We start from the raw sequence: 57671 nt of genomic DNA, 5'->3' as shown, positions 1-57671 counted from the left end.
GAACACTATGCCGAACTGCTCATAGAAACGGTTGCGCCGCTCGCGGTTTTCTTCATAGCCCTGGTTGCTGTTCAATTGGATGGGGCAAACATCCGCTTCCGGCCAGCGTAGTACCCAGGTAACAGCCTGATTCATCAGGTAGGTGCCTATTCGCAAACCGCGTATCGGTTCTGGGTCGAGAAATACAGTTCCCGGAGCTCCGCGGATGCCCGTCAACGAAACGGTTTCCCCACCATCAACGCCTCGTCGATAACTTGCCTGGAAGTGCCCCTTCGCTGCTGGCCCCCTGGCGTTGTGGCGCCATATAACCTCGTAGAACAGCTGCAACCCGACCTCTAAGGGCGGGCCACCTTGACCATCAGGCACAGAGCTTTCCACTTGCTCGATCAACAGTTGAGCAATGAGCGCTGCATCTGGTTGATCATTATCGCGAACATCCAATAGGTAGATGCGAGCATCTCCACGTTTGCTTTGATGCCAATGTCCGTCCAGTGACGGCAATGTCATATCCCCTCCTGGCTGGCCACTCCTTGAAAATGCCATTATCCTACCACGAGGACGCGCGCGGACAGATCAAGTCCATTTTCGATATGCATCAGAAATAACATGCTGCAGCGGCCAATCCAGAAAATCTTGACGAACTCGTTCCACCTAAGCACTCACGAATGCAATGGATGGAGTCCTGATCAATTGGGAGAAGGGATGAAAGACTTTGATGAGGGCATCGAGGAGGTATTAAAACTTCTCGAAACCAATGTACAGGTCTGGCTGATGGGCGCTGGGGTTAGCTTCGATGCGAAGATCCCTTTGATGTATCAGCTCACAGAGCGTGTGGTGGCGCTCGTAGAGGCCCCCCACGATGAGTTACTCAGGCTTCTTCGCGAAGATCTGCCAGCAGACGCCCATATTGAACACGTCTTGAGCCATCTTGGAGACCTCATTGCAATTGCATCACGGGGGCGTCACGGTAAGGTTATCTTAGGAGGTAGGGAGTTCGATATAGCTGCCCTCAATGGATTGCATGCGATGGTGATTCGACACATCGCGGAGACAATTCGTTATGGCTACAAATCAGCTTTAGATGATGCTCCTGAAGAGGTTGGATCGCTTGATCGTCCAATTGTTGACGTGTCGCATCACAAGGCTTTCATGGATGCGCTGTTTGCAGGGCGAGCGAATCTGGAGTCGCGCTCTAGAGTGACCTTTGTTACAACAAACTACGATACGCTGCTCGAAGATGCGCTGTCTCTCTCAAGGCGTAGAGTCTTCGATGGGTTTTCTAACGGTGGTATCGGCTTTTGGACCGGGCATCGTGCAGAGGACGCAGATAGTCTGTCGCCTCGCAGTCATCAGGTCATTAAGCTTCATGGGTCGGTTGACTGGCTGCGGGCGCAGGATGGGACTCTAGTGCGAGCGAGGTATGGTACAAATTACCTTTCCAAGCTCGAAGATACCCTCATCTATCCGCAAGCTACCAAGTACGTTGAAACACAGAAGGACCCGTTTGCCGAGCTCTTTGGTGCTTTTCGCCGGGAGCTGCATTCTTCAGCGAGTCACGTGCTTTGCGTCGTGGGATACAGTTTCGGGGATGAGCACATCAATCTTGAAATTGAAGACGCGTTGCTCCGTGAGGGCAATAAGACCAATGTGATTGCCTTCGTGCGAGAAGTTGGTTCATCTGGAGTCTCTAAGCTGCCAGATCGCTTGGAGGTATGGCGGTCTATGCCTTTCAAATCACGAATCTACGTGGCTACCGACAAGGCGCTGTATACAGGTGGCAAACGCTTGGTCGACGATTCCGTTGCTAATCTCCCATGGTGGACCTTCAGTGGGCTAACTGATTTCCTCAAGACGGGAGCCATCAAATGAGTAAGTTCTCTGAGCGTGCTGAGCTTCATATTGGCAAGATCATTGAAGTTTCCGGTGAGTCGATGAGAGTTGAGATTGACGCAGACCTCTCCGACCTGACGCGGATCGTTGATGGACGTGTGTATCTGGTTGGCCAGCTGGGCAGCATTATCAAAATTCACTACGGTAGGCGGCTGCTGTTCGCCTACGTCAAGATGCTGCGAATGCGGTCGGAACTTGCGATCGAAGAGGGAGCTGCACGGATCGCCCCAGGAGATGACTCGCGCATCCTTGAGGCGGATTTATTCGCTCAAGGGACTTGGCGTCGCGATAGTGATGGCCTAGGCATCAGTCGTGGAGTCGAAATGTATCCCTTGCCTTTGCAAGGAGTGTACCTCACCACGGCAGATGAGTTGGACGAACTGTTTGCGGCGGCAGAGAGAGCCGAGTTGTCAAACGGCGTTTCGCCGCTTGTAGCGATTGGTACCTATGTCGGCAGCAATGGCTCTGTGTGTCGCGCAAACGTGGACAAACTCCTTGGGCAGCATTGTGCCGTCTTGGGGTCAACGGGCTCAGGGAAGTCAGGTACGGTCGCTGCGCTGATCCATTCAGTGTTGGAGCATAAGAAAAACGACAGTGATGAGGTCATTCGGCCAAGGATAGTCGTGATTGATCCTCATGGTGAGTACGGTTCTGCCTTCCAGGGGAAATGCCAAGTTCTTCGCGCGTATGCATCCGCCGTGCAAGATTCACCAGGAATGGAGCTGCGACTACCCTACTGGTTGATGTCAGGTGATGAGCTGAGAGCGCTAATCATCGGAAAGACGGAGGCGGAAGCCACATCTCAAAACAACATCGTCTACAAGGCGCTGAAACATGCTCGGATGGTTACCGCAGGAATTGTGGAGGCCATCCCCGACAACCCTGATGGGGATCTTCCTGAGGCGCTAGTAGACGGCAAGACGCATGCCCATATCGTAGCATTTGATCGTGATAAGCCTATTCGTTTCTCGTTGGATGAGTTTCAGCGACATATCGACCAGGTACAGGGACGAAAGAGTGGAAAAAAAGACTCGCTGTCCGCAACTGAGCGGAAGTCACATGACTCAATTCTCGATAAGTTGAGTGTTCTTCGGACCGATCCCCGCTTGCAGTTTCTGATGAGGGATGAAGCCGCAGATACGCTCACGGCGGCCATCTTACAGTTGACTGGCGCTACAGCAGAGGAGGGGTCTACCGTCAAGGTTGTAGATATCTCTGGCGCGCCAAATGAGGTCGCCGGGACCCTAACCGCCCTAATCTGCAGGCTGCTCTTCAACTACAAGGTCTGGCAGACCAGAGTTGAGCGGGAGAAAGATCCGGTGCTAATCGTATGTGAGGAGGCGCACCGATATGTTCCGGATCGAGGAGATGCCCAGTACAAGGAGGCCCAAGATGCTGTTCGGCGTATTGCGAAGGAGGGGCGCAAGTACGGGTTGGGTTTGATGCTGGTATCGCAAAGGCCCTCTGATGTTGAAAGCACGGTTCTGTCGCAATGCAACTCGTGGATCATCCTTCGACTGACAAATGGTGCCGACCAAGATCATGTCCGAAGATTCCTGCCAGACAGCCTTTCCGGTATCGCGCGAATGCTGTCGTCACTCGGCCGACGTGAGGCTGTTTTTGTCGGTGAGGCTGCGGCGTTACCCGCGCGGATCAAGATTAGGGAGCTTACGGCAGACCAGCTGCCTAACTCGAACGACTTAAGTTTTGTTGGTGGGTGGGCTGATTTACCCAACGATGCGGCTACGATAGATCCTGCGATTGCTCGTTGGACGCAATGATCAAGCTACCTGCGGAACCACATGGATTTGTGCATGTAATTGCAAGTCCACTTACTATAGTCTTCCATTACTGGTTCAGAGTAGTTGTTCGATGATGAAGGGAAGGTTCCAGATTGCCAGAGCCAGCAGCACATAAATTGTACCGGTGATCCACATTGCCACGAATAGGGTCAGCCTCCGCTTACCAATGGGCTCAAGGAAGCGATCTCGTTTGTCTGCCTGAGAAGAGTAGTGCTGAAGTATATCGAGCCACGTTTTGCTTTCCTCATAGGCGAGGCTGGCATCACGCAACTGTGAACTGACCTGAAGTACGTAGGACAGTACTAGATAACCCGCCAACACCTTGACCAGCAGTGCGAGTTCCGCGCTCTCAATCAGCGCATGCAAATTCTTTTGATCAAACTTGCCAACGAACGAGAAACCAATAAGCACCAGTATCCCGAGTACGTCGCGGGTTAGGGCATTAACTAGGTCCCGCACTTTCGCCGCGTACAAGTCAGCCTGTGATTTCATGTCCTTCATCAGCTCGCGGACTTCCTTATGATAGGCGTCCTTGCGCTCAAGGATCACAAATGCATAGCTGTCACGAGCCTGCTGTAGCGCCACTGCTAGGTATTTGTCTGCGCCGGAGAGCAAAGACTGGCCTGGCTCGATATCGATCGACAATCGGTCCATGACTAGTCGCAGCCGTGTTTCAGGCCGCTCCTCGTACACCCAGTGAACTGCCTCGATCAGTCCATGGAGCGTCTCAGACGTAACCACTTGCCCATCATCAAACAATGGCAGCGAGATTCGTTTGGTTCCGCGAAGAGTGGCTTCGTATCGTTCATCGACACGCCGCAGCTCCTGAACCAGGCAAGCCGACAGCACACACGCGCTCAATCGGACCAAGGGTGCTGCTTCAGCAGTTCCGAGATTTCCCCAGGTCAACGCATAGGCAGAGGGACATACACGTAGCGGCTTGACCGCGTTGGTGTGGATCAGCCCATGAACCTCCGACAAGTCGGGGAGCTTGGCCGCCACCACTTCCGGTGCCTCTCCTGCAGACGGCAACACCCATAGTAGTGGCCCGCCAAACCCTTCTTGCAGCCCATGAATACGAACCGTTGTTGGCTTGGCCAGGTCGGGCTCATTCCCGCTTGGGTATAAAAACGGATCGGTGTGGATAAGCCACTGGTGAAACCCCTCCACCGTGAAAAACAACAACGTAGCCTCTTCACCTCTCACCCGCAGACGTTCGGCAAGCAGCGCCTTGCCAAGAATTAGCCGCCATGGCTCTTCATCATAGGCGGTACCCTCCAAATCAGCTACGTTGGCAGGCGCATCAGAGATCATCAGTATTGGTGGGCCAACGCCCAGCTCAGTCACCAGGTCGGTAACTCGTCGAATTTCCACGTTTACAGCCCCACCTAGCGCTTCCCCTCCTACGATCAAGCGAAAACTCTCATCGATGAACTGCGTTGCATGCATTCGCAGTTCATCGATTGCGTTTAGCAGGTCCGCTATAGCGGTCATACACTCCTAGCCTTTGGGATCCAGACGATTGGTTTCAATGGTGATACGGGCACGCCCTGCGCCCAACTTCTCGATATTCATGCCCACGGCCTCTTGGGTACCTTCGAACGAGATGGTCACTCCTTCGAGCGTCTTGTAGACCTGTTTCCGGTCTCTATCACGCAGAGAGCCAGGTTGTGGCCTAAATTGTTGTCCGGCCACCCCTGCTTCTGCAAGAGCGTCGCGCAGCGATTGAGTGAGTTCAGCCTTACGGACGGCATCCTCATCCCGGACCACTGCGTTCAAGTACGCATCTGTGTCGAAGATATCATGGTCATTCAGATAGTTAAGTGACCGCCCAAGGAAGGTGTTCAGATCCTCACCAGGAGGAAGTTTGTCCGCCGGCAGCTTCTTCGCCCATTTTCGAACTTCCGCGTGGGCAGCCCTCGTCAGCACGGACTCTTGTTGACGCTCAGTCACCCCAAGGAAACCACGGAAGTAGTCACTCAGTCCCGGCTTCTTCACGCGGTCGAACGCGAGCACGTTCCAAACAAACTGCCCCGACGCGTCGATCAGAGCACTCTTCTGCACCGCGCTCTTATTTTCATTGAGTGAGTTTGGAACCTCGTTGACGACAGCGACGCGCCGATTGTCTCTCTCTTCATAGCTGTAGGTGAACGTGGGCTGCTTGTCCATCTTCACTAGGAACACCAGTTGCTGCCAGTTGTGCGCCGCGCTCAGGTACTTCACCACCGACACGATGAATACACCTGCTGACATGCGTCCCTGGTGACGCCCCGCAAAGTCCGTGGCGATCTGACGAGACAGCTCAAGGAACCTGTCAGATTCCCCGATCAGTTGTTCACACTTCTCCTTCAGATGCACCGCATCTTGCTTGAACACGTACTGCGTACCTTCGGCGATTTCGCGCAACCGATCTAAAAAGAAATTCTTTTGTTTGGCTTGTAATTGCACCTCGTCGAGAAAGACAACCTCATCTCCCTCGTCGGCGTCCGGTGCAATGATGTGGAAGATGAAGTCCACAATTTCGAGACTATCACGCTGCGCCTGATTCAGAACTCCATCCAGTGGTGCTACTGCCATGCTTACCCTTCCTAGATTTGAGACTTCGTGGTTCCATAGGCCGAAATCAGCTCCTGCGTTGATCTTTTGCCCTTACCTGCATCTTCACCGGCCTCTGGCCGAAAACACCCAAACGCACTTGAAGTCGTGGCCCTGATGTTATCGAGCACATAGCCCTCATTGCACATGGTGATGCTGGGCTGCCGACTATGTAGCGTACACAAAATATTACAATGTCACATTCTAGAGTAACTTTACATGCTCGAATACAGATCAACCACATCAGTTCGCGCGAGCTATATGCCAATAGCTTGACATTAAGGCATAGAAAATGAGTTGCCCTGGATGCTGGATGTGAGCTTTGCCAAGAATCCAGCAACGTCTGTAATGACCATGTCCCTAGAACTTGTCCCTGCTAAAAACTTGTATTGAATTTGGTTCGGGCTGTACCGATGGAAAATACCGGCGCGATTTGAATGGGAATCAAACGCAAGGTCGCTACCGACAATGATGATGTGCGACTCTAGTTCCTTGAGCTTGCACAATATATGACATAAGAGTCAGAAGACTCTGAGCGGATGCCCCCTCCGCCAGCAATGAGAAGAGATATTGAGCGCCGTTAGCTACATACAGACCTGTAAGTGATAAATTGCGGTCCATTCTAGTCAGTCAGTCCAAAGTTAGCTTTGGCCGATCAGCAGACGGCTTGGTCCAAGAGGGGGATAAAAAATGACCTCCAAACTTGGAGGCCATCTTTCTTACAGCGTAGACTGTGTGTGAAATCCCAAAAATCTAGAAAAGTGGGAAAAATCTAGATATTCGTGGGATCCTACAATGTCACACATCAATATTCCGCGCAATCAAGGCATTGCCCTCGATGAAGTTCCGGCGCGGTTCCACTTCGTCGCCCATCAGGGTGGTGAACACGTCGTCCGCGCTCATCACGTCTTCAATGCGCACCTTCAGCAGGCGGCGCACGGTGGGGTCCATCGTGGTTTCCCACAGCTGTTCCGGGTTCATCTCGCCCAGGCCTTTATAGCGCTGGATGTTCATGCCCTTCTTCACTTCCGCCAGCAGCCAGTCCAGCGCTTCGCCAAACTCCGCCACCGGTTTCACGGTTTCGCCGCGTTTGACGTGGGCGCCTTCGCGCAGCAGGCCGCTGAGCATGTCGCCGGTTTTCTTCATTTCCGCGTAGTCGCCGGATTCCAGGAAGTCCTGGTCCATCACCGTCACCATCACGTTGCCGTGCAGTTTGCGGATGATCTTGATCAGGTGGCCGTCGTTCTTTTCATCGCGCAGCAGTTCCAGTTCGATGGCGTCCGCCGGCAGCAGCGCGCTCAGTTTGGCCAGCGCGGCGTCCGCTTCTTGCTGGCTGCTGAGGGACAGCGGGCCGGTCTTGAGCATGGCTTCCAGCACCAGCGGGTCGATTACGCGGCTTTCGCGTTCAATCACGGAGCGGGTCAGCAGGAACTGGCGGGCAATTTCGCCCAGGGTGTCGCCGGACAGCGCGGCGGCGCCTTCCGCCGGGATCAGTTCGGCCTTTTCCAGCGCCAGTTGCAGCAGGAACTGATTGAGCTCGGAGTCGTCCTTGAGGTAGCGCTCTTGCTTGCCCACTTTGGCCTTGTACAGCGGCGGCTGGGCGATGTAGATGTGGCCGCGCTCCACCAGTTCGCTCATTTGGCGGTAGAAGAAGGTGAGCAGCAGGGTGCGGATGTGCGCGCCGTCCACGTCGGCATCGGTCATGATGATGATGCGGTGGTAGCGCAGCTTGTCCGGGTTGTACTCGTCCTTGCCAATGCCGCAGCCCATGGCGGTGATCAGGGTGGCCACTTCCTGGCTTTGCAGCATTTTGTCGAAGCGGGCGCGTTCCACGTTCAGGATCTTGCCCTTCAGCGGCAGGATGGCCTGGAATTTGCGGTCGCGGCCTTGTTTGGCAGAGCCGCCGGCGGAGTCACCCTCCACCAGGTACAGTTCGCACTGGGTGGGGTCTTTTTCCTGGCAGTCCGCCAGTTTGCCGGGCAGGCCCAGGCCGTCCATGATGCCTTTGCGGCGGGTGATTTCGCGGGCCTTGCGCGCGGCTTCACGGGCGCGGGCGGCTTCCACGATCTTGCCGCAGATGATCTTGGCGTCGTTAGGGTGTTCCAGCAGATAGGTTTTCAGCGCTTCGCTGATCACTTCATTGACCACCGGGCCAATTTCGCTGGAGACCAGTTTGTCCTTGGTCTGGCTGGAGAACTTGGGGTCCGGCAGTTTGACGGACAGCACGCAGGTCAGGCCTTCGCGCATGTCGTCGCCGGTGGTGTCCACCTTGGCCTTTTTGGCCACTTCGCTCTCTTCAATGTACTGGTTCAGCGTGCGGGTCATCACCTGGCGCAGCGCGGTCATATGGGTGCCGCCGTCGCGCTGGGGGATGTTGTTGGTGAAGCACTGGACGCTTTCCTGGTAGGAGTCGTTCCACTGCATCGCCACTTCCACGGTCATGCCGTCTTTTTCGCCCAGGCCGTAAAACACCTTGGGGTGCAGCACGTTCTTGTTGCGGTTCATGTATTCCACGAAGCCCGCCACGCCGCCGGAGAAGGCGAAGCTTTCTTCCTTGCCGCTGCGCTTGTCTATCAGGTTGATGCCCACGCCCTGGTTCAGGAAGGACAGTTCGCGGATGCGCTTGGCCAGGATGTCGAAGTGGAATTCCACCAGACCGAAGGTTTCTTCGCTGGCGCGGAAGGTCACTTCCGTGCCGCGGTGATTGGTGTGGCCGGTGACGGTGAGCGGGGCCACGGCGTCGCCGCGGCGGAATTCCATTTCATGGACTTTGCCGTCGCGCCAGATTTTCAGACGCAGCCAGTCGGACAGCGCGTTCACAACGGAGACGCCCACGCCGTGCAGGCCGCCGGAGATCTTGTAGCTGTTGCTGTCGAATTTGCCGCCGGCGTGCAGGATGGTCATGATCACTTCCGCCGCCGATCGCCCTTCTTCCGGGTGGATGTCGGTGGGGATGCCCCGGCCGTTGTCTTCCACGGTGATGGAGTTGTCGGGGTTGATGATGACCTTGATGGTGTCGGCATGGCCGGCCAGCGCTTCGTCAATGGCGTTGTCCAGCACTTCAAACACCATGTGGTGCAAGCCGGTGCCGTCCGAGGTGTCGCCAATATACATGCCGGGGCGTTTGCGTACCGCATCCAATCCTTTGAGGACTTTGATGCTATCCGCGCCGTATTCCTGTTCGCTCATCTGCTGCTTTCTGTATGGAGAGGGGCCGGGCGGGCCGGGAGTGACTCCTGGCGCCGCGCGGCCGGCCTCTGCCGGTCAATCTGAAAATCCGTTTGCCGGGGCGGGGCCTCCGCCGCCGGCGGGCTGCCAGGTGGCGGCCCGCGTCAAATCCGCATGGGCATGACGATGTATTTGAAGTTGCTGACGTCCGGTATGGTCACCAGGGTGCTGCGGTTGGAATCGCCAAAGGCCAGTTGCAGGGTGTCCGCCGGCAGGTTGGTCAGCACGTCCATCAGGTAGTTGATGTTGAAGCCGATTTCCAGCTCGCCGCCCTGGTAGGCGATTTCCAGTTCTTCTTCCGCTTCTTCCTGCTCGCTGTTGGTGCAGAGAATGGACATGGAGCCGGGCTTGAGCACCAGGCGCACGCCGCGGAATTTCTCGTTGGCCAGAATGGCGGCGCGCTGCAAGGCGTGCAGGAATTCCAGGCGTTCAATCAAGAAGATCTTGTCGTTGTCCAGCGGGATGACGCGGTTGTAGTCCGGGAACTTGCCGTCCACCACTTTGCTGATGATGACGGTGGAGCCAAAGCTGAAGCGCACCTGGTTGGCCAGCACTTCGATATTGATCGGGTCGTCGATGTCCTGCAGCAGCTTGTACAGTTCGATGATGGTCTTGCGCGGCAGGATCACTTCGGACTTGGGCAGATTGGCTTCCACGTCCGCGCTGGCAAAGGCCAGCCGGTGGCCGTCGGTGGCCACCAGGCGCACCTGGTTGCCGTCGGTCTGCATCAGCAGGCCGTTCAGGTAGTAGCGGATGTCCTGCACCGCCATCGCGTATTGCACCTGGGAGATCAGGCGCTTGAGTTCGCGCTGGCTCAGGCTAAAGCTGGAGTCGCTGGCGCTGCCCACGGACAACAGCGGGAAGTCGTCTGCCGGCAGGGTTTGCAGGTTGAAGCGGCTCTTGCCGGCTTTCAGGGTCAGGCGGCCGCCGTCCAGTTGTTCCAGGGTCACGGTGGCGTTGCCCGGGATGGCGCGCAGGATGTCCTGCAGCTTTTTGGCGGAGGTGGTCAGGCGGAAGTCTTCGCCCGGCAATTCGTCGCTGCTGGCGGTGGTGATCTGGATTTCCAGGTCCGTGGCCAGGAAGCCCACTTGTCCGCCCTTTTTCTCTATCAGCACATTGGACAGGATGGGCAGGGTGTGACGACGCTCGACAATGCCGGTGACTGCCAGCAGTGGCTTGAGCAGGGCATCGCGTTCGGCTTGCAGGATCAGCATGGGGCGGGCTCCCGTTGGGTGTTTGTGAGTCGGTTCAAGTTAGGCTTCATGGTCTTAGTTACGCAGCATGGCCAGCAGCGTGTCGTAATCGTGAGCGATATCGGCGTCGTTGCCGCGCATTTCGGCAATGGTCTTGCAGGCGTGCAGCACGGTGGTGTGGTCGCGGCCGCCAAAGGCGTCGCCGATATTGGGCAGGGACAGCTGGGTCAGTTCCTTGGCCAGCGCCATCGCCACCTGGCGCGGCCGGGCGATGTCGCGGCTGCGCTTCTTGCTGTGCATGTCGGACAGCTTGATCTTGTAGTACTCGGCCACGGTTTTCTGGATGGCGTCCACGGTCACTTGGCGGTTGCCGGCGGCCAGGATGTCCTTGAGCGCTTCCTTGACCAGTTCCAGCGAGATGTTCTGATTGGTGAAGCGGGCGTAAGCCACCACGCGTTTGAGCGCGCCTTCCAGTTCGCGCACGTTGGAGCGCACGTTCTGGGCAATGAAGAAGGCCACGTTGTGATCCAGCTTGATGCTGTCGGCCTCGGCCTTTTTCATCAGAATGGCCACGCGCATTTCCAGCTCCGGCGGCTGGATTTCCACGGTCAGGCCCCAGGAGAAGCGGGAGATCAGCCGCTCTTCCATGCCTTCTATCTGCTTGGGGTAGCTGTCGCAGGTCATGATCACCTGCTTGCCGCCCTCGATCAGCGCGTTGAAGGCGTAGAAGAATTCTTCCTGGGTGCGGTTCTTGCCGGCGAAGAACTGGATATCGTCGATCAGCAGCAGGTCCAGCGAGTGGTAGTAGCGCTTGAATTCGTCAAAGGCCTTGTGCTGGTAGGCGCGCATGATGTCGGCCACATAGCGTTCGGCGTGGATGTAGCGGATCTTGGCTTGCGGGTTCTTTTGGAACACGTGGTTGCCGATGGCCTGGATCAAGTGGGTCTTACCCAGGCCCACGCCGCCGTAAACAAACAGCGGGTTGTAGGCCTGGTCGCCCGGGTTTTCCGCAATTTGCATGGCCGCGGCGCGCGCCAGCTGGTTGCCCTTACCGGTCACCAGGGTGTCGAAGGTGAACGAGGGATTGAGCCGGGTGCTTTCGTGGCTGCCGCCAATGGCTTTGACCGCGGCCTGCTTGGCCTGGGACGGCGCGCTGGGCGTCGGCACGCTGGGCGCGGGCTTGGCTTTGGCCGGCATCACCGCGGGCGCGGCGGCCGGACGGCCGGCGGGCGCGCCCAGGCGCAGTTCCACCAGGCATTCCCCCACCAGCTCCACCGCCAGTTCTTCAATGCGCGCCAGGAAGCGGTCCTTGATGAACTGCATGATGAAGCGGTTGGGCGCAAACAGCGCGATGCCCTCTTCCGTGGTTTCGGCCGATAGCGGCTTGATCCAGGTATTGAACTGTTGCGAAGACAGTTCGGCCTCCAGGCGGGCCAGGCAGCCAGGCCAAAATTGATCCAGTTCGGTCATTACATATACGCAAGTAAAAGCGAAAAACCCGCTGTCGGCTTTAAGGCCAAGCGGCGGGAGAAGCCGCCGCGCCCCGCGCTTGGGGCGGACGACGTGTGTTCGGCATGATTCAAGGACCGCGTTCCGCGCATCGCCGGGCCGCAAGGCGGGCCAGACATGGACGGGGCGGCCCCCGAGAACCGCTGGCAAAATTCCTGGATCCGGCACGCGCCGCGCTTGCGCGGGCGCGCGTTGCTCCAGTGGGTGGGGCTGAATTTTGGCAGTGCTTCTCTGGGTTGGCGTTCCGCCCCGGCGCGCGTTCAATAATTGCGCAGCGGACTCGGAACGGTAAGCCTTGGCATTCTAACGGTTTTTCTCAAAGTTATCCACAGGTGCTTAGAAAATTCCTCATTGACAAACCGGCGTTTATCCTGTCAAATCACGCGTTTATTTCCGTTTCGAAACAGGAATTCCAATCATGAAGCGTACTTACCAGCCCTCCAATACCCGTCGTAAACGCACCCACGGCTTTCTGGTCCGCATGAAGACCCGCGGCGGCCGCGCAGTGATCGCAGCCCGTCGTTCCAAAGGCCGCAAGCGTCTGGCCGTATAAGCCTTTGTCGGCTTACCGCTTTCGCCGTGCGCACCGGCTATTAAAAACGGATGAGTTCTCATCCGTTTTTAGTTTGCGGATGTCGCGCAGCAACGCCACGTTCCAGGTATCGGCCCGGCCCAATGAATTGGGGCACGCGCGGCTGGGCCTGGTGGTGGGCCGCAAGGTCCACAAGCGGGCCGTGCGCCGCAATTACATCAAGCGCACGGTGCGCGAGTGGTTCCGCCTGAACCGGCAAACGCTGCCGGACATGGACTTCGTGGTCCGCGCCAAGGTGCCTTTTACGCGCGCCGAGCGAACTGAAGTGATCACGGCTTTGTCTTCTCTGTTTGCTAAACTGGCACGATGTCGCGCCTCTTCATCCTCCTGATCCGTTTTTACCAGCTGGCTATCAGCCCGTGGCTGGCACCGCGTTGCCGCTTCCAGCCCACCTGTTCCAGCTACGCGATCGAGGCCATGAAAAAGCACGGCGCACTCAAGGGCGGCTGGCTGGCCGCCAGACGCATCGGACGTTGCCACCCCTGGGGCGGCAGCGGCTACGACCCAGTTCCCTGAACTTAAATCCGGTATCGAGAGATGGATTCCAAGCGCCTCATAATCTTCATCATGCTGTCCCTGGGCATCCTGCTAGGTTGGCAGGAGTTTTTCGCGCCCAAGCCGACGCCGCAGCAGGTGGCCGCGCAAAAACAGGCCGCCACGCAGCAGCAGGCCGCCAACAGCGCGTCCCACAACGCCCAGCCGGTGGATTCCAACAAGCTGACTTCCGGCCAGCGCATCACGGTGAACACCGATGTGCTGAAAGCGGAAATCGACACCGTGGGCGGCGATCTGCGCCAGCTGACGCTGTTGAAGCACGATTCCGCCGTGGACAGCAAAAAGCCGCTTGATCTGCTGACGGACCGGAATGGCCGCGTCTATGTGGCGCAAACCGGCCTGGTGGCTGCCAGCAACCCGGCGCTGCCCACCCACAAAACCGTGTTCACCGCGGAAAAAACCAGCTACGAGCTCTCCGGCGACAAGCTGGAAGTGAAGCTGACCGCGCCGGAAGCCAATGGCGTGAAGGTAAGCAAGATCTACACCTTCACCAAGGGCAGCTACAAGATCGGCGTGCGTTACGACATCGCCAACGGCGGCGCCGCCCCGCTGGCCGCCACCGCTTACTACCGCCTGCTGCGCGACAGCCAAACGCCGGAAGGCGAAGGCCGCCTGGCCCACACCTTCACCGGCCCGGCGGTGTACACCTCGGAAAACAAATTCCAGAAGGTGAGCTTCGACGATCTGGCCAAGGGCAAAGGCGATTACGCCAAGACCGGCAGCGACGGCTGGGTGGCGATGATCCAGCACTACTTCATGTCCGCGTGGATCCTGAAGCCGCTGGACGGCGCCAGCGTGTGCAAGGACGACAAGTCCTGCCGCTTTGAGCTGAAGCAGAGCAACGGCCTGAACTCCGCCGCCGCGCTGGTGGATTACGCCACCATCGCCCCGGGCCAGAGCCTGAGCGTGTCCGTGCCGCTGTTCGCCGGCCCGGAAGAGTACGATGTGATCAGCAAGCTGGCGGACGGCATGGAATACGCCAAGGACTTCGGCATCTTCCACATCTTCGCCTCCCCGCTGTTCTGGCTGCTGACCAAGCTGCACCTGCTGGTGCAGAACTGGGGCTGGGCCATCGTGCTGCTGACCCTGACCGTCAAGGCCATCTTCTACCCGCTGACCGCCGCGTCCTACCGCTCCATGGCCAAGATGAAGGCGCTGGCGCCGCGTCTTGAGCGCATGAAGGAGCAGTACGGCGACGACCGCATGAAGTTCCAGCAAGCGGTGATGGAGATGTACAAGTCCGAGAAGGTGAATCCGCTGGGCGGCTGCCTGCCCATGCTGATCCAGATCCCGGTGTTCATCGGCCTGTACTGGGCGCTGCTGGCTTCGGTTGAGCTGCGCCAGGCGCCGTGGATCCTGTGGTACACCGACTTGGCCCGCCCGGACCCGTTCTATGTGCTGCCGGTGATCATGGCGGCCACCATGTTCCTGCAGACCTTCCTGAACCCGCCGCCGGCGGACCCGATGCAGGCCAAGATGATGAAGATCATGCCGGTGGCCTTCTCGGTGATGTTCTTCTTCTTCCCGTCCGGCCTGGTGCTGTACTACGTGGTCAACAACATCTTGTCGATGGCCCAGCAGTGGCAGATCAACAAGAGCATAGAGAAGAAAAGCAAGGCCGCGCTGCAATCCTGATTGCCCCGCGCGCTCTGAACCCCAAACCCGGCCGCATGGCCGGGTTTTTTGCTGGATAATTGAAGCGTACTCGCCACGACGCCCCGCCGCGCGGGGGCCGCGGCCCAGATTCCAAGGAATGCCCATGAGCCTTAGCTACACCCCCGCCACCATCTGCGCCATTGCCACCGCACCCGGCCGCGGCGGCGTCGGCGTGATCCGCGTGTCCGGCAAGGATTTGCTGCCCTTCGCCGCCGCCGTCAGCGGCGGCAAGACGCCCAAGCCGCGCTATGCGCTGTACACCGACTTCGTCGACGCCCACGGCCAGCCGCTGGACAACGGCCTGCTGCTCTACTTCCCCGGTCCCAACAGCTTCACCGGCGAGGACGTGATCGAACTGCAAGGCCACGGCGGGCCGGTGGTGCTGAAAATGCTGCTGGCGCGCTGCGTGGAGCTGGGCGCGCGGCTGGCGGAGCCGGGCGAATTCACCAAGCGCGCCTTCCTCAACGACAAGCTGGACCTGGCCCAGGCGGAAAGCGTGGCGGACTTGATCGACGCCAGCAGCGAAACCGCGGCCAAGAGCGCGCTCAAATCGCTGAAGGGCGCCTTCTCCAAGGAAATCCACGTGCTGGTGGACGAGCTGATCACCCTGCGCATGCTGGTGGAGGCGACGCTGGACTTCCCGGAGGAGGAGATCGACTTCCTCAAACAGGCGGACGCGCTGGGCAAGCTTGAACGGCTGCGCGGCCGGCTGGTGCAGGTGCAGGCCACCGCCAAGCAGGGCGCCATCCTGCGCGAGGGCATGCACGTGGTGCTGGTGGGCCAGCCCAATGTCGGCAAATCCAGCCTGATGAACGCGCTGGCCGGCGACGACATCGCCATCGTGACCGACATCGCCGGCACCACCCGCGACACCGTGCGCGAGGAGATCGTCATCGACGGCGTGCCGGTGCACATCATCGACACCGCCGGCCTGCGCGACACCGACGACGTGGTGGAGAAGATAGGCATAGAACGCACCTGGCAGGCGGTGGAGCGCGCGGACCTGGCCCTGGTGCTGGCGGACAGCCGCGACGGCCTGACCGGCGAGGTGCAGGCCATTCTGCAACGGCTGCCGGCGGCGCTGCCGCGCGTGCACGTGTTCAACAAGGTGGACCTGTCCGGCGAAGCGCCGGGCCTGGCCGATGAAGACGGCCATCCGCTGGTGCGCCTGTCCGCGCGCACCCACGCCGGCGTGGAGCTGCTCAAGGCCAAGCTGCTGGAGATGATAGGTTACAGCGGCGGCGGCGAAGGCGTGTTCCTGGCGCGCCAGCGCCACCTGGACGCCATCCGCCGCGCCGCCGAACACCTGGAACTGGCCCACGCGGATTGGGAACAAGTGGAAATCTTCGCCGAGGAATTGCGCATGGCGCAGAACGCGCTGTCCGAGATCACCGGCGAATTCAGCGCCGACGATCTGCTGGGCGTGATCTTCAGCCGTTTCTGCATCGGCAAATAACTGGATGTCCAACGACATCCAGTAACATCCAAAAAACCTCTCATAACTCCTGCTGTTACTAAGTTTTTTCGTCCAGTGGCATCCAGCAACATCCATAGACAGCCAATGGTTTTAGGTACACACTTAGGCACACACTCGACAGTGTAGGTTTTTATGTGTACCTAGACCAACGGCTTTTCCTATCCTCAAGATCAATTTCCAAACACAATGTCATATCAATTTGGTACACAAGTTTCAACACCTATTTACGTGTACCATAAACGATAAATTCTTTATATTTCAATGCGTTGCAATGCATTTGATTTTGAATTTTATACAAATCAACTCCGTTTTTTCGGGGGTTTTTTTCTGAATTTCGCGCATAAATATTGAAACCTACATAGAGCATGACTTTTAGCCACTATCGTGTACCTTTTATTTCGACCGTGTACCAAAGAGGAGCCTATGCCAAGAGCTGCCAAACTACTGACCGATGCCCGTATCAATGCATTGAAGCCAAAAGATGCTCGCTACCGGATCACGGACTCGGGTGGCTTGCTGCTGGAAGTGATGCCTAGCGGCACCAAGGTCTGGCGCTATCGTTATCAATTGCATGGGGTTCGGCAGCCGACTTTGACTATTGGGCCTTACCCAGAAATCAGCTTGAAAGCTGCACGCAAGCAGCGGGATGCATGGGCAGAGCTAGTAGCTCATGGAGAGTCCCCTAAGCGAGCAGTCCAAGCGGCCAAAGTGGAACGGCTCAATACGGTTGCGGCCTTCGCCGACAATTGGTTGGAGGAGCAGCTGGAGGGAAAATCAGGCAGCTATCAGAAGACGATGCGCCGGATCATGGACAAGGACGTATTACCTTGGCTAGGGGGCATGCCGCTGGCGGAAGTGAAGCCGTCTGATGTTCTGGAGCTTTGCGACAGGATCAAGGCTCGCGGAGCTCCAAAGATGGCCCTTGTTACGCGCAATGCACTTAAGCGCATGTACGACTATGCGATAGCCCGGCAACTAGCGGAAACCAACCCTGCCGCAGCTCTGGTGGCCCGCTTTATCGCTGTGGAAGAAAGCCGCGATCGGGTGCTGTCAGGCGAGGAAATCGGCCAAGTACTACGGGCCGTGTACCAATCAGACGTCCGCCGATCTCTACGCCTAGCACTGCACTTGTTAGCAATCACTATGGTTAGAAAGAGCGAGCTGATTCAAGCGACTTGGTCTGAGTTTGATTTTGATGCTGGGATATGGGACATCCCCGCTGAGCGTATGAAGAAAAACAAGCCCCATCGAGTGTACCTATCCCGCCAAGCATTGGAAATGCTGCAAGAACTAAAGCTTTTGGCAGGACATTCCAAGTTTCTTTTCCCGAGCAGTCGTAGCTGTGAAGATAAGCCGATTGGCCGAAGTACGCTCAATCAAGCAGTGAACTCACTATCGCTGGATGTGCAGCATTTCGTCCTACATGACTTCCGCCGCACGGCATCCACTCATTTACATGAGATGGGCTATCCGTCCGACGCCATTGAAAAGGCACTAGCTCACAAAATCGTCGGAATTAAAGGGGTTTACAACCGTGCCGAGTATGCTGAGCAGCGGAAAACAGTCTTGCAAGCATGGTCTGATTTTGTCCAGGCGCAGATTGATGCGGCTAAATTAATTTCAAACGATAAGAAAAAGTAATATAGCAGCACACGCCTGATTAGCTTTTATGCAATAGTTGGCTCGCCCTGGTAGGCCTGCGGTCAATACAACCCATTTGACCCTCGTAAATCCATTCTTTACCAGCTCCACCCAGCGCGCGCTATCGAAGCCCCGCCTCGCCCCCGCACTTCATGGGCCGCTAATCATGCAGCTGCATGAACCCGTGCCAGGCCCTTGCCGTATGGCCTGGCGCGCCCTTGTCCCCCCGCTCGGATTCATGCGTTTTCATGCACGCTATGCATGCAGTCGCCGTATTCGCTAACCGCCCCCGCTTCGCGTTTTCCTGCTGTCCCCCGTTTCCTTGCCGCTGAGTCCGTCCTAGCCCGTCCACCGCCATCCGATGCCGTTCCATGGCGGGCCATTTTGCGCCCGCGTTGCTGTTTTCCCGCCCATCGTCAATAGCAAAATCCGCGTTTTTTTGGCATTTCAAATTTTTTTGTTGTGTGGGAGCGCGGCACAACCCAACCCCCAAACCCCGTTTGTAATTTCCGCAATACTGCGTTCGCTGATCGGCGTATCCGATGCCATCCACTGATATCCACCTCCACCGACAAGGACGCTTCATGACCGCTGTTGCCGCTTCGCCCTCCTCTCAACCGCTGCGCTTTCTGCGCTTGCCGGAAGTCATCGCCACTTGCGGCCTGTCCCGCTCGTCGGTGTACGACGCCATCAAGCAGGGCCGTTTCCCGGCACCGGTGCCGCTGGGCGGCAAGAGCGTGGCCTGGCTGTCCTCTGAAATCGAGAGCTGGATGGCGGCACGCATCGCGGCCCGCCGCGCCTAACCCCGCAACTTCCCGGACTCAGACCATGCATATCCAGAACCCCACCACCCAAACCCGCCTCGCCGCGGCCGTGGCCGAGCTGGCCGAACGCCAGAGCGCCTTCGAACACGCGCTCGACGCCTGGCAGCAGTTGACCAGCCAGACCACGCGCCGCGAGCACACCGCCGCCGCGCTGCGCATGGAGGCCGAGCAGGCGCGCAAGGATTGCCGCCAAGCGATGCGCCAAGGCCTGGGCGTCCCCACCAAGGCCGTGCGCGAGCTGAAGCACAAGGAGATGGCCAACCTGGAATTGGCCGAGGAAACGCTGAAGATCGCCGAGGAAGAGAAGATTCAAGCCGAAATCCAGCATGAAGCGCTGTTCGAGCAGCGCAAGGCGCTGGCCGAGGCGCGCGACGCGCTGCAGCGCCAGTACTGGGACGCGGTGCTCGACGACCACCTGCCCCAATGGGGCGAGCAACTGCCGGTGCTGACGCTGTTGCTAACCCAAGCGCCGCCGGCCTGCATCGAGCGCGTGTTCGGCAGCGCCGACTGGCACCGCGAAGAAGAGCAAGTCCAGGCCGTGCTCAAGCCCGGCGCGCTGCAGCAGACGCTATGCAGTGCTTCGCCGGCGGCCCCGGACACGCTGCTCGCCCGCTTGAACCAGCCGCTGCCGCCGTTGGCCACCCCGCCGCTACAGCAACACAACGTGATTGCCCGACAGCGATACCAAGCCCAGCGCGACGCGCAGTACCAAGCCCTGATCAACCGCTAACCGAGACGAGACATGCAGAACCCCACCCGCCACGCGCTGAACCAGTTCATCGACCACTACTACCACGCGCTGGAGCAGTACCGCGCCCAGGACAGCCTGTTCGCCACCCCCACGCCCCAAGCGGCGCAAGCCCGCCTCAACGCGCTGAAGGCCCGTAGCCGGCTGCTGTCCGCGATCAACCTGCTCGGCGTCTCCGATATCCGGGGAAAGGCCAAGCACTTCGATCTCGCCGGCACCTTGGCGGCCACCGTCGACACCCAGCGCCATGAACGCCAGCCGGCCGGCAAGACCTGGCGGCCAGCGCAATACCACTGCCAGCAAACCAACTTCGACGCCGCCTTCAGTTACGACACGCTGGACGCCTGGTGGAGCGAGAGCCAGACGCCGGCCGGCTTTGAAGACCGCGCGCGGCAGGCGCTGGAACGCCGCATCCTGCTGGACCGCATCATGATTGGCTTCCACGGTCTGCAGCGCGCGCCGAACTCGAACCGAGAGACCCATCCGCTGTTGGAAGACGTCAATCTCGGCTGGCTACAGCAGATCCGCGAACAAGCCCCGCAAAACTGGATCGAGGGCGCCCGCATCGGCGAGAGCGAACGCTTCCGCTCGCTGCATCGCCTGGTGCGCTATGCGCTCAAGCAGCGGCTGGCTCCAGCGTGGCGCGATGACCCCGGCCTGGTGGTCCTGGTGGGCGCGGACTTGCTGCCGGATGCGGTCTGCGACGCCAACCCGCAAGCCGAAGGCGACGACCTGGTGTTTCACAAACAGCGCCTGGGCGGGCTGCAGACGGCGACGGCCGCCTTCTTCCCCGGCGACAGCATCTTGATTACCCGGCTGGACAACCTGTCGCTGTACTTCAATCAGCACGCCAGCCGCTACCACTACCACGAGGAGCCGTCGTTGAACCGGGTGGAGTTCTATCACGCCAGCCACGACGCCTACGTCGTCGAAAACCTCGCCGCCTGCGTGTTGATTGACGCCGTTGAAATCGTTGACTGAGGAGACTGCATCATGGCCTTCCCTTGCCCCTTATGCGGCGCGGTGTCGCGGGTGCGGACCAGCCGCATGCTCAGCGCTGCGACCAAGGAGAATTACTACAACTGCAGCAACGATGACTGCTGCCACCAGTACAAGACGCTGGAGGGCGAGCCGCTGACCCTGGCCCAGCCCATCCACGGCGGCGCGCGGATTCCGCCGGAGCGGCTGCGCACCTTGCCAGGCCTGTCGCCCTCGCCTCGGCAAGCGCTGATCGTGACGCCCGGCCGCGTGCGGCATCGCGTCCTGGGCTAAACGCCATGGCTCGCCGGCCGGCGGGCCATGTACTCCCTCTGAAATCGACCTTGAATATCGTTGGCTGAAATGTATTTAATTCACTTATTTAATATTGATCGGCGGCTTTATTAATATGCCTGGTAAAACCCGGCCCCATTCCCGATGATCCCGCTCCACGCTTTAGAAATATCCACCCCGATGAACTGCGCGAACCTGATTCCCCACCCCCGCCAGCGAATTGACAAGTTCGCTCGATTGCTGCACCATCTTTACATCGCTTTCAAAACAGCGACCGGGCTTGGCGGCCCGAACACTATGGCGGACAGCCGCCTTTTTATTATCGTGGCTATTTTTACGTCCGTTAGAAACACCATTGGTGCGTCCATTTCTATGGCGGGCAGTGGTGGGGGCGTGCTTGCACGCGCCGGTTCCATAGTGCCGGTCCGCCAACCCTATCATCTGCCTGTCTCCCCGCTTGGCGGCGAGGAGTTGGGCTTAATCGCACACTATGGAGGCCTCCATGCCTAGCATCACCCTGCGCGCTTTCCGCGCCCTATTTCCACGCACCACCCGTCCCGTTTCCACGCTGCCCAACGAAGCCGAAGCCCGTGCGCTCGCCGCCTTGCTGGTCGCTCAGGGTCAACGCGCCTTGATTCATCGCACCGCCACCGGTTTCGCCGTGGAGGTGCTGGCATGAACGCCCTGATCCTGTCCGCCGTACATCACCAACTGGCCCAGCTGCAGCAGCTGGCCGACACCCCCGAACATGCCGCACTGCGCGAGCCGTTGAGCCAACTGGCAAGCCTGTGCCGCCGCATCGAACACACCGTCAGCGCTGGCGTCTCGCGCCTGACGCGCACCGGCGACGGCCTGCAAGGGCTGGTCGAGCTGCTGGACTGCGCCGAGAACCAGCCATTGCCGGCGCAACGCCTGGCCGGGCTGCTGGCACCGCTGCAGCAACAAGTCATCGACGCCAGCGTCGACATCGGCCAACTGCTCTAAGGACATCCCATGACCGCACGAATCCCTCTCCCGCGTACCGGGCGAGACGCTCCCGGCTTGTCTGGCGGCGCGCCGACCGCCCTGGGCCAATGGTTCGATCAACTCAAGGAGCAGATCGACTTGCACGACCTGGCGGCCCGGCTGGGCCTGAAGCGTCAGGGCAAGGGCAACTATCACAGCCCACACCACCCCGACAGCCAAGCGTCGCTGTCGATCTTCGCCGACGGCCGCGGCTGGAAGGACTGGAGCGGCGACGCCGGCGGCAGTTGCATCGACTTGCTGCGCTACTGCCAACCTGAGCTGGACACGCCGCTGGCGGCCGCGCGCCTGCTGGGCGACTGGTACGGCCTGCCGCAACCGAAACCCGCGATGAAGGACAAGGCCGCGCCGGTACGCAAGTCTACCCTCGATTACATCGGCGAACGCTGCCTGGCCCAAGCCGATGCGGCCATCGCCTATCTCACCGGCCGGGGCATAGACGAAGCGGTGATCCGGCGCGCCCTGCGCTGCAAGACGCTGGGCTGGAACGATTGGCACAGCGCCAAGATCGCCGCCGGCGAAGTGGGCCACGGTGGTGCGGCCGTCGCCTTCCTGGTGCGCAGCGGCGGCCGGCTGGCGGCGGTGGATCTGCGCTATGTCGATCCCGCCTTGAACGGCGGCGTGAAGACCCAGTGCCAAGGCGCGCGCGAGGGCCACGGCTGGTGCAGCGACCCGCAACGGCTGCAGCGCGCCCGCCTGGTCTATCTGGTGGAAAGCCCGATCAATGCGCTGTCGGTGGAAAGCTGCACCCCGCCGGACGTGGCGGCGCTGGCGCTGCGCGGCGTTGGCAATGTCGACAGCCTCGATTGGACGGTGTTGCGCGGCAAGGCGGTGCGGGTGGCGCTGGACCATAGCGACCCTGTGAATCCGGCCAGCGGCGTGCGGCCGGGCCTGGCCGCCGCCTGGCGGCTGTCGGAGAAGCTGACGGCGGCGGACATCGGCCATCTGCTGGTGGATATGCAGGAATGGGACGAAGGCGAGGACATCAACGATGTGTTGCAACGCCATGGCAAGAACGAGCTGACCACACGTTTGCGCAAGCTGGAGCCGTGGCTGGTGCCCGGCATGCCGGGCGGCGGCGAACGGCTGGAGGGCACGCGGCGGGTACAGTTGCCGGGCCATGACTGGGCGGTGTACTGGCGTTTCCGGGTGAAGGAGGACTTCACCCAATACGTCGACGAGTTCAAAACCGACGACGACGGCAAGCGCTCGGAAACCCTAGGCGATCTATGTTCCTTCCGCGTGGCCAGCCTGTCGCGGCTGCGCATTCAAAGCCACCTGGCCACCATCAGCGGCGCGGCCGACCATCAGCCGGAAACCGTGTTCGGCGTCAGCGCCCAGCTGGCGCGGCATGGGGTGACGCTGCAGCGCGAGGTGGCCACCGACGACAAGCTGTACAACCTGGAATGGTGGAAGGGCCGCTTCGGCGCGATCTGGAAGCCGGCGCAGTTCCAGCGCCTGGTCAACCTGATGGAGCGGGCCGCCGACCTGGGCGCGCGCGATGTGGTCAACTTTGTTGGCCTGGCGTGGAAGGCCGGCGCGCTGACGGCGCAGGAGGGGCAAGACTGCTATTTCGTCGAGCCGCAGAAGCAATGCCTCTACTACAACCTGACGTTTCCGCGTGGCACTACGCAGCAGGCGCGCACCGTGATCCAAGCTTATCAGGACACCTTCCATCACAATGCGGCCGCCATCCCCTTGGTGTGGGCCTTGGGCGCGCACCTCAAAACCCTGCTCGGCTTCTATCCGCACTTCCAGATGCAGGCCGAGAAGGGCTCGGGCAAGTCCAAGCTGCTGGAGAGCTTACAGACCACCCTGGCGTTTCAGGTGCTGTCCGGGCAGATGCTCAAAACCGACCACCGCCGCCGCGCCTCGGTGTCGTTCACCTCGCAGCCGGTGGGCTGGGATGAATTCTCCAAGCTACCGAAAACGGTGCTGTCCGACATCGACGCGCTGCTGCAGTCGACCTATCGTTTCGAGTTCACCCGCGTTGGGGCCAGCCTGACGCCTTATCTGATGTGCGCGCCGGTGCTGTTGGCCGGCGAGGAAGTCGACGTGCAGAGCCTGCAGTCCAAGCTGTGCCGCAGCAGCCTGTCGGTGGCGCGACAAGGCGCGTTGATTCCGCATGATCTGCCGGCCTTCCCGCTGTGGGCCTGGCTGCAGTTTCTGGCCGACATCGAGCCGGCCCGGCTGCGCGACCTGCACCGCCATTACCTGGGACTGTGCGAACGTCACAGCCGCGCCCCCACCGGCGACGCCACCGCGCGGCGGATGATGGAGAACTACGCCGCCCTGCTGTGCAGCTGGGCCTTGCTGTGCGAGTTCGCCGACCTCGACCCGCAGCAAGGCGGCTTCATCGAAGACCTGCTGGCGGAGATGAACAGCCATATCGTCGACACCGACGGCAGCCGGCTGCCCTGGGTATGGATCATGGAAATCCTGCTGTCCGAGCTGGAAGCGCGGCGCTTTGACTACCCGCACTGCTGGGACCGGGTCAAACTCCCGGACGGCCGCAGCGAGATGGCGCTGTTCCTCCGGCCAAACCACGTGATGGACCATCTCTCCACCGCGCCGCATCTGCGCGCCAAGTTCGACGCGCTGCCGGTGAAGACCGGTCGCATCTTCAAGCACCAGCTGCTGCAAAGCCCGGTGGTGCTGGCCGACGGCGTCGAGAAGACCATCCACGGCCGCCGCCAGGGCCACCTGACCGCGATCAGCCTGCCGCAACTGGAAAAGCTCGGCCTCTACGCCGCGCCGGACATCCAGCCCTAAGCCCCCGCCTCCCCTCGACAGCCCGCCTTATGTGGGCTGTCACGCATTCCCCCGCTCAAACTGCAAAATTGCGGAGCCTTTTACATACCAAATATGACATTGGCACAACACTTTCGACGAAAACGGCCCGAAATCGCCGGTTTCCGCGCCATTGGGTAGGGGAGTAGGTAAAAAAATTCCGTGGATTGCCCCCTACTAACGACCTAAGTCATTGATTGTTGAGAAGAACCCATCCACGGTTTGCCCTCCGAAATCCACGGTTTCCCCTCAAACTTCCACGGTTTGCCCCAATTCTTCCACATCGGGGTTTTACCCTTTTACGGCCTCTAAGTACTTCTTCTTATTTAAAAAACAAAGAGATAGAGATAAAAAGCAATGAAAAGGGAAGACAGGGGCCATCCACGGTTTCGGAGCGCTGCTTAAAAATTAATCCACGGGTTTGCCAGCGGAAGTCGTGGAAATGGTGGATTCGCCCTTCCCTTCATCGCATTGATTTTATTGAGGTTTATGCGGCATCCACGGAATCGGGGGGAGAGGCCGTGGATAAATCGTGGATGAAAAGCCGTTACAGGACAACAACTTAGGGATCAATCCACGGTTTCGGGGGGATTTTAGGTGTGTGTGCCGGGTTAACGGGAAAAGCGAAATTTACAATCATTTGCTATAGGCCAGAGGCGACCGTTGATAGATGTGTCTAGAAAAAATACATTCAAAGACGACACACGCATGCCGACAGGGCAAATTGCAATAGTCGACTTCGTAAGTCTAATCGCAGCCGGTTTGATTTCAGCAGTGAAACTCTCAAAATGGAGTACGCATGAGCGCGATTCAGATAGAGGTTAAAAACTGTAACAACCTAGATTTGGCCGTCATTTCTTTGATAGAACATAAATTAAACATCAAGTTTGCACCAAATGGAACTGGCAAAAGCACGATTGCGAAAGCGGTACTCTTTGGCCTCAAAGGTAATCAAGATCTTCTGAGTGGACTTATGCCGTTCAAACTCAGGAAAGAAAATCCAGAAAACAAAAAACCCGAGGTTAAAGGAGCAGAAGCACTCAAGAAAATCATGTGTTTCAATGAGGATTATGTCAGTCAGTTTCTTTTCAAGAAGGAACTACTTAACAACAGCTTTGACATTCTCATCAGAACCGATACCTACAAACAGAAAGAGCAGGAAATAGAAGAATTAGTCAGCAATATTAAAAATCTGTTCTCAGGAAATAAAGAATTAGAATCATTGATCGAAACTCTCAAGGAAATGGGTGGTGCCTTTAAGTTAAGCAAGGCGGGACTGGATAAAAAATCAACTGGCATGAAAGGTTTGCTAGCAGGAAATAAAATTCAACACATTCCCCCAGGCCTAGAATCTTATACTGACTTTATTCAGAGTCAAAATAGCGTAAGTTGGATCGACTGGCAAACCAAAGGGTATGAGTTTTCCGAGTTATCGGACAACTGCCCATATTGCACTTCACATACAGCGGACAAAAAAGAGCAGATCAAAAAGGTTGGTCAAGAGTATGACAAAAACACCATCAAAAACCTAGTTTCAATAGTTTCGCTGATTGAAAGATTGGGCGAACACTTCTCCGATGACGCCAAAGAGAAACTAACAGCAATTACAGTCTTGAAGGATGGCATTGGAAAAGAGCACGAGTCATATCTTACAACTGTAAAAACACAGATCGATAACTTCATTGAAAATTTAGAAAAAATCAAAACGCTTTCAGCATTTCAGTTCAAAGATGGCGAAAAGGTTGCTGACAAACTTACGACATACAAGCTCGACATGCAGTTCTTCTCTGAGCTTTCATCAAATAAGATGAAGGAGGCCATTACTCCAATTAATACTTCCATTGATACCGTTATCCAGCAAGCAGGACAACTACAGGGAAAAATAAATCAACAACGAAGCGAGATGAAAAAAACCATAGAGCGACATCAGAAGGAAATAAATGAATTTCTTGAATATGCTGGATATCGTTATGCAGTTGAGATTGTCGGCGATGGCGAGCAAGCCCAACTAAAACTGCGACATATCGATTACGAAGAGCATCTCAGTGATGGCAATCAGCACCTCAGCTTTGGCGAAAGAAATGCTTTTGCTATTGTTCTCTTTATGTATGAATGCCTAGCAAAGAAACCAGACTTGATCATTTTAGATGACCCAATTTCCTCATTCGACAAAAACAAAAAATACGCTATTTTGGAAATGCTTTTTCGCCGAGACACTGCCTCATGCCTGAAGAATAAAACAGTATTGATGTTGACTCATGATGTGGAGCCCATCATCGACACCATTAGATCACTTGAAAAACAATTCAGCAATCAGACTTCGTCGGCATTCCTGAAGTTGGCGACAGGACAAATATCCGAATTCCCCATTACCAAAGATGACATTAAAACCTTCTCTCAAATTTGCAAAAACACTGTCAACTCTGACTGCCACGATGTCATCAAACTGATCTACTTAAGACGTCATTATGAAATAGCAGACGACAAGGGCGATGCTTATCAAGTACTCTCCAATATATTCAAAAAAAGAGTACGCGCAATAGATACCAGAGAAGAAAAAGGATTAGATGGCAATTATCCAGAAATGGATACTGGAAAATTCACAAAAGGATGCGCTGATGTAGCCAGCTGGCTTACGGGATTTTCATACCCTGATCTACTTAATACAATTATTGACACCGAAGCCCTAAAGCAGCTTTACCATACATCCCCAAATGGGTATGAAAAACTTCAGATTTTTCGACTATTAGGACTTGATCCTGAGAATTCTGTTATTCAGAAATTTATCAATGAAAGCTACCACATCGAAAATGAATTTATTTGCCAGCTTGATCCCGCTAAATTCGACACCATCCCTGCATATGTCATTTCAGAGTGCGATAAACTCTTGCTCCAGTCCTAGAGGTAAGTCATTTTCAGTCAAGCCGGCTTGGCTCGAATCCAATGAGACGCCTGCTTTCTCAAGCCAGCAAGTTCCGCTAAGGATCGTAAGTAGCCATTCATTGATGGTAAAGATGCATAGAGGGGGCATCAGCGGGGGCATTTACATATTTCAACCACATTAAGTTCATTAAATATTAAAGACTTAAAAATACAATTCAACGCCTGTCGGGTCTAGATTCCCCGCCAGATTTAGAGCCGCTAACAAAATCTCTGATACATTACAAGAAACGATGTAACCTACGCCGAATCTCGCACAAGGCAAGCAGCGCCAATACAGGCATCTCTGGATTTATTTCATCCGTACTATTGACAAAGCTCACCCCATAAATTTTTAGCGTATTGCGCAAGTCAATAAGCGGGATCCAAGTCAGTGACTGACTTGCAAACAGGTTCACTAACATCGTCTGTTCGACTGGTGACGGGACTCTGATTCCGGTTGTATTTGATATTAGCTCCACTGAACTCTCCCATTTTTCCAGCTTACATAACAATTACTCAACCAGAGTGCCAAACAATCTAGCCATAGCACCCACTTGCTTTGCTGAAATTGCTCACAACCACATTTCTGGCAATTACATGACCATTCCGGTCGGATAAGCAAATCCGAAGTCGCTTAGACTGTTCACTGCTAATGGCAGTGTGAGCAGACAAACGTTATCAGGCTAATTGGTATCTGCATGCAGTCCCCAATGGCCGAGTGCCAAATATCGACAACACTGTAATTACACCGACCTCCTCCCTGATTTTTTGACATCACGCATGCACCTGACATCCGAAACAAGGCATGACATCTCTGGTGTCGGGCCTGCTACAGCGACAATCTTTGCATATTCAATTTAAGATGTTGCAACATATTTCTTTAAATTACATTAATATTTTGCCGACCAACAAGGTCGACGCGATGAAACGGCACAACGTCAGGACATTTCGATGCTTCCGTGTCAGCTGGAGGTGGTCAATCCCAAGGGATTTGCTGGCTAAACTGATTAAAAAAGATATAAGAGAACTCTTTTTACAAGTTCGGGTCACTTGTGCCCACTCTCTACCGACCTGTAGCAATACGGCGACAACCCATCAGATATACTCATCATATATATGATATATATTCACGATATTGGCATTTCTGACTAACAAAACCAAAAACCCAAAAAAGTGATGGCAAAGCGCTGATGAAAAAATACCGCCAAGGCCAATGCTAGGGAGGTACGGCATTAGATGACAGGCCCTGGCGGTAGTCACATCACTTGATGTTGACTCTGTCCATGTAGAACCAGCCGCTCGATCAGCGGGCTTGAGCACTTTTCCAGCCCGGACAAATGGTGTTGACCGGTGGCAAGCCTGCTGGTGGCGGGCGGTCTGTAAAGGCTCTGCGCTATTGCTTCTAATGTGACTTAATGTATGCCGGCCGAGCGAAAATAGGCTTTTCAATTGCTTTCCACCGGTTTACATTTCGGTTAATTATTTTTTATTTTGCCAAATTTGGTGAAGAATCTTTTTCAGGAAGTGTTATGTCGGAAAATAAAATAGGATTATGCCCACAGGATAGAAAGATCCTGCAAGAGCTGCAAAGAAATGCCAGGTTGTCCAATGCCGAACTAGCTGAGCGCGTAGGTCTGTCCGCATCGGCCTGCTGGAACCATACGCGTCAGCTTGAGGAAGATGGCTATATTCAGGGCTATGTGGCACTGATCAACCAGCAAAAGTTGGGGCTGCGGGATACCGTGCTGATTGAAATCACGCTCAATGCGCACGAGGAAAACACGCTGGCCCGCTTTGGGGAAGAACTGGCAGCCTTACCTGAGGTGCTGGAAGCCCATCTGGTGTCTGGTGAATATGACTATCTGATCAAAGTAGCCGTGGATGGTACAGCTGGTTATGAGCGCTTTCTTCGGGAAAAGCTCTACCGGATTTCGGGCATTCGCCACAGCCGTTCGCTGTTTGCCTTGCGTTGCATGAAGTCGGTGCCATCAGTGCAGGTATAACAGCAGCGGTAGCCATAGCTGGCCACCTAGAGGTCGAGCCTTCGCCGATCAATAACAAGACGAGCCAGAGGTTTCATAAGCAACTCTCACATGACGTCTTCTCAAGGCTGACTGTTGAATCACCCCGGCTTATCTATACATTCCCCGTCAGATTTAGCCCACAGTCAGTCTTGAGAAGACGTGATAAGGAAACACGGCGGCTACAAAAAATACCAATCCTTGGTAGCTACATCGCACTTTAGGTACACGATTAGGTACACATACACAAGAATTAAAAATAAAAATCGTTTATTTACAAATCGTTAATTCACTGAAAAACATTCTGCATCGGTAAGCCCTCCCCTACCGCGCCGCCGCTAGGCCGCCAGCGTCACCCCGGGGTGGAAGGCTATCGTCGGCAACACCTCGTCCAGCACCTGCAAAAAGGTGAAGGCGGCCGGCGACAGCGGCACGCCGCGCCGGGTGAACACGTGGACGTCCCGCTGTAGCTCGGCCGACTCAAACAAGCGGTAGGGCAGATCCCGCGCCGACGGATGGGAGGCCGCCAGCGCGGACAACACGCAAGCGCCCACCCCGGCGCGGATCAGGCAGAACTGCATGTCCAGATTGGTGACGGTGATCTTGCTGGCCACCTGCTGCCAGAGCTCGGGATGGCTGCGCTCCAGCGCGGACATGATGCTGGTGTCGCTTTCATCCTGCAGCAAGGGCCATTGCCGCAGGGATTGGCAGTTGAGCGGCCCCGTCGGCGGCTCGAAGCCCGGCGGAAACATCAGCCCCAGCCGGGCGGACAGCAGCTGGCGCTTGTCAATCTTGTCTCCGGCCGCGCCCACATAGGAGCCGATGCCGATGTCCACCTCGCCCGATTCGATGCGGCGCACCACGCCGCCGCTGGTGTCGTCCAGCAGACGCACATGGATGCACGGGTAATCTCTTCTCAGCCGTTTGAGCACCTCCGGCAGCACGCTGGACGCAAAAGCCATGCCGCTGGCCACGTAGACGCTGCCGCTGCTGCCGGCGGATTTTTCGCGCAGATCGGACAGCAGCAGTTCAAAGTCGTTCAGCAGCCGGCGGGCCACCGGCAGGAAGGCGTTGCCCTGCGTGGTGAGCGCCACTTTGCGGGTGGTGCGCTCAAACAGCGTCAGCCCGATCTCCTGCTCCAGCTCGCGTATGGTCTTGGTCAGCGTGGATTGCGTCAGAAACAGCTGGCGGGCCGCGGCGGTGAAGCTTTCGGCTTCGGCAACGGCCGAAAAGGCGCGCAGGTGGCGAAGGGAGATATTCATGACGAAGTGGAATTGATTGGCTTTATTAATTCATTTTACACCAATAACTTTCAACGCTTGCGCGTTTGAAGTTCACGCCCTTCATCATGGAACGGCCATCCCGGCTTTGCCGATAAAACTCAAGCGCAAGCCGCTGACGCCGGGCTTTGGCCGCCATCGAATCCCCCAGATCGTCACCCACCGCAGGCCTCAGAACCTGTTCAAAGTCCGCTGCGCTTCAGCGGGATGGTTGAACCGCTTCTAAGGCCCCGCCCCTTTGGACGGCGTCAGGGTCCGGTATCGGCGCGCCCACCAGCGCCAGGCGGGCGGTAGTTACGTTGCGGAAGCCCGCCAAGAGATAACATCGCTGCGCGCAGAGATCGCGGCTGCTCCATTTCCCGGACGCCCACATCGCCAATAAGGCGGCGCGGGCCGGCTCGTGCTCGCCCTGCCATCGGCTCCAATAATAAAAATCCGCCAGCGCCCGCTTGATCTGCCGCTGAACGGCCGCGGTGTTGTCCGGATGGAGCGGGTTGCTGTCCTTCAGCGCAATCACCCCCAGGCGCATCTCGTAATCGACGATTAAACGCGCCGCGCCTTTGAGCGCCTCATTGTGTTGGATCAGCAGCTTCATCATGGCCATGCCCTCCCTGTCCAAGCGTCACAGCACGCCGTTGACGTGCTCCAGACCGCGTTGCAAACGCTGCTGTATCGGCTCCAGCAAGGCCAGCGCCTCCTCGCTGCTGAACAGCAAGGGCTCGTCGCGGCGTTCCAGCAAGGTCAGCAGCGCCAACAGCCCGGTGTGGGCGGCGCGCATATCCATCACCCCGCTCAACAGGGCGGAGTCCAGCTCGATATAGCAATCGTTCAGTTGGCGGCCCAGATCGCCCAGCAGCAGCACATTGCCGGCGGCGGCGGGCAAGCGTTGAGCGCAGGAATGCAGTTGCTCCATCACCGGCGCGGCGGCGGGCTCGGGGCGTTCTCCTGCGCCATGGGGACAGGCGGGAGGGGGCATTGCGGGGGGAAAGGTGGAAAAGGTCATCACGGTCTCCATGTCAGCTTTGGAAACCCGCCCAGGCGAGGCTGGGACAGGCACATGACAAGGTGGCAAGACCGGCTTACTAGACCAACGACCGGCAGTCCAGAGGACTCCCTGCCACGGCCCGTCCCGAATGGGTACGGCGTGGCAGCAGACGTAGCAGTGCCAAAGGCGGACACGACTTGTCTGCGGTCTAGTAATTTATAGGCTTGCCAGCCCGACGCGGCGTGATTGAGCGCAGCGCGGGACCAAGCCTAAACAGGCTGGCAGAGGCCGTCAAGGCGCAGGGGAGACACGGGCCTCAGGCGGCAACCGCCGCCGCCACCTGCCGGCTCAACTGATGCAGACGATTGGCCAAGGGGCAGCTCAGCGCCAGTTCCTGCCGGCCGTGTCCGCGCAGCAGCAGCGCCTGCCAACTGCCGTCCGGGCCGGGCACCAGGCCGCCGCAGACGAAGCCGGCCTGCTGCAAGGCGTCCGCCGCGCGCGGGGCGTCCGGTCCCAGCGCCAGCCTGACGTAGACCAGCCGTCCGGCCGGCAGCGCCGCCACTTCCCGCAGCCGGCCGCCGCTGACGTCCTCCAGCCCCACTTCCAGCCGCCGGCCGTGGCTGGCGATGCTGAGTCCGCCGGCCGGCCCCTGCGCCGGCGGCGGCGCGCTGCCGAAGGCGCGGGTCAGCGGCGTCAGCCATTCCCGCCACGCTGCCGGCCAGTTCAGCGCCGGGATCGGCCGGCTTTGCAGCGGCAGGCAGCCCAGCACGATGCTTTCCGGCTGCGGCTGGCCAAACGGCGAGGCCACGTAGTCCAGCAACAGGCCGGTGGTGTGGAAGCCCAGGGTCTTGGCCAGGCGCTGGCTCTGGCCGTGGGACGACACTTGCTTGATGGTGAGCATGCTCAGGCCCAGGGCAATGCCTTGGGCGCGCAGATGGCGGCCCAGCGCGGTGGCCAGGCCCTGGCCGCGCGCGTCCGGATGCACCACGTTGAGCGCCAGCTCGGCGCTGCCCGGACAATGCGGGTCGCGCCACAGCGCGGCGTGGCCCAGCACCCGGCCGCCGCTCACGGCGACGGCGGAATGCCAGCGGCCGGCGGCGTTGTGGCGGCGGATCATAGACGGCAGATACACGTCGGGATAGACGTAGTGTTCGCCGTAGATGGCGCGGAACAGGGCGCTGACGCCGGCGGCGTCGTCCGCCTGGAAATCGCGGATGGCGATGCTCATGCCGCCACCTCGTCGTAAGCGCGCTGGTCCACCACCCGCATCAGCTTGCCGGAACGCGGATGGGTGAGCATGGCCTCCGGCGCGCAATAAGCGACGTCCAGCCACAGCAGGCCCTGCCGGCAGAGTTCGGCCAAGGCCGGCTGCGCAGCCAGCAGCCGTTCGCGCAGCGGCTCCGCCGCCGGGGCCGGCGCGTATTCGCTGGCCACTCGCAGGCTGAGGGTGTCGACGCCGTCGCGGCGGCCCACCAGCAACTGCCAGGCCAGCACGCCGTCCTGCCCCCGCAGCAGCGGGTCCAGCTCGTCCGGGAACAAGGACAGCGTGCAGACGCGCACGCGGTGGCCGCGGCTGGCGCGCCCTTGCAGCGCGAACTTGCGTTCCGGCCGCCCGGCCGGCTCGCGCCAGCAGGCCAGATCGCCGGTGGGGTAGCGGATCACCGGCATCAGCCGCCGTTGCAGATTGCTGACCACCAGCAGGCCTTTGCGGTCCGGCTCCGTGATCGGCAGGCCGCTGGCCTCGTCGATGATTTCGACGATGGTGTCGGCGTCGAACACGCGGTGTTCGCCCTGGGCGCAATCCGGCCCGGCGGCGCCGATCAGGCCGGCGTCCACGCTGGCGCAGCCGATGGAGCCGATGCGGGCATTGGGAAACGACCGGCCCAGCAGGGCCAGTTGTTCGGCGAACAGGCTTTCGCCGCCGTAAAGCAGGCAGTGCACGCCGGGCAGCGCGCGGCCGGCCTGTTGCAGCCAGCTGGCGAAGCGCACCAGTTGCACCGGCACGCCGGCCAGCACATTGATGTCCAGCGTGTCGATGGCGTCGGCCAGCGCCGCGTCCTCGACATTGCAGGTGAAGGGAAACTCCACCACCGGCGCCGGCGAGTGCGACAGCGCGCCGTGGATGAACAGCAGGCTGGTGTAGAGATCGCCGGCGAAGAACAGGTTGGCGACGCGGTCGCCGGGCAGCAGTTGCCGGCCCAGGCCCTGGCCGAAGGCGCGCACGAAGGCCTGCCATTCGTCGCGGCGGAACACCGACAGCTTGCCCTCGCTGGTGGAGCCGCCGGTCTTGAACACATGGCCGTCCGCCAGCGGGCCGCTCAGCACCGGCCAGTCTTCCAGCGGCTGGCATTGGCGCCAGTAGTCCGCCGGCTCGATCAGCGGCAGATCGCTCAGCGTCCAGTCCGCCGGCAGCTGGCGGTACAGCGCGGTGAAAAACGGCGAGTGAGCGCGGGCGTGTTCCACCAGCCGGCGCAGCCCGGCCTCCGTGGCGGCCTTCATCGCGCCGGCTCCGTGTTGCGGCGCAGGTCCAACACCAGCGGGGTCTTGCCGCTTTGCGGATGGCGCTGGAACTGACCGGCCGGGGTGGCGATGACGTCCAGTTGCAGCAGGCCGCCGCTGACCACCTCGTTCAGCATCGGGTGTTGCAGCAGGCGGGCGCGCACCTGCGCGGCGTCGCCGTCGGCCAGCACCCGGATGCGGTCGCCGCCGCTGGCGGCGTGGTCCACCAGCCATTGCACAGCCAGGCCCAGCGGCGCGGACAGCGCTTCCGGGTTGACGAAGATGGTGCCGGCGCGCAGCAGCGCGCCGTGGCGGCCGGTGAGCTGGAAGCGCGGCGCCGGCAGGCCGCAGCCGCAGCGGCCGGGCAGCCAGCGGCCCAGATCGCCCAGATCGTAGCGCCGCACGGTCTGGCCTTCTCGCGCCAGCGAGGTGAAGGCCAGGCGGCCGACGGCGCCGGGCGCGGCCGGGCGGTCGCTGTCCTGTTCCAGGATTTCCAGCCACTGGATATCGGCCAATAGATGGAATTCGCCGTCGCGGCCGTGGCCGCAGGCGTGGCCCAGCGGGCCGGCGTCCACCGACCCGTACATCGCGGAGCGGATCAGCTCCACGCCGAAGCCGGCCAGGAACTGGCGTTGGCCGTCGCTGATGTGCTCGCCGCCGCAGAACAGCTTGCGCACGCCGCCGTAGGCGCGCAGCGCGGTTTCCTCGCATTCGAACAGGCGCTGCAAGGTGCCCGGCATCCCCACCAGGGTGTTGACGCCTTGGGACACGATGAAGTGGGCGATCTGGCTGAAGTCGTCGTCCACCGGGCCGCCCATCGGGTATTGCGGCACGCCCAGCTTGTCCAGGATGGTGAAGAAGCTGAGCATGCCGCCGTAAAGGTTGCCGCCGTAGAGCAGATTCATCACCCGGTCATGCGCCGGGTCCAGGCCGGCGGCGAGCAGGCCGTCCGCCGCCGCCTGCATCTGGCGGTGGTAGTCGCGGTAGCTGAAGCCGGCCAGTTTGGGTTCGCCGCTGCTGCCGCCGCTGCGGAAGAACAGCTGGGCGGCCGGCCCCATCTCGGCTTGCTGGAAGGCCGTTTTGTCCATCACCGGCAGCGCGTCCAGGCCGGCCGGCGGCGGCGGCAAGGCGTCCAGCGTCGCATGGCCTGGCAGCTGGCCGTCGCGCAGGCTGACCGACACCCGCCGCGTCAGCCGGCTCAGCGCGTAAACGCCGTCGTGCGGCTCGCCGGCATAGCCGTCGTGCATCGCCCCAGCCGGGCACAGCCGGCCGACGCCGGCGTCCAGCAGCAGGCGGCTGAGCGCCGGCGCTTGCTCCGGCGCGGCGATCAGGCCGCAGCTTTGCAAATGGGTGCGCCAGGGCAGCAGCAGTTCCACCAGCCGCGCGCGCGGCGCCGGCCGCAGTTGCAGAGTGCGGAACAGCGGCGAGGCCGCCAGCTCCTGGCGCTGCGCCCAGGCCACGCGCCAGCCCTCGCCCTGCTCCACCGCGCCGGCCACGCCGGCGAAAGACTGGTCCAGCCGCAGCATGGCCAGCTGGCTGGAGATTTCCGCGGCTTCCTGCACGTCCGGCTGCAGGGCCGGCCAGGCCGGCGCGCGCCGCGCCAGCGCGGCGGCCATGGCCTGGGCCGCGCCGCGCAAGACGGCTTCGTCCTCGCTGTCCACCAGCAGGCATTGCGGGCTGGAGCAGGCTTGCTGGTCGAAACGGCAGACGTCGTCGGCCAGCGCGTCGTAATCGGCCTCCGTCGCCGCAGCCGGGTCCAGGTAGGCGAAGCTGATGCGGTGGCCCCAGGGTATCCAGCGGCAGCCGGCCGGCACTTGGCGGCGGATCGCTTCCAGCGCGGCGTCGCCGCCCCAGGCGGACACGGCGTCGGCGCGGGCCAGCAGGCCGGCCAGTTGGTCGGTGGCCAGCGGCAGCACCGCCACGTGGGCGGCCAGATCGCCGGCGGCGTCGTGGCTCAGAAAATCGGCCAGCAGCCGCGCGCTGCGGCCTTGGTCGCTGCCGCTGGGGCGCAGCCAGTTGACGTTGCCGGCCAGCAGGCTTTCCAACACCGCCATGAAGGGCAGCAGCGGCGCGTTGGCCGGGGTGATGTGGGCCACCAGGCCCAGCGGCCGCCAGCTTTCGAAGCGCGGCTGACGGTAGTCGAAGCGGCGCAGCGAGAAGGCCTGTTCGCCCAGCTCGCGGCCGACCTTGGCTTCCAGCGCCTCGCGCCGGCAAAAGCCTTGCAGCGCATCGACGGCGGCGGCATCCAGGCCCAGGGCCTCCGCCCGTGCCGGCAGCGCGGCGGCGAAGCGCTCGGCGCAATCCAGCACCGCGTCCAAGGCCGGCGGCCGGGCCAGCGCGGCCGGCAGGCCGGCTTGCAATTGCGCCAGCGCGGCGGCGGCGTCCGCGGCGGCGTTCAGTGTTCCGTTCAATAGGTACATATCAGGATTCCTTGATCAATTCGGAGGCGGCCACCGCGCAGCTGCGGCTCTTGCTGGTGCCGGCGCGGCCCAGCAGTTCGAACCAGTCGGTGGCCAGGCCGCAGCCGCAGCTCTCGGCCGGATGCAGCACGGCCAGATCGCCCATCACGATGCTGTGGGCCGGGCTGGAGGTGATGTAGGGCGACAGCAGGTTGAGGAAGCCGGCGGCGCCGTAAGGCTGCGGTCGCAGGCTGGCGGTGTCGCGGATCACCGCGCGGGCGTAGCTGGGCAGGTGGAAGCGGTGGCGTTCGCATTCCACGTAAGGCACCGGGTGCTCCACCGCGCCGTAGCCGTCGCGGCAGCGCGCGTCCGGAATGCCCAGTTGCTCGCCCAGCCGCCGGTACAGCTCGGCCTTGGGGATGGCGCGGTCGGCGTGGGTTTTCCAGCCGCCGCCCAGGAACACCAGCGATTCCGGGTGCAGTTGCAGCGGCGGCAGACCCAGTTCCCGCATCCGTTCCAGCGCGAACCACAGGAAGGCGGGGAAGCCCAGCATGCGCACCGGCAGGCCTTGTTCGGCGAAGTCCTGCAAGGCGCGGATCACGCCGAAGGGATCGAACTCATTGCCGTGGCCGTTGTGGCGCAAGGCGTAACAGGCCTGGTTCACCGGCGCGTACTTGCACAGGAATTGGTCGGTGTAGGCGGTGCCCAGGGTGATGGCGCCGGCCGGCTCATAGCTGAGCAGCAGGTAGTTGCACGGCTGTTGCGGCGTGTCCCAGCCGTAATGCCGGAAGATGCGGTCCACCATGCTTTGCGCCGCGCCCAGGCTGCGCGCGTCGTAACGCATGCGGCTTTTCTGGCCGGTGGTGCCGGAGGAGGTCAGCTCCAGCGCGTCCTGGCCGGCGGCGCTCACCACCAGTTGGCGTTTGAAGTAGTTGGCGAACAGCGGCGGCAGCCGCGACCAATCGTCCAGACCATCCAACGCGGCGGCGTCCAGGCCGTTGGCCTGCAGCCAATGGCGGTAGCCGGGCGTGTGTTCGCAGTGGTAATGGCTCAGCTCGCGCATGGCGGCGTCGAACAGGCGGTCGCCGTCGGCATCGGCGCGATAAGGGTGTTCCAGCGCGCACAGCGCGTCGACATGGTTCAGCATGGTGGAGCTCCGGGAATGAGGAAGGGGATTCAAGCCGCTTGCAGCGCGTAAGCGCGCTGCTTGAGCAAGCGCCACAGCGGCCAGGCCGCCAGGCCGGCGCCCAGCGCGGCCCAGCCGGCGAAGGCTTGCAGGCCGGCGCCTGCGCCCAGCCAGGCCAGCGCGCTGCAACCCAGGCCGAGCAAGGCGGTGGAGATCATGCCCAGCATCGCCGCCACCGCGCCCTTGCCGCTGTCGCTGGCGTAGAGGGTGAAGCGGTACAGGGTGGCGTGGCCCAGGCCCAGGCCGAAGGCGTACAGCGTCAGGCCCGCCGCCAGCGCCGGCAGCGCGCCGCTGGACCAGGTCAGCGCCAGCATCGCCGCCAGGCCGCCGAACAAGGGCAGCAGCGCCAGCCGCAGCACCCGCTCCAGCTCCAGGCGCGCCGCCAGCCGGTTCAAGGTCAGATTGCCGGCGATCAGGCCGCCGAACACCGGCAGCTGCCACAGGCCGTATTCAATGCCGGACAGGCCCAGGCCGCGCATCAGCAGCAAGGGCGACAGGCCGATCCAGCCCACCAGCGGAATGGACAGCAGGCCCAGCGCCACGCTGCCCTGCATGAAGGGGGCGTTGCGCAGCAGCGCCGCGTACTGGCGCGCGCTGCGGCCCAGGCGCAGCGGGCTTGCCGCCAGCCGGCTGCCGTCGCGACGCTCCGCGCCCAGGGTTTCCGGCATCCAGCGCCACAGGCCGACGGCCACCAGCGCCGCCAGCGCGCCGATCAGCGCGAACAGGCCGCGCCAGGGCAGCAGGCCCAGCAACAAGCTGCCCAGCAGCGGGCCGACCAGCGGCGACAGCAGCGCGATATTGGCCAGCAAGGCCATCAGGCGCACCGCGTCTTTTTCCGGAAACGCTTCTTGCAGCGCCGGATAGCTGACCACCATCACGAAGCCCAGCGACAGGCCCTGGATGAAGCGCAGCAGATTGAACAGCTCGATGTCGCGGCTGCCGACGGCGGCGAGACAGGCCAGGGCGAAGCCGACGGCGCCGGCCACCAGCAGCGGTTTGCGGCCGTAACGGTCTGACAATGGGCCAATCAGCCATTGCAGGGCCACCCCGCCCAGCAGATAGGCGTTGAGCGCGGTGGGCACGTGGCGGGCGTCGGCGTTCAAGTCCGCGACGACTTGCAACATGGCCGGCATCACCATATCGCTGCCGATATACGTCAGCAGTTCAAAAGCGGCCAGCAATAGGCAAAAGCCTAACGCCCGGCCCCGGGAAATAGGCAGCAGGGATTGAATTGAGTTTTGACTCATAAAATATCTAGGTAATTTAATGGCGGCCCTATAAAAAACACGGACCATTTAAAACCGACAATAAAAAACGACGCGGAAAAGTGAACTGCGCGGCTTTTGTTTCGGTGATCAAGCAGCGCCGAAGAATGACATCGGCGTACTTAGAAGGGGCGAGATTATAGACAGGCTTGCGAATTGAATTGACTGCCCTATTGGACAGTTATCCTAGAGTAAATATATTAATATCCAAGTTTGGCGACGGATATTTATACAAATAAACCACAACATAAAATAATATGCAAATGGCAAGTCAATTAATATTTGGAGGGACGATTCCAATCAAAACCACAAATGGATTGAATGATGATTTTCCAAATCAGAATTTAAACCGCGTCGCCTCATGCCGGCGGCCAGCCTGCAAAGAGCTCGTTTTCATTGCTTTGCAGCAAGCATGACAATGGATTCCCATGGTTAAAATGTCATCTTCACTGACATCCCCCATGCCTTCAGGAGCCCATCCCCATGAGATCCGTCCTGCCCCTTGCCGCCTTCCTGTCCATGTTCTGCGCCGCGCTTGCGCTGGCCGGCGCGCCGCCGGCGCTGGTGGTCACCGGCCAGATCAAGGTGTCCAATCAGACCCGCGCCGGCGAATACCACTTCAGCAAGGCCGATCTGGAGCGCCTGCAGCAGCGCACCATCCAGACCAAGACCACCTGGACGCCGAAATCGGCCTTTACCGGCCCCACGCTCTCCGCCATTCTGCGCGCCGTGGGCGCGACCGGGCGGCCGGTGGAAGTGGTCACAGAAGACCAGTACAAGGTGGTGATTCCGCCCGGCGACCAAAGCCGCTATCAGCCCATCTTGGCGCTGCGCATCAATGGCCGGCCGCTGGAGGAGATGGGCTTCAGCCAGTGGATGATGTATCCGCTCAACGACTTCCGCGAACTGCAAACCGCCGACATCGACGCCAAGCTGGCCTGGCGGGTGAAGGCGCTGGTGGTGCGTTGAGCGCGGCGTAGCGCTTAGACCCGCTAACAAAACCCCTGATGCTGCGTTGCGCCGACTTGCCTCAGCCGTAAAACTGAGTTTTGTTAGCGGCTCTTAAGCCGCTAGCCAAGCGCTGATGCCGCGTTGCGCCGATTGGCCTCAGCCGCGAGAGCGGTTTTTATGAGCCGCTTTTAGCCGAATTCTCGACTAAAAATGTCAATGCGCTGAATAAATCCAGTTAGTCCCAAGTAAATATTTACCTGAATAAAATAAGAACTTTGGAATAAGAAGCGGACTCCAGTGGGTAGGCTCCCGCCCTTCATGCCGGCGGGAGCCAGGGCGCAACCCGCAACTGGACAGGCCGTGCCCTGCGCCCGCAGCAGTCCGGCATGGCCTGATGGAATAAGAGAAATATGCACGCATTTAAGCTCAGTTCCTGTCTGTGGCTTGGCGCCGCGATGGCCGCCAGCCTGCCCTCTCTGTCCGCCTTCGCCGATGCGCCGCGCCAGCTGACGCTGGAACAGCGCGGCGATCCGGGAGAATGGCTGCTGGCGCACCGCCGCGGCTTCCTCACCCATCCCACTCAGTCCACCGGCTATTGGGCCCGCAAGGGCGAAGCGCTGAGCGTCAATATCGCCTATCAGGGCACGCCGCCCAATCTGCCCCCGGAGCTGTGGCTGGTGCCTATCGCCAACGCCAACAGCGCCATGCCGTCCAATCAGGTGGTCCAGCTGCGCCCCGGCCTCAATCAGATCACCGCGCAGAACGACGGCGTGATCTATTTCGCGCCGCGCAGCCAGCCCGGCAGCGGCAAGATCGTGGCCACGCTGCAAAGCGGCGGCCGCGAAATACCGCGTTTCGTGCTGGGTCAGCACAGCAGCGCGGACTGGAACGCCATGCTGAACCGCCTGTCGGCCGAGCCCTACGCGGAGCTGGTGGGCAAGCGCATGATCGTGACCATGCCGCTGCCCATCCTGCGCCAGCAAGTGGACGATCCAACCGCCACCATGACGCTGTGGGATCGCATCGTCACCCTGGCCGAGGAACAATACGGCCTGGCCGCCGGCAATCCTTACCCGCACGCGGCGACGCCGTTCCAATACCAGTTCGTCACCAAGCCGGACAGCAGCGGCGGCTATATGTCGGCCAGCAATTACTGGCTGGGCACCAATGTCGGCGGCGCCGGCTCGGTGGCCAACTCCAAATTGCTGCAGCAGGACGGCTGGGGCCCCTGGCATGAGCTGGGTCATCACTACCAGATGCCGGCGATGACTTGGAACGACCAGACCGAGGTGACGGTGAACCTGACCTCGCTCTATGTGCAGCGCGCCTTGGGCCAGCGTTCACGGCTGGAAACCGGCGGCAAATGGGACCTGGTGCGCCAGCACCTGAACCAGGCGCAGCCGTCTTACGAGGCGCAAACGGACTTGTTCGTGCGCGCGGCGATGTTCTGGCAGCTGGACCTGGCTTTCGGCAAGGATTTCTACAGCCGGCTGGGACAGCGCTACCGCAGCATGCCCTTCGCCGAGCTGCCCGCCAGCGACGAGGACAAGCGCCAGCGCTTCATCATCGAAACCAGCCGCGTCGCCGGCCAGAATCTGACCCCGTTCTTCGACAAATGGGGCTTGAAGGCCAACTCGAGCACCCGGCAAACCGTGAGCAGCCTGCCCGTCCTGTCGCAGCCGATCTGGCTGAACCGCGACGAAAACCTGCTCTATCGCTATCCGCTGGAACAGCAGGGCCTGGCCGGACGCGTGTCGCTGCCGGCCGCTGTCAACGCCGGCGGCACGTTCAACGTGGAGGCGCGGGTCGTCAACGCCGGCGGCAAGACCCTGCGTTACCAGTGGCAGGTGCCGACCGGTTTCGGCGGATCGCCCGGCAATGGCGCGACGGCGACGCTGACCGCGCCCCCTCAGGCGCTGCAAGGCGCGTACGCGCCGATACGCGTCACCGTCAGCGACGGCGTCACCCAGATGACGCTGGGCAGCGCCATCCAGCTGCGCCGCCCCGGCGCGCAAGGCTACGACGCGATGATTCTGGCCGCCTACAACAAGGGCGCGCTGCAAAAATGGAGCGAGAGCCGCGCGGGCACGCCGGGCGACGTTTACGTCTACGACAACCCCTACCGCAACACCCGCGACTACTTCCAGCTGAAAACCGCCAGCTACGGCTATTTCCCGACCGAAGGCGGCAGCAACGCCGGCTGGCAGTTCCTGGACAGCTATAACGGCGCCCCGCTGTCCGCCACCCAGTCCTACGATCTGGCGATATTGACCGCGCAGCGCAAGAGCCGCCTGAACAGCTGGAGCGACAGCCGAACCGGCACGGTGGGGGACGTCTATGTCTACGACAACCCCTATCGCTCCACGCGCGACTACTTCGTGCTGAAGAACGCGAACTACGGCTACTTTCCCACCACCGGCGTCAGCAACAGCAATTGGACCTTCGTCGGCTCCTATGACGGCAGCCAGTACCTGACCCCGTAAACCCGGGTTCCGCAACCGGCGCCGGCCTCCCTTGTCGAGGCCGGCCCGGTCGCCCGGGTGACGGCATTGGTCGCTCCCGTGCGCTACTATTCGGCGCCGCCCGCCTAGATTGGTCCTTGCGCTCCGGCTCCCTCCGAGTCCGCGGCGTCGACATGGTCACGGCCATGCCTTCCAACCCAGCGGCCCGGCGCTGCCCGTCGGCGACGGAACCGCTTGCGGGAGAAGCCGACATGAAACTCTTCACCCCCTGGCTGGCGCTGCTGTGCGGCGCGCTGGCCGCCCAGGCCTGGGCCGCGGAGCCGGAAAGCTGTCGCAAGATACGCTTCGCCGACATCGGCTGGACCGATATCGCGGCCACCACCGGCCTGGCCTCCGCCGTGCTGCAAGGCTTGGGCTACCAGCCCAGCACCCAGCTCGCCTCGGAGCCCATCGCCTTCACCGGGCTCAAGAACCAGCAGATCGACGTGTATCTGGGCTACTGGGTGCCGTCGCAAACGCCGGCCATCACGCCCTTTCTACAGGCCAAGGCGCTGCAAGTGCTGCCCGAGCCCAATCTGAGCGGCGCCAAATACACGCTGGCGGTGCCCAGCCAGCTTGCGGAGCAGGGCCTGCGCACCTTCGCCGACATCGCGCGCTTTCGCAAACAGCTGGACGGCAAGATCTACGGCATAGAATCCGGCAGCCAGGGCAACGCCATCATCAAGCGGATGATCGCCAACAACGATTTCGGCCTGAAAGGCTTCACCCTGGTGGAGTCCAGCGAAAGCGGCATGCTGGCCGCGGTATCCCGCGCCATCCGGCAAAAACGCATGGTGGTGTTCCTCGCCTGGGAACCGCATCCGATGAACTACCTGATGCGGCTAAGCTATCTGGCCGGCGGCGACCAGGTCTTCGGCGCCGAATACGGCGGCTCCAAGGTCTATACCGTGGTGGCCAACGGCTTCATGCAGCGCTGTCCCAACGCCGGGAAGCTGATCAGCCAGCTGCGCTTCAGCCTGGACATGGAAAACCAGGTGATGAACGCCATCCTCAAGCGGGTCCCGCCCGCGCGCGCCGCGCGCCAATGGCTGCAAGCCAACCCTCAGCCGCTGGAACGCTGGCTGGACGGCGTCTCCTCCTTTGACGGCAAAGCCGGCCTGCCCGCGGTCCAGGCCTATCTGCGCCAAGGCGAAGGGAACGGGCCATGAACCGGGACATCGTGCTGAGCTGCGCCGTCACCGGCGCCGGCGACACCGTGGGCAAGCACCCGGCGATACCGGTCACGCCCAAGCAGATCGCCGCCGCCGCGGTGGAGGCGGCCCGCGCCGGCGCCACCGTGGTGCACTGCCATGTGCGCGACCCGCTCACCGGCAAGGGCAGCCGCGAGCCGGCGCTGTATCGGGAGCTGGTGGACCGCATCCGCGCGTCCGGCGTGGACATGATTCTGAATCTGACCGCCGGAATGGGCGGCGACGTGGAGATCGGCCCCGGCGAGCGGCCGCTGCCGCTGGGGCCGGGCACGGACCTGGTCGGCGGCCTGGAGCGCCTGCTGCACGTGGAGGAACTGCGCCCGGAAATCTGCACCCTGGACTGCGGCACGCTCAACTTCGGCGACGGCGACTTCCTCTACGTGGCCACGCCCGGGCAGCTGCGCGACGGCGCGCGACGCATTCAGCAACTGGGCGTCAAGCCGGAGCTGGAAGTGTTCGACACCGGCCACCTGCGCTTCGCCAAACAATTATTGAGCGAGGGGCTGCTGGACGCGCCGCCGCTGTTCCAGCTCTGCCTGGGCATCCCCTGGGGCGCGCCGGCCGACACCACCACGATGAAGGCCATGGTGGACAGCCTGCCGCCGGGCGCGCAGTGGGCGGCCTTCGGCATCGGCCGGCTGCAAATGCCGATGGTGGCGCAAGCGGCCTTGCTGGGCGGCCATGTCCGGGTGGGGCTGGAAGACAATCTGTATCTGGCCAAAGGGGTGTACGCCAGCAACGGCGCGCTGGTGGAACAGGCGCGGCGATTGCTGGACCTGATGGGCGCGCGGGTGCTGACGCCGGCGGAAGGCCGGATCCGCCTGGGCCTGCCGCCGCGCGGCGTAAAAGGAGATTGAGATGCACCGTACCGACATCGCCACCCTGGGCCTGCTGGGCGCCGGCGTCATCGGCGGCGGCTGGGCCTGCCGCGCGCTGGCGGCCGGCCGCGACGTGCTGGCCTGGGACCCCGCGCCGCAGGCCGAAGCGCGTCTGCGCGCCCAAGTGGAGCGCGCCTGGCCGGCGCTGGAACGCCGCGGCCTGGCCGCCGGCGCCGCGCCCGAGCGGCTGCGCTTCGTCTCCCGGCTGGAAGACTGCGCCGCCGCCGCCGACTTCATCCAGGAAAGCGCGCCGGAAACGCTGGCGCTGAAACGGGAACTGCATCGCCGCGCCGACGCGGCCGCGCCGGAGACGGTCATCATCGCCTCCTCCACCTCCGGCCTGCTGCCTTCCGAGTTTTACCAGGACGTCCGCCGTCCGGCGCGCTGCGTGGTGGGCCACCCCTTCAATCCGGTCTATCTGCTGCCGCTGGTCGAGGTGCTGGGCGGGCGCGACACCGCGCCGCAGGCGCTGGACGCCGCCGAGCGCGTCTATACGGCGCTGGGCATGCGGCCGCTGCGCGTGCGTCACGAGGTGCCCGGCTTCATCGCCGACCGGCTGCTGGAGGCCCTGTGGCGGGAAGCGCTGCACCTGGTCAACGACGGCGTGGCCACCACCGGCGAAATCGACGACGCCATCCGCTTCGGCGCCGGCCTGCGCTGGGCCTTCATGGGCACCTTCCAGACTTACGCCCTGGCCGGCGGCGAAGCCGGCATGCGCCACTTTCTGAGCCAGTTCGGCCCGGCGCTGCAACTGCCCTGGACCCGGCTGCCGGCCCCGGACTTGAGCGAGGCGCTGATAGACCGGGTGGTGGACGGTTGCGCGCGCCAGCTGGGCCAACGCTCCATCGCCGATCTGGAGCGCTATCGCGACGACTGCCTGATTGGAATCATGGAAGCGGTGGCGGCCGCCAAGCGCAAGCATGGGCTGGCCGCGCATGAATAAGCGCCTCGTCCTGCTCCGCGCGCAAACGCGGCCGGAATGGCTGGACTACAACGGCCATGTCCGCGACGCCTATTACCTGCTGGTGTTCAGCCACGCGGTGGACGCGCTGATGGAGCGCATCGGCATGGACGCCGCGGCGCGCGAGCGCGGCGGCCACACCCTGTACACGGCGGAGCTGCATCTGCGCTATCTGCGCGAAATCCGCCAACAAGCCGAGCTGAGGGTGGAGGGGCGACTACTGGAGCACGACGCCAAGCGGCTGCGGCTCTATCTGAGCCTGCATCGCGACGAGGAGGCCGACGCCGCGGCCGGCTGCGAGCTGATGCTGCTCAATGTGGACCCCGGGCTGGGCCGGAGCGCGCCGTTCTCCGCGCCGGTGCGGCACAGCCTGGACGCGCTGTCGCGGCGGCAAGCCGGCCTGCCCTGGCCCGAGGATTGCGGCCGCCGCATCGAGATGCGCTGAGAAGCGGCTCACGCCTCGCGCCGCTCCGTCCCCGGCGCGCAGCCGAAGCGGCGGCGATAAGCGCGCGCGAAGTAGCTGGCGGACTCGAAGCCGCACGCCGCGCTGACCTGGGTGACGTTGAGCCCGCTCTGGCGCAGCAAGCGCCGGCCGTGTTCCAGGCGCAGGCCCAGATAAAAGACATTGGGCGCCGCGCCCAACTGGGCGCGGAACAAGCGTTGCAGCTGGCGCGCCGTCACCCCCGCCCCGGCCGCCAAGGCCGCGCTGTCCAGCGGCGCGTCCATATGTTTTTCCATCAGGGTCAGGGCCTGGATCAGCTTGCGGCTGTGCACGCCGTAACGCGCGCCCAGTTCCAGCCGTTGATGATCGCTCTGGGCGCGGATGCGCCCCAGCACGAATTGCTCCGAAACCTGCACCGCCAGATCATGGCCATGGCTGCGCGCCATCAGGGCCAGCATCATGTCGATGGAGGCGGTGCCGCCGGCGGAACTGATGCGCCGCGGCCCCAGTTCGTAAAGCTCCTGCGTGGCGTTGAGCAAAGGATAGCGCTCGCGGAACGCCGGCAGCGCCTCCCAGTGCAGGGTCAGCCGCTGCTGCCGGAACAGTCCGGCCTCGGCCAGGATGAAACAGCCGGTGTCGATGCCGCCCAGCACCCGGCCGGCGGCGTCCTGAGCGCGCAGCCAGGCCAGCAGGCCGGCGCCGCCGTGGCGCAGCGGATGAAAGCCGGCCACCACCAGCACCGCGTCGGCCGCCTCCGACTCGCCCCAGGCGCCATGCGCCGCCAAGGACATGCCGTTGCTGGCGACCACCGGCCGGCCATCGACGCTCAGCAGCCGCCAGCGATAGGCGCCGCCGTGAAAGCGGTTGGCCACGCGCAAGGGCTCGGTGGCCGCCAGCAAACCCAGCATGGAAAACTCGGGCAGCAGCACAAAGCTGAAATCCCGCATGCTCAGCCCTTGTCCGCGGCAATGATGAAACCCATGGCGCGCCTTCGTTAAACATGTTTACAATCAACAGCCTACCGTTCATCCACTGAAAACGGCAAGCCGACGCGCGGCGATCCACGCCGGTCCGCGCCGCGCCAGCCAATGGGACAGGTTGCCGATGCGGACATTTCCAATACCATATTGTTTCCATGGTTTTTTTCGGAACGGTGAATTTTTCCGCCCGCGCCGCGCCAGGCCGTCCGATAATGACCCACTGGCCGCAGTCGGCAGCGCGGGGCCGCCGACGCCCGTTCGCACCTGTTCATCATTGTGAAACTCAAGTCTCTTTTGGCTCTGGTCTGCCTGCTGGCAGGCATGCAGTGCGCGGCGGCGGAGCCGACACTGGTCTTCGCCTACAATCTGTTCCCGCCCTGGAAGACCATGGACGCCCATGGCGTGCCGCAAGGCCCGTACACCGAGCTGATGCGGGAGGTGGCCAGGCGCGCCAAGCTGCGGCTGGTCTTCCTGCCCTGCCCGCTGGCGCGCTGCCTCCAATACCTGCGCCAGGGCAAGGCCGATGTGGTGATCGGCGTGAAGAACACCGCCTCCCGCCGCGAATTCATCGACTTCATCGAACCCGCCTTCGCCAGCGGCAGCCGGCTGGCCCTGTACCAGCGCGCCGACGACCCGCGGCCGCTGCGCAGCTACCGCCAGCTCTATCCCTTTTTGATCGGCGTGGTGGAAGGCGTCCGCTATCAGGACGAGTTCGACGGCGATCTGCGCCTGCGGCGCGAGCCGGCCCCGTCGCTGGACTCCAACTTCCGCAAGCTCAAGGCCGGCCGCATCGACGCCTTGATCGCCGACGAGCGCCAAACCGCCGAGCTGGCCGCCGAAGCCGAATTCCGCCAGCACGTGAGACGCGCGCCGCTGCTGCTGTATTCGCCGGAGCCGCGCCGCATCGGCCTGTCCCCGCGCTCCCCGTACAAGCGCCGCATCTCGCTGGCGATGCGCTCCATGCTGCAGGACGGCACCGTGGCGCGGCTGCTGGCGGAAGCCCAGCGGCCGGCCTCCTAGCCGGCCCCGCCGTCGCGCGCGCGCAACAGCCGGCGCCCGCCTCCGCGGCCGCGCGCGCCGGCTGACAACTGGCGCTTGTCGCAGCTTTACAAGCCGCGCCATCAACGCTAGTGTCCTGCATAAGCCTTGCCGGCAGCATATGCGCGTCGACCGGCCGCACCCGCCTCCGCGCCTTGTTCCGCCTGCCCGCCAACGGCCGCTTCGCCGTCTTTCTTCCGCATTCCCGCTCCAACAGCCGCTGACTGGCCTCTGTCTGATTCACGTCACATCGCTGCTGTAGGGTTTTGCTAGCATCCGGCCCTTTCACCGTCGAAATTGTCCGACGGTATACGGTCGGCAATATAAGTGTTGCGCGGAAAAATCCCGCATGCCTTTAATTGAATTCAAACGCTCGTTCGATTTTGCGCCGCACGGGCGTTCGCTATCTGGAAACTTTGTTATCTAATCGCAGGAAAGGAAGACCATGCATATCGCTATCCCAGCCGAGAGGCTGGCCGGTGAACACCGCGTGGCCGCTACGCCGGACACGGTGAAGAAGCTCGTCGCCGGCGGCCACGCCGTCACGGTGGAAAGCGGCGCCGGCCTCGCGGCCGCGCAGCCGGACGCGGCCTATCAGGAAGCCGGAGCCGCCATCGCGGCGGACCGCGCCGCGGCGCTGGCCCAGGCCGACATCGTGCTGACGGTGCGCCCGCTGGACGAGGACGGCATCGCCGCGCTGAAGGACGGCGCGGCGCTGATCGGCCAGCTCAACCCCTATCACAACCACAGCCTGCCGGCGCTGGCCGCCAAGCGCGTCTCCGCCTTCGCGCTGGAGCTCTTGCCGCGCAGCACCCGCGCGCAGAGCATGGACGTGCTCTCCAGCCAGAACAATATCGCCGGCTACCGCGCGGTGCTGCTGGCCACCCAGCACTATCCGCGCTTCATGCCCATGCTGATGACCGCGGCCGGCACGGTGAAGCCGGCGCGGCTGCTGATCCTGGGCGTGGGCGTGGCCGGCCTGCAGGCCATCGCTACCGGCAAGCGCCTGGGCGCGGTGGTGGAGGCCTTCGATGTGCGGCCGGCCACCAAGGAGCAGGTGGAATCGCTGGGCGCCAAGTTCATCGAGGTGCCGATGAGCGAGGAAGAAAAAATGGCCAATAGCGGCGTCTACGCCAAGGAAATGTCCGAGAGCTACCGCCAGCGCCAGGGCGAACTGGTGGCCAAGCACGCCAAGGCGGCGGACATCGTGATCACCACCGCGCTGATCCCCGGCAAGCCGGCGCCCAAGCTGCTGTCGGCCGATGTGGTGGCGGAGATGAAGCCCGGTTCGGTGATCGTGGACCTGGCGGCGGAAACCGGCGGCAACTGCGCGTTGACCCGCCCCGGCGAGACCGTGCGTCTGGACAACGGCGTCACCGTCGTCGGCCAGACCAATCTGCCCGGCCTGCTGGCGGCGGACGCCTCCAGCCTGTACGCCAAGAACCTGCTGACCTTCCTCGGCCTGCTGCTAACGCCGGAAGGCCTGAACCTCAATCTGGAAGACGAGATCCTGTCCGCCACGCTGGTGACCCACGCCGGCCAGGTCCGCTTCCCCGCCGCCGATTAAGGAGAACAAGATGGTCGATCCTTTCATCACCAGCCTCACCGTCTTCGTGCTGGCCGTCTTCGTCGGCTACCACGTGGTCTGGAACGTCACCCCGGCGCTGCACACCCCGCTGATGGCGGTGACCAACGCCATTTCCGGCATCATCATCGTCGGCGCCATGCTGCAGGTGGTGGACATCAACGGTTCCGAAATCACCCTCACCTCGGTGTTGGGCACCATCGGCATCTTCCTCGCCAGCATCAATATCTTCGGTGGCTTCCTGGTCACCCAGAGGATGCTGGACATGTTCAAGAAAAAGAAGAAATAAGGGACCACGATGGAAAACCTGTCCGCAATTCTTTATCTCGTAGCCGCGGTGCTGTTCATCCTGGCGCTCAAGGGCCTGTCCAGCCCCGCCTCCGCCTTGCGCGGCAACCTCTACGGCATGATAGGCATGCTCATCGCCGTGGCCACCACGCTGCTGATCATGGACAAGCCGGTGCTGGCGCTGATCGCCTCCGCCATCGTCGCCGGCGGCGCCATCGGCGCGTGGAAGGCCAAAACCGTGCAGATGACCGGCATGCCGGAACTGGTGGCGGCGATGCACTCGCTGGTGGGTCTGTCCGCGGTGCTGATCGCGGTGGCGGCCATCTTCCACAGCGGCGTGGAGCACACCCAGGTGCAAAAGGTGGAGCTGTTCATCGGCGCCTTCATCGGCGCGATCACCTTCACCGCCTCGGTGATCGCCTACGGCAAGCTGTCCGGCCGCTTCGGCTCCAAGGCCGTGAACTTCAAAGGCCAGCACCTGCTTAATCTGCTGCTGGCCGTCGCCATGGTCGGCTTCGGCGTGGTCTATTTCCTCAGCGACAGCCAGGCCGCCTTCCTGACCATGCTCGCCATCGCGCTGGCCTTGGGCGTGACGCTGATCATTCCGATCGGCGGCGCCGACATGCCGGTGGTGGTGTCCATGCTCAACTCCTACTCCGGCTGGGCGGCCGCCGGCATCGGCTTCACGCTGAACAATCCGGTGCTGATCATCGCCGGCGCCTGCGTCGGCGCCTCCGGCGCGATTCTGTCCTACATCATGTGCAAGGCGATGAACCGCTCCATCGTCGCGGTGCTGCTGGGCGGCTTCGGCGCCGAGGCGGCCGCGGGCGGCGGCGCCAGCGACGGCGGGCCCAAGAACCACAAGTCCGGCTCCGCCGAGGACGCGGCCTTCCTGATGGCCAACGCCGACAGCGTGATCATCGTGCCCGGCTACGGCCTGGCGGTGTCCCGCGCCCAGCACGCCTTGCAGGAGTTCGCCGAAATCCTGCATCAGAAAGGCGTCAACGTGCGCTACGCCATCCACCCGGTGGCGGGCCGGATGCCGGGCCATATGAATGTGCTGCTGGCCGAAGCCGAAGTGCCCTACGAACAGGTGCAGGAGATGGAGGAGATCAACTCCGACTTCTCCAACACCGACGTGGTGCTGGTGATAGGCGCCAACGACGTGGTCAACCCGGCCGCGCAGAAGGACAAGACCAGCCCGATCTACGGCATGCCCATCCTGGACGCGCACAAATCGCGCAGCGTGATCGTGGTCAAGCGCTCGATGAACGCCGGCTACGCCGGTCTGGACAATGAGCTGTTCTATATGGACAAGACCATGATGGTGTTCGGCGATGCCAAGAAGGTGGTGGAGGAGCTGCTCAGGGGAGTGGAGCAGCTGTAAGGCTCCGCCCCATGCCTCCGGCATTTCAAAACCGCCCAATGTTTTAAGCTTGGGCGGTTTTTTGTTTCCATCTATTTCTATCCCCGCTTTTCCGCCCCGCCGCGCTTCACAAGCGGCGCCCGCCCGGTGTATTGTAAACAAATATTAGTTTTTGTTTATACATGGAGTATGGCAATGCAAAATACTGGCTTCTCCGCCCGGCGCCTGGCGGCGCTGTGGCTGGGCGCGCTGGCCTTGCCGCTGCCGGCGCTGGCCATGCCCAATCTGCAGGGAACCGAATGGCGGATGGTGGAACCCGCGCCGGTGGGCCAAACGGCGCCCACCCTGGCTTTCCACCCGGGCAAGATGACCGGCTTCGCCGGCTGCAACCGCTTCGTCCGCACCCTGGACGCCCAGGGCAAGCCGCAGGTGGCGACCACCCGCATGGCCTGCCGGCCGCCGCTGATGGAGATGGAGCAGCACTTCGTCGCCTTCCTCTCCAGCCCCTTCCGCATCTTGCCGGACGGCCGCGCGCAGAAACTGGTGCTGAAATCGGAGCGCGCCGAATACCGCTTCGTGCGCCTGACCCCGGACGCCGATCCGGCGGCGCAGCCGGCCAAGCTGCAATACCTGTACGTGGCGCCTGAACGCCAGGCCTGCCGCAACGGCGAAGCCGCGCGCGACTGCCTGCAGGTGCGCGAACGCGCGGAACAGAGCTGGCGGCCGCTGCAAGGCGAAATCGCCGGCTTCCACCCCAAGCCCGGCGTCAGCTATTACATCAAGCTGAAACCGGCGGAGCAGGCCGACGCCGGCTCGCGCTGGACGCTGGACCGCATCGTTTACAGCGAGGAAGTCAGCAAGCTGCGCTGAACTCTTGAGAACGGCGGGCGCTCCAACCGCAGCCCGTCCCCGCCTTTAACCACGGAACATCGATAATGAAAAAATCGCTTTTGCTCGCCGCACTGACCGCAGCCGCCCTGAGCGCCTGCGCCACCCCGCAAACCGGAGCCAAAATGGACGCCCAAGCGGATATCAAACTGGAGGCGCTGGCCGGCCAATGGAAGCAGGACGCCGCCGAACACCCGATCACTCTCAGCTTCAAGGACGGCGGCGTGTCCGCCCGCGCCGGCTGCAACGGCATGTTCGGCCCGGTGTCGCTGGAAGGCGGCAAGCTGGTCAGCAAGCAGTTGGCCAGCACCTTGATGATGTGTCCGCCGGAGGCGATGGAGCGCGACCGCGCGCTGGCCGCCTTCCTGGGCGCCAAGCCCGCGGTCAAGCTGGCCGGCGACAAGCTGACCCTGCAGGCCGGCGACAAGACGCTGAGCTTTGACCGCCAGCCCTCGCTGGAAGGCGGCGTCACCCGCTTCGTCTACGTCGCCGCCGAGCGCAAGCCCTGCACCGGCGTGGCGCCGATGCAATGCCTGCAGATCCGCGAAAGCAAGGATCAGCCGTGGCAGCTGCACTACGGCGAGATCGAGGGCTTCAAGCCGGAGCCGGGCATCGCCTACCGTCTGCGCCTGAAGGAATTCAAGGTGGCGAACCCGCCGGCCGACGCTTCGTCCCTCCGCTGGGTGCTGGACATGGTGGTGGAGCAGGAAGTCGTTAAGAAATAACAGCCCATTCACGAGCTCGCCAGCAAGACCAGGCGTTGCGGCTGAGAAAGCAGAACGCACACAGCATTTCGAGGCTGTTTTCAACGCCGTATCGCCGCCACGCGGCAAATCGTGCACAGCGGGCGTGATCCAAACAAAACGCGAGGCCTCGGCCTCGCGTTTTCATTGGTCCGCCGTCCGGCTCAGCACTTGCAGTCGTCGGCGTTGACCTGGCGGTACAGCTCGATCAAACGGCGGGTGGAGCTGTCGTGCTCGGCGTGCTTGAGCTTGCCGGTCAGTTCCGCGTGTATGGTCTTGGCCAATTGCTTGCCCAGTTCCACGCCCCACTGGTCGAAGCTGTTGATGTGCCAGATCACGCCCTGAACAAAGATCTTGTGCTCGTACAGCGCGATCAGCGAACCCAGATTGCGCGGGTTCAAGCGGCTCATCAGCAAGGTGTTGGTGGGGCGGTTGCCGCCGAACACCTTGTGCGGCACCAGCGCTTCCAGCGCCTCGCCCTTGAGGCCCTGCTCCGCCAGCTCCGCGCGCACCTCGTCCGCGGTCTTGCCGCGCATGAAGGCCTCGGCCTGGGCGAAGACGTTGGCCAGCAGGATTTCATGGTGGCCGGGCAGGCTGGAGCAGTTCTGCACCGAGGCGATCAGGTCGATCGGCGAGATATGGGTGCCCTGGTGCAAAAGCTGGAAGAAGGCGTGCTGGCCGTTGATGCCGGTCTCGCCCCAGATGATGGGCGCGGTTTCGAAATTCACCGGCTGGCCGTCCAGCATCACCTGCTTGCCGTTGGACTCCATGTCCAGTTGCTGGATGAAGGCCGGCAGACGGTGCAGGTATTGATCGTAGGGCGCGATCACATGGCTGCCGCCGCCGTAGTAGTTGATGTACCAGACGCCTATCATGGCCAGCAGCACCGGCATGTTCTGCTCGAACGGCGCGTTTCTGAAATGCTGGTCCATGATGTGGGCGCCGTTGAGGAGTTCGGTGAAGTTCTCCTCGCCCAGATAGAGCATGATGGGCAGGCCGATGGCCGACCACAGGCTGTAGCGGCCGCCCACCCAGTCCCAGAATTCGAACATGTTCGACGGGTCGATGCCGAAGTCCGCCACCGCCTTCTGGTTGGTGGACACCGCGACGAAGTGCTTGGCCACCGCGCTTTCATCGCGCGAGCGCTGCAAGAACCAGTCGCGCGCGGTCAGCGCGTTGGTCAGCGTCTCCTGGGTGGTGAAGGTCTTGGACTCCACCACGAACAGCGTGGTCTCGGAATGGACCTTTTTCAGCGTTTCCTTGAGCTGGGCGCCGTCCACATTGGAGACGAAGTGCATGTTCAGCCGCGGGTGGCCGAAGGGCTTGAGCGCGCTACAGACCATCAGCGGGCCCAGGTCCGAGCCGCCGATGCCGATGTTGACGATGTCGGTGATGGGCTGATTGGTATAGCCCAGCCATTCGCCGGAGCGCACCGCGTGGGCGAACTTGCCCATGCGCTCCAGCACCGAATTGACCTTGGGCATCACGTCTTCGCCGTCCACGTGGATGGGCGAATTGGTGCGGTTGCGCAAGGCCACGTGCAGCACCGCGCGGTTTTCGGTGCTGTTGAGCTTCTCGCCCTTGAACATGGCCTTGATCTTGGCCGGCAGCCCGGCTTCGCGCGCCAGCTGCATCAGGCCCTTCAGGGTGTCGTCGGTAATGCGGTTTTTGGAGTAATCGAGGAACAGGCCGCCCACCTCCAGCGCATAGCGCTCCGCCCGCTCCGGATCGGAGACGAACAAATCGCGCATGTGCTGGTGCTTGGCCTCGGCAAAATGGTCCCATAGTGCCTGCCAGGCCGGTAGTTCGGTCAGTTCGCTCATGATGGTCAATCCTCTTCGGTTTTGTTGTCCAGCCTTCGGTTCTTCAGGCTGTGCTTGGTTTTTTCCAGCTGGCTGATCAGGCCCGGCCCGCGCTTGAGCGCCACGCTCACCGCCAGGATATCGATCTGCACCAGATGCACGATGCGCGAAATCATCGGGCTATAGGTTTCATTGTCTTCCAGCGTGTCGGCGATCAAGGCCACGGTGGAGCGGCGCGCCAGCGGCGAACCGCTGGTGGTCAGCGCCACCACGCTGGCGCCGGCGGACAGCGCCACGTCCACGGCCTCCAGCAATTCCAGCGTGCGGCCGGAGCTGGAGATCGCCACCAGCACGTCGCCCGGGCCCAGCACCGAGGCCGCCATCATCTGGATGTGGGTGTCGGAATAGGCGACGGTGGGAATGCCGAAGCGGAAGAATTTGTGCTGGGCGTCCGCGGCGATGATGCCGGAGTTGCCCAGGCCGTAGAATTCGATGCGGCGCGCGTCGGTCAACAAGCGGACCGCGGATTCTATCGATTGCGGATTAACGTCGTTGCGGCACTTGAGCAGCGCGGACACGGTGTTGTCGAACACCTTGGCGACGATTTCCGAAGTCGGATCTTCCGGGCGCACGCTGGAATGCACATAGGGCACGCCGGTGACCAAGCTGCCGGCCAGCTTCAGTTTGAAGTCCGGCAGGCCGGAACAGCCCACGGTGCGGCAAAAGCGGATCACGGTGGGCTGGCTGACGCCGGCGTTCTTGGCGATGTCGGCCACCGCCGCCTGGATCACGGTGTAAGGCTGTTCCAGCACCAGCTCGGCCACTTTGCGCTCGGCCGAGGACAGGATCTCCAATTGGCTCCTGATACGTTCAAGCATGTATTTACTCTCCTGCCGCGCCGTCGTCAGGATGCGCCCGGAGTCGGGCGCGGGCGCTCGCCAGTTCGGCCGCCAGATGGGCGGCCACGCCCGGCAAAGCCGGGTAGGAGCTGACGATCAGATAGACCGGAATCGCGGCCAGATAGCCGGACATCCGTCCCTTATCCTCGAAGCGGCGGCGGAATGGTGATTGTTCAAAAAAACCGCGTAGACGCGGCACGATACCACCACCTAGATACACGCCGCCACGGGCGCCGAGATTCAGGGCCAGATTCGCCGCCGCGCCGCCCAGCATGCCGCAGAACACTTCCAGGGTTTCGCGGCAGCGCGGACAGGCGCCGGACAGACCGCGCGCGGTGACCTCGGCCGGGTCCAGCGCCGCGGCCGTTTCGCCGGCCCGCTCGCACAAGGCCTGATAAATCAAGGGGATGCCGGAGCCGGACAACAGGCGCTCGGCGGACACGTGGCCGAAGCGCCGCATCGCGTAAAGCCAGATGTCGGCCTCGCGCTCGTCAAACGGGGCGAAGCCGACGTGGCCGCCCTCGCCGGACAAGGGCGCATGGCCGCCCGGATAGGGAATCAGCGCCGACACGCCCAGGCCGGTGCCGGGGCCGATCAGCGCCAGCGGCGCGCCGGCCTCAGCCTCGCCGCCGCCGATTTGCAGTAGTTCGCTGGCCGGCAGATGCGGCAGGGCCAGCGCCAGCGCGGTGAAATCGTTGATCACCAACAGCGTGGTCAGGCCCAGCGCCTGGCGCGTGGCCTCGATGGAGAAGGCCCAATGGTGATTGGTCATCTGCACCCAGTCGCCCAGCACCGGATTGGCGATGCCGAAAGCCGCGTGGGCGACCGCGCGCGCGCCGGCCAGGTCCAGATAGGCGCGCACCGCGTCCAGCAGCGTGGGATGGCCGGCGCAGGGCAGCACCTCGATGTCCTCGATCACGCCGGGCGCGGTCTCCAGCGCGAAGCGGGCGTTGCTGCCGCCGATGTCGGCCAGCAGCCGCGGCCATTGCTCAGGCAGACCAGTAGACATCCAGCTCCACCTTGTTCTGGGCCAGGAAATGGCTGATGGGCAGCGCGTCGCTGACGCCCTGGGCGGCGGCGTCCAGCACCTGACGCTTCTTGTCGCCCTGGATGGACAGGATCAGGCAGCCGGCGCGCAAGAGCGCGGCGTAACTCATCGACACCCGACGGTGCGGCGCGGTCTTGGGCGTCACCGCCAGGAAGGCGGCGGCGGACGCCGGGTCCAGGCCGGCCGCCAGCTCGTCGGCGCCGGGGAACAGCGAAGCGGTGTGACCGTCCTCGCCCATGCCCAGGATGGCGACGGTGGGCGGAACGAAAGCGGCGTTGGCGCGCGCCACGTCGGCGTCGATGTCCGCGGCGTCGCCGACCAGGGGCAGGAAGCGCGCCTCCACGGCGCGGTCGCGCAGCAAGTGGACGCGCACCAGCGCGGCGTTGCTGTCCGGATGGCTGTCCGGCACAAAACGCTCATCCACCAGGGTGACGGTCACCTTGGACCAGTCTATCGCCATGGTGCTGAGCATGTGGAAGAAGGGGATTGGCGATTTGCCGCCGGACACCGCCAGCACGGCGGCGCCCTGGCTGGCGATGGCGGCGGACAGCCGCGAGGCCACGCTATTGGCCAGCGCGGTGGACTGTTGCTCGCTATCGGAGAATTCTACGCAGTTCATCAGCGGCGCTCCGCGGGTAAGAAGTTAAGGTCAAACACTGGTGCGGTCATCGTCGCGAGCGCCTCGAGGTCGAAGCGAGACGCGCAGCCGTACGGTAGTACGGCGAGCACCGCAGCATT

At 61.7% G+C, this 57671-nt stretch carries 48 protein-coding genes (1 of these 48 running past the window's edge); 29 read left to right on the top strand and 19 right to left on the bottom strand.

Going from position 1 to position 57671, the window contains the following annotated elements; genetic code table 11:
- Window positions 1-507, bottom strand: the 5' portion of a protein-coding gene (locus ACODRW_RS16720) for a hypothetical protein (protein ID WP_488906226.1). The gene continues 330 nt to the left of window position 1, outside the view; only the first 507 of its 837 coding nucleotides appear in the window; its start codon is at window positions 505-507; the stop codon falls past the left edge of the window.
- A gap of 195 nt (window positions 508-702) precedes the next feature.
- Here ACODRW_RS16720 and ACODRW_RS16715 point away from each other — a divergent pair, with 195 nt between their 5' ends.
- Window positions 703-1869 carry an SIR2 family NAD-dependent protein deacylase gene (locus ACODRW_RS16715; RefSeq protein ID WP_488906225.1) on the top strand — a complete coding sequence of 389 codons (1167 nt, stop codon included), beginning with the start codon at window positions 703-705 and terminating at the stop codon, window positions 1867-1869.
- Entirely contained in the window at window positions 1866-3671 is a 1806-nt protein-coding gene (locus ACODRW_RS16710) for an ATP-binding protein (protein ID WP_488906224.1), read from the top strand. Before ACODRW_RS16715 ends, ACODRW_RS16710 begins: the two co-directional genes overlap by 4 nt.
- A gap of 75 nt (window positions 3672-3746) precedes the next feature.
- Here ACODRW_RS16710 and ACODRW_RS16705 read toward each other — a convergent pair whose 3' ends face one another.
- The 5 genes from ACODRW_RS16705 to dnaA form a co-directional block, all read right to left on the bottom strand.
- Entirely contained in the window at window positions 3747-5141 is a 1395-nt protein-coding gene (locus ACODRW_RS16705) for a hypothetical protein (protein WP_488906223.1), read from the bottom strand.
- Window positions 5142-5192: 51 nt separating this feature from the next.
- Window positions 5193-6269, bottom strand: coding sequence for a nucleoid-associated protein (locus ACODRW_RS16700; protein WP_488906222.1), 1077 nt, complete (start codon window positions 6267-6269; stop codon window positions 5193-5195).
- Window positions 6270-7085: 816 nt separating this feature from the next.
- Window positions 7086-9476 (bottom strand): DNA topoisomerase (ATP-hydrolyzing) subunit B, encoded by a 2391-nt coding sequence (gene gyrB / locus ACODRW_RS16695; RefSeq protein WP_488906221.1) that lies wholly within the window; start codon window positions 9474-9476, stop codon window positions 7086-7088.
- A 143-nt stretch (window positions 9477-9619) separates the two neighbouring features.
- Window positions 9620-10729 carry a DNA polymerase III subunit beta gene (gene dnaN / locus ACODRW_RS16690; RefSeq protein WP_048408090.1) on the bottom strand — a complete coding sequence of 370 codons (1110 nt, stop codon included), beginning with the start codon at window positions 10727-10729 and terminating at the stop codon, window positions 9620-9622.
- A 54-nt stretch (window positions 10730-10783) separates the two neighbouring features.
- Complete coding sequence (gene dnaA / locus ACODRW_RS16685; RefSeq protein ID WP_107801092.1) at window positions 10784-12178, bottom strand: chromosomal replication initiator protein DnaA; 1395 nt, start codon at window positions 12176-12178, stop codon at window positions 10784-10786.
- 457 nt (window positions 12179-12635) lie between these two features.
- Here dnaA and rpmH point away from each other — a divergent pair, with 457 nt between their 5' ends.
- The 15 genes from rpmH to ACODRW_RS16610 all read left to right on the top strand — a co-directional run bounded on the left by rpmH (window position 12636) and on the right by ACODRW_RS16610 (window position 29720).
- The gene (gene rpmH, locus ACODRW_RS16680) at window positions 12636-12770 is read left to right on the top strand and encodes a 50S ribosomal protein L34 (protein WP_048408088.1); all 135 of its coding nucleotides are present in this window, start codon (window positions 12636-12638) and stop codon (window positions 12768-12770) included.
- Window positions 12771-12774: 4 nt separating this feature from the next.
- The gene (rnpA, locus tag ACODRW_RS16675) at window positions 12775-13140 is read left to right on the top strand and encodes a ribonuclease P protein component (protein WP_039753648.1); all 366 of its coding nucleotides are present in this window, start codon (window positions 12775-12777) and stop codon (window positions 13138-13140) included.
- The gene (gene yidD / locus ACODRW_RS16670) at window positions 13116-13325 is read left to right on the top strand and encodes a membrane protein insertion efficiency factor YidD (protein WP_107801093.1); all 210 of its coding nucleotides are present in this window, start codon (window positions 13116-13118) and stop codon (window positions 13323-13325) included. The genes rnpA and yidD overlap by 25 nt, the downstream gene beginning before the upstream one ends.
- A gap of 21 nt (window positions 13326-13346) precedes the next feature.
- Entirely contained in the window at window positions 13347-14999 is a 1653-nt protein-coding gene (gene yidC / locus ACODRW_RS16665; RefSeq protein ID WP_227106074.1) for a membrane protein insertase YidC, read from the top strand.
- Window positions 15000-15123: 124 nt separating this feature from the next.
- Window positions 15124-16476, top strand: coding sequence for a tRNA uridine-5-carboxymethylaminomethyl(34) synthesis GTPase MnmE (mnmE, locus tag ACODRW_RS16660; RefSeq protein WP_019102217.1), 1353 nt, complete (start codon window positions 15124-15126; stop codon window positions 16474-16476).
- A gap of 444 nt (window positions 16477-16920) precedes the next feature.
- A complete protein-coding gene (locus ACODRW_RS16655; RefSeq protein ID WP_488906220.1) occupies window positions 16921-18138 on the top strand; it encodes a tyrosine-type recombinase/integrase in 1218 nt (405 codons plus the stop codon).
- Window positions 18139-18722: 584 nt separating this feature from the next.
- Entirely contained in the window at window positions 18723-18941 is a 219-nt protein-coding gene (locus tag ACODRW_RS16650; protein ID WP_019100960.1) for an AlpA family transcriptional regulator, read from the top strand.
- A 25-nt stretch (window positions 18942-18966) separates the two neighbouring features.
- Window positions 18967-19692, top strand: coding sequence for a hypothetical protein (locus ACODRW_RS16645; protein WP_488906219.1), 726 nt, complete (start codon window positions 18967-18969; stop codon window positions 19690-19692).
- A 12-nt stretch (window positions 19693-19704) separates the two neighbouring features.
- Window positions 19705-20691: a P2 family phage major capsid protein gene (locus tag ACODRW_RS16640; RefSeq protein ID WP_488906218.1), complete on the top strand. Its 987-nt coding sequence runs from the start codon at window positions 19705-19707 to the stop codon at window positions 20689-20691.
- 12 nt (window positions 20692-20703) lie between these two features.
- Window positions 20704-20982 (top strand): Ogr/Delta-like zinc finger protein, encoded by a 279-nt coding sequence (locus ACODRW_RS16635; RefSeq protein WP_488906217.1) that lies wholly within the window; start codon window positions 20704-20706, stop codon window positions 20980-20982.
- A 502-nt stretch (window positions 20983-21484) separates the two neighbouring features.
- On the top strand, window positions 21485-21661 hold the full coding sequence (locus ACODRW_RS16630) for a hypothetical protein (RefSeq protein WP_488906216.1): 177 nt from the start codon (window positions 21485-21487) through the stop codon (window positions 21659-21661).
- Window positions 21658-21966 (top strand): DUF1484 family protein, encoded by a 309-nt coding sequence (locus tag ACODRW_RS16625; protein ID WP_488906215.1) that lies wholly within the window; start codon window positions 21658-21660, stop codon window positions 21964-21966. Before ACODRW_RS16630 ends, ACODRW_RS16625 begins: the two co-directional genes overlap by 4 nt.
- Before the next feature lie 9 nt (window positions 21967-21975).
- Entirely contained in the window at window positions 21976-24777 is a 2802-nt protein-coding gene (locus tag ACODRW_RS16620; protein WP_488906214.1) for a toprim domain-containing protein, read from the top strand.
- Window positions 24778-25594: 817 nt separating this feature from the next.
- A complete protein-coding gene (locus tag ACODRW_RS16615; RefSeq protein WP_488906213.1) occupies window positions 25595-27697 on the top strand; it encodes a hypothetical protein in 2103 nt (700 codons plus the stop codon).
- Between the two features lie 1435 nt (window positions 27698-29132).
- The gene (locus ACODRW_RS16610) at window positions 29133-29720 is read left to right on the top strand and encodes an Lrp/AsnC family transcriptional regulator (RefSeq protein ID WP_488906212.1); all 588 of its coding nucleotides are present in this window, start codon (window positions 29133-29135) and stop codon (window positions 29718-29720) included.
- A 356-nt stretch (window positions 29721-30076) separates the two neighbouring features.
- Here the strand turns inward: ACODRW_RS16610 and ACODRW_RS16605 are convergent, their stop codons facing one another.
- From ACODRW_RS16605 to ACODRW_RS16570, 8 genes are all read right to left on the bottom strand, one after another.
- Entirely contained in the window at window positions 30077-31000 is a 924-nt protein-coding gene (locus ACODRW_RS16605; RefSeq protein ID WP_488906211.1) for a LysR family transcriptional regulator, read from the bottom strand.
- A 217-nt stretch (window positions 31001-31217) separates the two neighbouring features.
- A complete protein-coding gene (locus tag ACODRW_RS16600; protein WP_488906210.1) occupies window positions 31218-31616 on the bottom strand; it encodes a hypothetical protein in 399 nt (132 codons plus the stop codon).
- Window positions 31617-31640: 24 nt separating this feature from the next.
- A complete protein-coding gene (locus ACODRW_RS16595) occupies window positions 31641-32021 on the bottom strand; it encodes a hypothetical protein (RefSeq protein WP_488906209.1) in 381 nt (126 codons plus the stop codon).
- 298 nt (window positions 32022-32319) lie between these two features.
- Window positions 32320-33231, bottom strand: a complete 912-nt coding sequence (locus ACODRW_RS16590; protein ID WP_227106064.1) for a GNAT family N-acetyltransferase — start codon at window positions 33229-33231, stop codon at window positions 32320-32322.
- Entirely contained in the window at window positions 33228-34502 is a 1275-nt protein-coding gene (locus ACODRW_RS16585) for a phenylacetate--CoA ligase family protein (protein WP_488906208.1), read from the bottom strand. The genes ACODRW_RS16590 and ACODRW_RS16585 overlap by 4 nt, the downstream gene beginning before the upstream one ends.
- Complete coding sequence (locus ACODRW_RS16580; protein ID WP_488906207.1) at window positions 34499-36922, bottom strand: acyl-CoA reductase; 2424 nt, start codon at window positions 36920-36922, stop codon at window positions 34499-34501. Before ACODRW_RS16580 ends, ACODRW_RS16585 begins: the two co-directional genes overlap by 4 nt.
- A 1-nt stretch (window position 36923) precedes the next feature.
- Complete coding sequence (locus ACODRW_RS16575) at window positions 36924-38048, bottom strand: LuxE/PaaK family acyltransferase (RefSeq protein WP_227106058.1); 1125 nt, start codon at window positions 38046-38048, stop codon at window positions 36924-36926.
- Window positions 38049-38077: 29 nt separating this feature from the next.
- Window positions 38078-39268, bottom strand: coding sequence for an MFS transporter (locus tag ACODRW_RS16570; protein WP_235085396.1), 1191 nt, complete (start codon window positions 39266-39268; stop codon window positions 38078-38080).
- A gap of 567 nt (window positions 39269-39835) precedes the next feature.
- On the opposite strand from ACODRW_RS16570, the gene ACODRW_RS16565 reads away from it, so the two are divergent.
- From ACODRW_RS16565 to ACODRW_RS16540, 6 genes are all read left to right on the top strand, one after another.
- The gene (locus ACODRW_RS16565; protein WP_235085398.1) at window positions 39836-40321 is read left to right on the top strand and encodes a putative pterin-binding protein; all 486 of its coding nucleotides are present in this window, start codon (window positions 39836-39838) and stop codon (window positions 40319-40321) included.
- Window positions 40322-40713: 392 nt separating this feature from the next.
- Complete coding sequence (locus ACODRW_RS16560) at window positions 40714-42786, top strand: M60 family metallopeptidase (protein ID WP_488906206.1); 2073 nt, start codon at window positions 40714-40716, stop codon at window positions 42784-42786.
- 230 nt (window positions 42787-43016) lie between these two features.
- Window positions 43017-43973 (top strand): choline ABC transporter substrate-binding protein, encoded by a 957-nt coding sequence (gene choX / locus ACODRW_RS16555; protein WP_488906205.1) that lies wholly within the window; start codon window positions 43017-43019, stop codon window positions 43971-43973.
- Window positions 43970-44872 carry a 3-dehydrocarnitine:acetyl-CoA trimethylamine transferase CdhC gene (cdhC, locus tag ACODRW_RS16550; protein ID WP_107801498.1) on the top strand — a complete coding sequence of 301 codons (903 nt, stop codon included), beginning with the start codon at window positions 43970-43972 and terminating at the stop codon, window positions 44870-44872. The genes choX and cdhC overlap by 4 nt, the downstream gene beginning before the upstream one ends.
- A 1-nt stretch (window position 44873) precedes the next feature.
- Window positions 44874-45836, top strand: a complete 963-nt coding sequence (locus ACODRW_RS16545; protein ID WP_107801499.1) for an L-carnitine dehydrogenase — start codon at window positions 44874-44876, stop codon at window positions 45834-45836.
- The gene (locus tag ACODRW_RS16540; protein ID WP_235085409.1) at window positions 45829-46299 is read left to right on the top strand and encodes a thioesterase family protein; all 471 of its coding nucleotides are present in this window, start codon (window positions 45829-45831) and stop codon (window positions 46297-46299) included. Before ACODRW_RS16545 ends, ACODRW_RS16540 begins: the two co-directional genes overlap by 8 nt.
- 8 nt (window positions 46300-46307) lie before the next feature.
- Here the strand turns inward: ACODRW_RS16540 and ACODRW_RS16535 are convergent, their stop codons facing one another.
- Window positions 46308-47243 (bottom strand): GlxA family transcriptional regulator, encoded by a 936-nt coding sequence (locus ACODRW_RS16535; protein WP_488906204.1) that lies wholly within the window; start codon window positions 47241-47243, stop codon window positions 46308-46310.
- Between the two features lie 327 nt (window positions 47244-47570).
- On the opposite strand from ACODRW_RS16535, the gene ACODRW_RS16530 reads away from it, so the two are divergent.
- The 6 genes from ACODRW_RS16530 to ACODRW_RS16505 all read left to right on the top strand — a co-directional run bounded on the left by ACODRW_RS16530 (window position 47571) and on the right by ACODRW_RS16505 (window position 53166).
- Window positions 47571-48296 carry a substrate-binding periplasmic protein gene (locus tag ACODRW_RS16530; protein WP_227106043.1) on the top strand — a complete coding sequence of 242 codons (726 nt, stop codon included), beginning with the start codon at window positions 47571-47573 and terminating at the stop codon, window positions 48294-48296.
- Window positions 48297-48759: 463 nt separating this feature from the next.
- Window positions 48760-49881 (top strand): Re/Si-specific NAD(P)(+) transhydrogenase subunit alpha, encoded by a 1122-nt coding sequence (locus ACODRW_RS16525; RefSeq protein WP_107801503.1) that lies wholly within the window; start codon window positions 48760-48762, stop codon window positions 49879-49881.
- A 10-nt stretch (window positions 49882-49891) separates the two neighbouring features.
- Window positions 49892-50188, top strand: coding sequence for a proton-translocating transhydrogenase family protein (locus tag ACODRW_RS16520; RefSeq protein ID WP_019101645.1), 297 nt, complete (start codon window positions 49892-49894; stop codon window positions 50186-50188).
- 9 nt (window positions 50189-50197) lie between these two features.
- On the top strand, window positions 50198-51574 hold the full coding sequence (locus ACODRW_RS16515; protein WP_488906203.1) for an NAD(P)(+) transhydrogenase (Re/Si-specific) subunit beta: 1377 nt from the start codon (window positions 50198-50200) through the stop codon (window positions 51572-51574).
- A gap of 174 nt (window positions 51575-51748) precedes the next feature.
- A complete protein-coding gene (locus ACODRW_RS16510) occupies window positions 51749-52423 on the top strand; it encodes an META domain-containing protein (RefSeq protein WP_488906202.1) in 675 nt (224 codons plus the stop codon).
- A 65-nt stretch (window positions 52424-52488) separates the two neighbouring features.
- Window positions 52489-53166 (top strand): META and DUF4377 domain-containing protein, encoded by a 678-nt coding sequence (locus ACODRW_RS16505; RefSeq protein ID WP_227106041.1) that lies wholly within the window; start codon window positions 52489-52491, stop codon window positions 53164-53166.
- A 182-nt stretch (window positions 53167-53348) separates the two neighbouring features.
- On the opposite strand, the gene pgi is transcribed toward ACODRW_RS16505, so the two are convergent.
- Genes pgi through pgl form a run of 4 tightly spaced genes read right to left on the bottom strand, consistent with a single transcriptional unit; the run spans window position 53349 to window position 57552 of the window.
- A complete protein-coding gene (gene pgi, locus ACODRW_RS16500; RefSeq protein WP_107801507.1) occupies window positions 53349-55007 on the bottom strand; it encodes a glucose-6-phosphate isomerase in 1659 nt (552 codons plus the stop codon).
- 5 nt (window positions 55008-55012) lie between these two features.
- Window positions 55013-55864, bottom strand: coding sequence for a transcriptional regulator HexR (hexR, locus tag ACODRW_RS16495; RefSeq protein WP_048415130.1), 852 nt, complete (start codon window positions 55862-55864; stop codon window positions 55013-55015).
- Window positions 55865-55868: 4 nt separating this feature from the next.
- Window positions 55869-56894 carry a glucokinase gene (locus ACODRW_RS16490; protein ID WP_107801508.1) on the bottom strand — a complete coding sequence of 342 codons (1026 nt, stop codon included), beginning with the start codon at window positions 56892-56894 and terminating at the stop codon, window positions 55869-55871.
- Window positions 56875-57552 (bottom strand): 6-phosphogluconolactonase, encoded by a 678-nt coding sequence (gene pgl, locus ACODRW_RS16485; RefSeq protein ID WP_107801509.1) that lies wholly within the window; start codon window positions 57550-57552, stop codon window positions 56875-56877. The genes ACODRW_RS16490 and pgl overlap by 20 nt, the downstream gene beginning before the upstream one ends.
- Between the last annotated feature and the right edge of the window lie 119 nt (window positions 57553-57671).

This window comes from Chromobacterium sp. FG89, assembly GCF_057808735.1.
This window is presented reverse-complemented; position numbering and strand designations above follow the sequence as displayed.

Excerpts from the sequence above, each read along its gene's own strand:
- ACODRW_RS16510 (WP_488906202.1), top strand. The coding sequence starts at position 51,749 with ATGCAAAATACTGGCTTCTCCGCCCGGCGCCTGGCGGCGCTGTGGCTG.
- pgl (WP_107801509.1), bottom strand. The coding sequence starts at position 57,552 with ATGAACTGCGTAGAATTCTCCGATAGCGAGCAACAGTCCACCGCGCTG.
- ACODRW_RS16545 (WP_107801499.1), top strand. The coding sequence starts at position 44,874 with ATGCACCGTACCGACATCGCCACCCTGGGCCTGCTGGGCGCCGGCGTC.
- ACODRW_RS16590 (WP_227106064.1), bottom strand. The coding sequence starts at position 33,231 with ATGAGCATCGCCATCCGCGATTTCCAGGCGGACGACGCCGCCGGCGTC.
- ACODRW_RS16605 (WP_488906211.1), bottom strand. The coding sequence starts at position 31,000 with ATGAATATCTCCCTTCGCCACCTGCGCGCCTTTTCGGCCGTTGCCGAA.
- ACODRW_RS16635 (WP_488906217.1), top strand. The coding sequence starts at position 20,704 with ATGGCCTTCCCTTGCCCCTTATGCGGCGCGGTGTCGCGGGTGCGGACC.
- ACODRW_RS16705 (WP_488906223.1), bottom strand. The coding sequence starts at position 5,141 with ATGCATGCAACGCAGTTCATCGATGAGAGTTTTCGCTTGATCGTAGGA.
- yidD (WP_107801093.1), top strand. The coding sequence starts at position 13,116 with ATGTCGCGCCTCTTCATCCTCCTGATCCGTTTTTACCAGCTGGCTATC.
- cdhC (WP_107801498.1), top strand. The coding sequence starts at position 43,970 with ATGAACCGGGACATCGTGCTGAGCTGCGCCGTCACCGGCGCCGGCGAC.
- ACODRW_RS16655 (WP_488906220.1), top strand. The coding sequence starts at position 16,921 with ATGCCAAGAGCTGCCAAACTACTGACCGATGCCCGTATCAATGCATTG.
- ACODRW_RS16600 (WP_488906210.1), bottom strand. The coding sequence starts at position 31,616 with ATGATGAAGCTGCTGATCCAACACAATGAGGCGCTCAAAGGCGCGGCG.
- ACODRW_RS16595 (WP_488906209.1), bottom strand. The coding sequence starts at position 32,021 with ATGACCTTTTCCACCTTTCCCCCCGCAATGCCCCCTCCCGCCTGTCCC.
- ACODRW_RS16585 (WP_488906208.1), bottom strand. The coding sequence starts at position 34,502 with ATGAAGGCCGCCACGGAGGCCGGGCTGCGCCGGCTGGTGGAACACGCC.
- hexR (WP_048415130.1), bottom strand. The coding sequence starts at position 55,864 with ATGCTTGAACGTATCAGGAGCCAATTGGAGATCCTGTCCTCGGCCGAG.
- ACODRW_RS16630 (WP_488906216.1), top strand. The coding sequence starts at position 21,485 with ATGCCTAGCATCACCCTGCGCGCTTTCCGCGCCCTATTTCCACGCACC.
- ACODRW_RS16700 (WP_488906222.1), bottom strand. The coding sequence starts at position 6,269 with ATGGCAGTAGCACCACTGGATGGAGTTCTGAATCAGGCGCAGCGTGAT.
- ACODRW_RS16515 (WP_488906203.1), top strand. The coding sequence starts at position 50,198 with ATGGAAAACCTGTCCGCAATTCTTTATCTCGTAGCCGCGGTGCTGTTC.
- rpmH (WP_048408088.1), top strand. The coding sequence starts at position 12,636 with ATGAAGCGTACTTACCAGCCCTCCAATACCCGTCGTAAACGCACCCAC.
- ACODRW_RS16525 (WP_107801503.1), top strand. The coding sequence starts at position 48,760 with ATGCATATCGCTATCCCAGCCGAGAGGCTGGCCGGTGAACACCGCGTG.
- yidC (WP_227106074.1), top strand. The coding sequence starts at position 13,347 with ATGGATTCCAAGCGCCTCATAATCTTCATCATGCTGTCCCTGGGCATC.
- ACODRW_RS16505 (WP_227106041.1), top strand. The coding sequence starts at position 52,489 with ATGAAAAAATCGCTTTTGCTCGCCGCACTGACCGCAGCCGCCCTGAGC.
- gyrB (WP_488906221.1), bottom strand. The coding sequence starts at position 9,476 with ATGAGCGAACAGGAATACGGCGCGGATAGCATCAAAGTCCTCAAAGGA.
- ACODRW_RS16580 (WP_488906207.1), bottom strand. The coding sequence starts at position 36,922 with ATGTACCTATTGAACGGAACACTGAACGCCGCCGCGGACGCCGCCGCC.
- choX (WP_488906205.1), top strand. The coding sequence starts at position 43,017 with ATGAAACTCTTCACCCCCTGGCTGGCGCTGCTGTGCGGCGCGCTGGCC.
- ACODRW_RS16490 (WP_107801508.1), bottom strand. The coding sequence starts at position 56,894 with ATGTCTACTGGTCTGCCTGAGCAATGGCCGCGGCTGCTGGCCGACATC.
- dnaN (WP_048408090.1), bottom strand. The coding sequence starts at position 10,729 with ATGCTGATCCTGCAAGCCGAACGCGATGCCCTGCTCAAGCCACTGCTG.
- ACODRW_RS16520 (WP_019101645.1), top strand. The coding sequence starts at position 49,892 with ATGGTCGATCCTTTCATCACCAGCCTCACCGTCTTCGTGCTGGCCGTC.
- ACODRW_RS16645 (WP_488906219.1), top strand. The coding sequence starts at position 18,967 with ATGCATATCCAGAACCCCACCACCCAAACCCGCCTCGCCGCGGCCGTG.
- ACODRW_RS16535 (WP_488906204.1), bottom strand. The coding sequence starts at position 47,243 with ATGCGGGATTTCAGCTTTGTGCTGCTGCCCGAGTTTTCCATGCTGGGT.
- ACODRW_RS16540 (WP_235085409.1), top strand. The coding sequence starts at position 45,829 with ATGAATAAGCGCCTCGTCCTGCTCCGCGCGCAAACGCGGCCGGAATGG.
- mnmE (WP_019102217.1), top strand. The coding sequence starts at position 15,124 with ATGAGCCTTAGCTACACCCCCGCCACCATCTGCGCCATTGCCACCGCA.
- ACODRW_RS16625 (WP_488906215.1), top strand. The coding sequence starts at position 21,658 with ATGAACGCCCTGATCCTGTCCGCCGTACATCACCAACTGGCCCAGCTG.
- ACODRW_RS16560 (WP_488906206.1), top strand. The coding sequence starts at position 40,714 with ATGCACGCATTTAAGCTCAGTTCCTGTCTGTGGCTTGGCGCCGCGATG.
- ACODRW_RS16710 (WP_488906224.1), top strand. The coding sequence starts at position 1,866 with ATGAGTAAGTTCTCTGAGCGTGCTGAGCTTCATATTGGCAAGATCATT.
- pgi (WP_107801507.1), bottom strand. The coding sequence starts at position 55,007 with ATGAGCGAACTGACCGAACTACCGGCCTGGCAGGCACTATGGGACCAT.
- ACODRW_RS16715 (WP_488906225.1), top strand. The coding sequence starts at position 703 with ATGAAAGACTTTGATGAGGGCATCGAGGAGGTATTAAAACTTCTCGAA.
- ACODRW_RS16640 (WP_488906218.1), top strand. The coding sequence starts at position 19,705 with ATGCAGAACCCCACCCGCCACGCGCTGAACCAGTTCATCGACCACTAC.
- ACODRW_RS16575 (WP_227106058.1), bottom strand. The coding sequence starts at position 38,048 with ATGCTGAACCATGTCGACGCGCTGTGCGCGCTGGAACACCCTTATCGC.
- dnaA (WP_107801092.1), bottom strand. The coding sequence starts at position 12,178 with ATGACCGAACTGGATCAATTTTGGCCTGGCTGCCTGGCCCGCCTGGAG.
- ACODRW_RS16650 (WP_019100960.1), top strand. The coding sequence starts at position 18,723 with ATGACCGCTGTTGCCGCTTCGCCCTCCTCTCAACCGCTGCGCTTTCTG.
- ACODRW_RS16565 (WP_235085398.1), top strand. The coding sequence starts at position 39,836 with ATGAGATCCGTCCTGCCCCTTGCCGCCTTCCTGTCCATGTTCTGCGCC.
- ACODRW_RS16620 (WP_488906214.1), top strand. The coding sequence starts at position 21,976 with ATGACCGCACGAATCCCTCTCCCGCGTACCGGGCGAGACGCTCCCGGC.
- ACODRW_RS16610 (WP_488906212.1), top strand. The coding sequence starts at position 29,133 with ATGTATGCCGGCCGAGCGAAAATAGGCTTTTCAATTGCTTTCCACCGG.
- ACODRW_RS16615 (WP_488906213.1), top strand. The coding sequence starts at position 25,595 with ATGAGCGCGATTCAGATAGAGGTTAAAAACTGTAACAACCTAGATTTG.